The 56375-nt window shown below is 69.7% G+C and carries 56 protein-coding genes (2 of these 56 running past the window's edge); 33 read left to right on the top strand and 23 right to left on the bottom strand.

The genetic code is table 11. From position 1 onward, the window contains the following. From ABZ833_RS24495 to ABZ833_RS24430, 14 genes are all read left to right on the top strand, one after another. Positions 1–111, top strand: the final stretch of a protein-coding gene (locus ABZ833_RS24495; protein ID WP_249587745.1) for an L-threonylcarbamoyladenylate synthase. It extends 537 nt beyond the left edge of the window; only the last 111 of its 648 coding nucleotides appear in the window; its start codon lies beyond the left edge, outside the window; its stop codon occupies positions 109–111. Further along, a complete protein-coding gene (locus ABZ833_RS24490; RefSeq protein WP_249587744.1) occupies positions 108–749 on the top strand; it encodes a protein-tyrosine-phosphatase in 642 nt (213 codons plus the stop codon). Before ABZ833_RS24495 ends, ABZ833_RS24490 begins: the two co-directional genes overlap by 4 nt. A 118-nt stretch (positions 750–867) precedes the next feature. Beyond that, complete coding sequence (gene glyA, locus ABZ833_RS24485) at positions 868–2139, top strand: serine hydroxymethyltransferase (protein ID WP_361050011.1); 1272 nt, start codon at positions 868–870, stop codon at positions 2137–2139. Between the two features lie 130 nt (positions 2140–2269). After that, on the top strand, positions 2270–3604 hold the full coding sequence (locus ABZ833_RS24480; RefSeq protein ID WP_361050008.1) for an MraY family glycosyltransferase: 1335 nt from the start codon (positions 2270–2272) through the stop codon (positions 3602–3604). Positions 3605–3863: 259 nt separating this feature from the next. Continuing rightward, complete coding sequence (locus ABZ833_RS24475) at positions 3864–4301, top strand: hypothetical protein (protein ID WP_361050005.1); 438 nt, start codon at positions 3864–3866, stop codon at positions 4299–4301. Between the two features lie 276 nt (positions 4302–4577). Beyond that, a complete protein-coding gene (gene atpB / locus ABZ833_RS24470) occupies positions 4578–5348 on the top strand; it encodes a F0F1 ATP synthase subunit A (protein WP_361050787.1) in 771 nt (256 codons plus the stop codon). A gap of 81 nt (positions 5349–5429) precedes the next feature. Continuing rightward, the gene (gene atpE, locus ABZ833_RS24465) at positions 5430–5669 is read left to right on the top strand and encodes an ATP synthase F0 subunit C (protein ID WP_055564408.1); all 240 of its coding nucleotides are present in this window, start codon (positions 5430–5432) and stop codon (positions 5667–5669) included. A 38-nt stretch (positions 5670–5707) separates the two neighbouring features. Beyond that, complete coding sequence (locus ABZ833_RS24460) at positions 5708–6256, top strand: F0F1 ATP synthase subunit B (protein ID WP_344530660.1); 549 nt, start codon at positions 5708–5710, stop codon at positions 6254–6256. After that, positions 6253–7074: a F0F1 ATP synthase subunit delta gene (locus ABZ833_RS24455; RefSeq protein WP_361050001.1), complete on the top strand. Its 822-nt coding sequence runs from the start codon at positions 6253–6255 to the stop codon at positions 7072–7074. The genes ABZ833_RS24460 and ABZ833_RS24455 overlap by 4 nt, the downstream gene beginning before the upstream one ends. A gap of 127 nt (positions 7075–7201) precedes the next feature. Further along, positions 7202–8800 (top strand): F0F1 ATP synthase subunit alpha, encoded by a 1599-nt coding sequence (gene atpA, locus ABZ833_RS24450; RefSeq protein WP_249587737.1) that lies wholly within the window; start codon positions 7202–7204, stop codon positions 8798–8800. Between the two features lie 20 nt (positions 8801–8820). Continuing rightward, positions 8821–9738, top strand: a complete 918-nt coding sequence (locus tag ABZ833_RS24445; protein WP_361049997.1) for a F0F1 ATP synthase subunit gamma — start codon at positions 8821–8823, stop codon at positions 9736–9738. Continuing rightward, positions 9738–11180, top strand: a complete 1443-nt coding sequence (atpD, locus tag ABZ833_RS24440) for a F0F1 ATP synthase subunit beta (protein ID WP_249587735.1) — start codon at positions 9738–9740, stop codon at positions 11178–11180. The genes ABZ833_RS24445 and atpD overlap by 1 nt, the downstream gene beginning before the upstream one ends. Before the next feature lie 109 nt (positions 11181–11289). Next, positions 11290–11664 carry a F0F1 ATP synthase subunit epsilon gene (locus tag ABZ833_RS24435; RefSeq protein WP_361049993.1) on the top strand — a complete coding sequence of 125 codons (375 nt, stop codon included), beginning with the start codon at positions 11290–11292 and terminating at the stop codon, positions 11662–11664. A gap of 129 nt (positions 11665–11793) precedes the next feature. Beyond that, positions 11794–12243 carry a DUF2550 domain-containing protein gene (locus ABZ833_RS24430; protein ID WP_361049990.1) on the top strand — a complete coding sequence of 150 codons (450 nt, stop codon included), beginning with the start codon at positions 11794–11796 and terminating at the stop codon, positions 12241–12243. Positions 12244–12400: 157 nt separating this feature from the next. On the opposite strand, the gene ABZ833_RS24425 is transcribed toward ABZ833_RS24430, so the two are convergent. The 3 genes from ABZ833_RS24425 to ABZ833_RS24415 all read right to left on the bottom strand — a co-directional run bounded on the left by ABZ833_RS24425 (position 12401) and on the right by ABZ833_RS24415 (position 16295). After that, the gene (locus ABZ833_RS24425; protein ID WP_361050784.1) at positions 12401–14236 is read right to left on the bottom strand and encodes a glycoside hydrolase family 18 chitinase; all 1836 of its coding nucleotides are present in this window, start codon (positions 14234–14236) and stop codon (positions 12401–12403) included. Between the two features lie 191 nt (positions 14237–14427). Further along, entirely contained in the window at positions 14428–15084 is a 657-nt protein-coding gene (locus ABZ833_RS24420) for a response regulator transcription factor (protein WP_361049987.1), read from the bottom strand. Continuing rightward, positions 15081–16295 carry a histidine kinase gene (locus tag ABZ833_RS24415; RefSeq protein ID WP_361049984.1) on the bottom strand — a complete coding sequence of 405 codons (1215 nt, stop codon included), beginning with the start codon at positions 16293–16295 and terminating at the stop codon, positions 15081–15083. Before ABZ833_RS24415 ends, ABZ833_RS24420 begins: the two co-directional genes overlap by 4 nt. Before the next feature lie 153 nt (positions 16296–16448). Here ABZ833_RS24415 and ABZ833_RS24410 point away from each other — a divergent pair, with 153 nt between their 5' ends. Next, the gene (locus ABZ833_RS24410; RefSeq protein ID WP_361049981.1) at positions 16449–17027 is read left to right on the top strand and encodes a hypothetical protein; all 579 of its coding nucleotides are present in this window, start codon (positions 16449–16451) and stop codon (positions 17025–17027) included. Here the strand turns inward: ABZ833_RS24410 and ABZ833_RS24405 are convergent. Genes ABZ833_RS24405 through ABZ833_RS24395 form a run of 3 tightly spaced genes read right to left on the bottom strand, consistent with a single transcriptional unit; the run spans position 17024 to position 19186 of the window. Continuing rightward, complete coding sequence (locus ABZ833_RS24405; protein ID WP_361049978.1) at positions 17024–17596, bottom strand: cob(I)yrinic acid a,c-diamide adenosyltransferase; 573 nt, start codon at positions 17594–17596, stop codon at positions 17024–17026. The genes ABZ833_RS24410 and ABZ833_RS24405 overlap by 4 nt on opposite strands. Positions 17597–17609: 13 nt before the next feature. Beyond that, positions 17610–18365: an ABC transporter permease gene (locus tag ABZ833_RS24400; protein ID WP_344530682.1), complete on the bottom strand. Its 756-nt coding sequence runs from the start codon at positions 18363–18365 to the stop codon at positions 17610–17612. Positions 18366–18403: 38 nt separating this feature from the next. Beyond that, positions 18404–19186: an ATP-binding cassette domain-containing protein gene (locus ABZ833_RS24395; RefSeq protein ID WP_361049974.1), complete on the bottom strand. Its 783-nt coding sequence runs from the start codon at positions 19184–19186 to the stop codon at positions 18404–18406. A gap of 84 nt (positions 19187–19270) precedes the next feature. On the opposite strand from ABZ833_RS24395, the gene ABZ833_RS24390 reads away from it, so the two are divergent. The 4 genes from ABZ833_RS24390 to ABZ833_RS24375 all read left to right on the top strand — a co-directional run bounded on the left by ABZ833_RS24390 (position 19271) and on the right by ABZ833_RS24375 (position 24129). Beyond that, positions 19271–19912: a TetR/AcrR family transcriptional regulator gene (locus tag ABZ833_RS24390; protein WP_361049971.1), complete on the top strand. Its 642-nt coding sequence runs from the start codon at positions 19271–19273 to the stop codon at positions 19910–19912. Between the two features lie 147 nt (positions 19913–20059). Then, positions 20060–20908 (top strand): 3-hydroxyacyl-CoA dehydrogenase family protein, encoded by an 849-nt coding sequence (locus tag ABZ833_RS24385; protein WP_361049968.1) that lies wholly within the window; start codon positions 20060–20062, stop codon positions 20906–20908. Positions 20909–21071: 163 nt separating this feature from the next. Next, complete coding sequence (locus ABZ833_RS24380) at positions 21072–21395, top strand: STAS domain-containing protein (RefSeq protein WP_160507247.1); 324 nt, start codon at positions 21072–21074, stop codon at positions 21393–21395. Positions 21396–21642: 247 nt separating this feature from the next. Further along, positions 21643–24129 (top strand): ATP-binding protein, encoded by a 2487-nt coding sequence (locus ABZ833_RS24375; RefSeq protein ID WP_361049965.1) that lies wholly within the window; start codon positions 21643–21645, stop codon positions 24127–24129. Between the two features lie 83 nt (positions 24130–24212). On the opposite strand, the gene nucS is transcribed toward ABZ833_RS24375, so the two are convergent. Then, positions 24213–24884 (bottom strand): endonuclease NucS, encoded by a 672-nt coding sequence (nucS, locus tag ABZ833_RS24370; RefSeq protein WP_361049963.1) that lies wholly within the window; start codon positions 24882–24884, stop codon positions 24213–24215. Positions 24885–25096: 212 nt separating this feature from the next. On the opposite strand from nucS, the gene ABZ833_RS24365 reads away from it, so the two are divergent. Beyond that, the gene (locus ABZ833_RS24365) at positions 25097–25489 is read left to right on the top strand and encodes an SCO5389 family protein (protein ID WP_361049961.1); all 393 of its coding nucleotides are present in this window, start codon (positions 25097–25099) and stop codon (positions 25487–25489) included. Between the two features lie 70 nt (positions 25490–25559). Here ABZ833_RS24365 and ABZ833_RS24360 read toward each other — a convergent pair whose 3' ends face one another. Further along, the gene (locus tag ABZ833_RS24360) at positions 25560–26612 is read right to left on the bottom strand and encodes an LLM class flavin-dependent oxidoreductase (protein WP_361049959.1); all 1053 of its coding nucleotides are present in this window, start codon (positions 26610–26612) and stop codon (positions 25560–25562) included. 211 nt (positions 26613–26823) lie between these two features. Between ABZ833_RS24360 and ABZ833_RS24355 the strand changes: the two genes are divergently transcribed. Then, the gene (locus ABZ833_RS24355) at positions 26824–27156 is read left to right on the top strand and encodes an ATP/GTP-binding protein (protein ID WP_361049957.1); all 333 of its coding nucleotides are present in this window, start codon (positions 26824–26826) and stop codon (positions 27154–27156) included. Positions 27157–27159: 3 nt separating this feature from the next. Here the strand turns inward: ABZ833_RS24355 and ABZ833_RS24350 are convergent, their stop codons facing one another. From ABZ833_RS24350 to mce, 8 genes are all read right to left on the bottom strand, one after another. After that, complete coding sequence (locus ABZ833_RS24350) at positions 27160–27945, bottom strand: ABC transporter permease (RefSeq protein ID WP_361050782.1); 786 nt, start codon at positions 27943–27945, stop codon at positions 27160–27162. Between the two features lie 170 nt (positions 27946–28115). Continuing rightward, positions 28116–29309 carry an ABC transporter ATP-binding protein gene (locus ABZ833_RS24345; RefSeq protein ID WP_361049955.1) on the bottom strand — a complete coding sequence of 398 codons (1194 nt, stop codon included), beginning with the start codon at positions 29307–29309 and terminating at the stop codon, positions 28116–28118. Between the two features lie 110 nt (positions 29310–29419). Next, on the bottom strand, positions 29420–30244 hold the full coding sequence (locus tag ABZ833_RS24340) for a hypothetical protein (protein WP_361049953.1): 825 nt from the start codon (positions 30242–30244) through the stop codon (positions 29420–29422). Next, positions 30237–31007: an ABC transporter permease gene (locus ABZ833_RS24335; protein ID WP_361049951.1), complete on the bottom strand. Its 771-nt coding sequence runs from the start codon at positions 31005–31007 to the stop codon at positions 30237–30239. Before ABZ833_RS24335 ends, ABZ833_RS24340 begins: the two co-directional genes overlap by 8 nt. Positions 31008–31010: 3 nt before the next feature. Then, a complete protein-coding gene (locus ABZ833_RS24330; protein ID WP_361049949.1) occupies positions 31011–32000 on the bottom strand; it encodes an ABC transporter ATP-binding protein in 990 nt (329 codons plus the stop codon). A 135-nt stretch (positions 32001–32135) separates the two neighbouring features. Further along, the gene (locus tag ABZ833_RS24325) at positions 32136–33071 is read right to left on the bottom strand and encodes a cellulose-binding protein (protein ID WP_249587715.1); all 936 of its coding nucleotides are present in this window, start codon (positions 33069–33071) and stop codon (positions 32136–32138) included. A gap of 181 nt (positions 33072–33252) precedes the next feature. Further along, complete coding sequence (gene scy / locus ABZ833_RS24320) at positions 33253–37170, bottom strand: polarized growth protein Scy (RefSeq protein WP_361049947.1); 3918 nt, start codon at positions 37168–37170, stop codon at positions 33253–33255. A gap of 232 nt (positions 37171–37402) precedes the next feature. Then, the gene (gene mce / locus ABZ833_RS24315; protein WP_361049945.1) at positions 37403–37843 is read right to left on the bottom strand and encodes a methylmalonyl-CoA epimerase; all 441 of its coding nucleotides are present in this window, start codon (positions 37841–37843) and stop codon (positions 37403–37405) included. Between the two features lie 136 nt (positions 37844–37979). Between mce and ABZ833_RS24310 the strand changes: the two genes are divergently transcribed. Both ABZ833_RS24310 and meaB read left to right on the top strand, forming a co-directional pair. Continuing rightward, positions 37980–39182: an acetyl-CoA C-acetyltransferase gene (locus ABZ833_RS24310; protein WP_361049943.1), complete on the top strand. Its 1203-nt coding sequence runs from the start codon at positions 37980–37982 to the stop codon at positions 39180–39182. Positions 39183–39234: 52 nt separating this feature from the next. Then, positions 39235–40191, top strand: a complete 957-nt coding sequence (meaB, locus tag ABZ833_RS24305; RefSeq protein ID WP_361049941.1) for a methylmalonyl Co-A mutase-associated GTPase MeaB — start codon at positions 39235–39237, stop codon at positions 40189–40191. A gap of 250 nt (positions 40192–40441) precedes the next feature. Here the strand turns inward: meaB and ABZ833_RS24300 are convergent, their stop codons facing one another. Then, positions 40442–41161: a PepSY domain-containing protein gene (locus ABZ833_RS24300; protein WP_361049939.1), complete on the bottom strand. Its 720-nt coding sequence runs from the start codon at positions 41159–41161 to the stop codon at positions 40442–40444. Between the two features lie 145 nt (positions 41162–41306). Between ABZ833_RS24300 and ABZ833_RS24295 the strand changes: the two genes are divergently transcribed. Then, a complete protein-coding gene (locus ABZ833_RS24295) occupies positions 41307–41993 on the top strand; it encodes a response regulator transcription factor (RefSeq protein ID WP_361049937.1) in 687 nt (228 codons plus the stop codon). Continuing rightward, a complete protein-coding gene (locus ABZ833_RS24290; RefSeq protein ID WP_361049935.1) occupies positions 41990–43426 on the top strand; it encodes a HAMP domain-containing sensor histidine kinase in 1437 nt (478 codons plus the stop codon). Before ABZ833_RS24295 ends, ABZ833_RS24290 begins: the two co-directional genes overlap by 4 nt. A gap of 3 nt (positions 43427–43429) precedes the next feature. Here the strand turns inward: ABZ833_RS24290 and ABZ833_RS24285 are convergent, their stop codons facing one another. The 4 genes from ABZ833_RS24285 to ABZ833_RS24270 all read right to left on the bottom strand — a co-directional run bounded on the left by ABZ833_RS24285 (position 43430) and on the right by ABZ833_RS24270 (position 46126). Next, on the bottom strand, positions 43430–43906 hold the full coding sequence (locus ABZ833_RS24285; protein ID WP_249587707.1) for a MarR family transcriptional regulator: 477 nt from the start codon (positions 43904–43906) through the stop codon (positions 43430–43432). 120 nt (positions 43907–44026) lie between these two features. Beyond that, positions 44027–44815 carry an AIM24 family protein gene (locus ABZ833_RS24280; RefSeq protein WP_361050780.1) on the bottom strand — a complete coding sequence of 263 codons (789 nt, stop codon included), beginning with the start codon at positions 44813–44815 and terminating at the stop codon, positions 44027–44029. Between the two features lie 20 nt (positions 44816–44835). Then, complete coding sequence (locus ABZ833_RS24275) at positions 44836–45486, bottom strand: AIM24 family protein (RefSeq protein ID WP_361049933.1); 651 nt, start codon at positions 45484–45486, stop codon at positions 44836–44838. Position 45487: 1 nt separating this feature from the next. Further along, complete coding sequence (locus ABZ833_RS24270) at positions 45488–46126, bottom strand: AIM24 family protein (RefSeq protein WP_361049931.1); 639 nt, start codon at positions 46124–46126, stop codon at positions 45488–45490. 167 nt (positions 46127–46293) lie between these two features. Here ABZ833_RS24270 and ABZ833_RS24265 point away from each other — a divergent pair, with 167 nt between their 5' ends. The 7 genes from ABZ833_RS24265 to ABZ833_RS24235 all read left to right on the top strand — a co-directional run bounded on the left by ABZ833_RS24265 (position 46294) and on the right by ABZ833_RS24235 (position 53122). Next, positions 46294–46638 (top strand): DUF3817 domain-containing protein, encoded by a 345-nt coding sequence (locus ABZ833_RS24265; RefSeq protein WP_361049929.1) that lies wholly within the window; start codon positions 46294–46296, stop codon positions 46636–46638. Next, complete coding sequence (locus ABZ833_RS24260; RefSeq protein WP_249587703.1) at positions 46635–46928, top strand: MTH1187 family thiamine-binding protein; 294 nt, start codon at positions 46635–46637, stop codon at positions 46926–46928. Before ABZ833_RS24265 ends, ABZ833_RS24260 begins: the two co-directional genes overlap by 4 nt. A gap of 148 nt (positions 46929–47076) precedes the next feature. Next, on the top strand, positions 47077–47769 hold the full coding sequence (locus ABZ833_RS24255; protein WP_361049927.1) for a hypothetical protein: 693 nt from the start codon (positions 47077–47079) through the stop codon (positions 47767–47769). Continuing rightward, positions 47766–48452 carry a DUF4166 domain-containing protein gene (locus ABZ833_RS24250; RefSeq protein WP_361049925.1) on the top strand — a complete coding sequence of 229 codons (687 nt, stop codon included), beginning with the start codon at positions 47766–47768 and terminating at the stop codon, positions 48450–48452. Before ABZ833_RS24255 ends, ABZ833_RS24250 begins: the two co-directional genes overlap by 4 nt. Beyond that, a complete protein-coding gene (locus tag ABZ833_RS24245; RefSeq protein ID WP_361049923.1) occupies positions 48449–49081 on the top strand; it encodes a helix-turn-helix domain-containing protein in 633 nt (210 codons plus the stop codon). The genes ABZ833_RS24250 and ABZ833_RS24245 overlap by 4 nt, the downstream gene beginning before the upstream one ends. Before the next feature lie 243 nt (positions 49082–49324). Next, complete coding sequence (locus ABZ833_RS24240; RefSeq protein WP_361049921.1) at positions 49325–51154, top strand: cellulose synthase catalytic subunit; 1830 nt, start codon at positions 49325–49327, stop codon at positions 51152–51154. 3 nt (positions 51155–51157) lie between these two features. Then, positions 51158–53122: a kelch motif-containing protein gene (locus tag ABZ833_RS24235; protein WP_361049919.1), complete on the top strand. Its 1965-nt coding sequence runs from the start codon at positions 51158–51160 to the stop codon at positions 53120–53122. Positions 53123–53129: 7 nt separating this feature from the next. On the opposite strand, the gene ABZ833_RS24230 is transcribed toward ABZ833_RS24235, so the two are convergent. Both ABZ833_RS24230 and ABZ833_RS24225 read right to left on the bottom strand, forming a co-directional pair. Further along, on the bottom strand, positions 53130–54158 hold the full coding sequence (locus ABZ833_RS24230) for a glycoside hydrolase family 6 protein (protein ID WP_361049918.1): 1029 nt from the start codon (positions 54156–54158) through the stop codon (positions 53130–53132). Between the two features lie 92 nt (positions 54159–54250). Beyond that, complete coding sequence (locus ABZ833_RS24225) at positions 54251–55237, bottom strand: DUF5937 family protein (protein ID WP_361050777.1); 987 nt, start codon at positions 55235–55237, stop codon at positions 54251–54253. Positions 55238–55313: 76 nt separating this feature from the next. Between ABZ833_RS24225 and ABZ833_RS24220 the strand changes: the two genes are divergently transcribed. Continuing rightward, positions 55314–56375, top strand: the 5' portion of a protein-coding gene (locus ABZ833_RS24220) for an MFS transporter (RefSeq protein ID WP_361049916.1). It continues 288 nt past the right edge of the window; the window shows 1062 of its 1350 coding nt (coding positions 1–1062); it begins with the start codon at positions 55314–55316; its stop codon lies off the right edge, out of view.

The raw sequence follows: 56375 nt of genomic DNA, 5'->3' as shown, positions 1-56375 counted from the left end.
CCCTCCTCGATCGTGGACGTCACCGGGAAGGTGCCGGTACTGCTGCGCGCGGGTGCCCTGGACGCGGAGGAGCTCCGCAAGGTGGTACCCGACCTCGAGGTGGCGAATTGACAGCCCCTGAGACGGGGCGTGGCATAGCGGCTTATCCCGGTTCGTTCCGCATCCTCCACGTCAGCACCGGCAATGTGTGCCGCTCGCCCATCACCGAGCGGCTGACCAGGCATGCCCTGGCCGACCGCCTGGGTGATCCCTTCACCGGCGGCCTGATCGTGGAGAGCGCGGGCACGTGGGGGCACGAGGGCGCCCCCATGGAGACCAACGCCGAGGCGGTGCTCGCGGACTTCGGAGCGGACGCCTCCGGCTTCAAAGGGCGCGAACTCCTCGACGAGCACGTCATCCGTGCGGACCTCGTCCTGACGGCGACCCGGGACCACCGGGCGCAGGTCATCTCGATGGGCCACTCGGCGGGTCTTCGCACGTTCACCCTCAAGGAGTTCACGCGGCTCGTGCGGGCCATAGACCCGGCGACGCTGCCTGATGTCGACGGGGGCGTCGTCGAGCGGGCCAGGGCCCTGGTGAGGGCCGCCGCGGCGCTGCGTGGCTGGCTCCTGGCGCCCACGGCAGAGGCGGACGAGGTGTACGACCCCTACGGGGCGCCGCTGCCCTTCTTCCGCTCGGTGGGCGACGAGATCAACGAAGCGCTGGATCCGGTGGTGACGGCGCTGACGGGCGTGCGGGCCAAGGCGTAAACCTTTCTCTTCGTGTCGCCTCGCATCTCGCGGAAAGATCGGGCCGACGCCGCGCGGGCACCGTGTGGCAGGCCTACATTGGAGGGACCCTCACCCCTCGCGAGGCCCGGAGCCCAAGATGCCGGTCAGCACCGCACCCACCGCCGCCGCGACGGCGCCCGCTGACTTCGCCGCGCTCCGCGGCGCGGACCCCCAGATGGCGGAGGTCCTCCTGGCCGAGCAGGACCGCCAGGCGTCGTCCCTCCAGCTCATCGCCGCCGAGAACTTCACCTCACCGGCGGTCCTGGCGGCCCTGGGCTCGCCGCTGGCCAACAAGTACGCCGAGGGCTACCCCGGCGCCCGCCACCACGGCGGCTGCGAGCTGGTGGACGTCGCCGAGCGCATCGCCATCGACCGCGCCAAGGCGCTCTTCGGCGCCGAGCACGCCAATGTGCAGCCGCACTCCGGCTCCTCCGCGGTCCTGGCCGCGTACGCCGCCCTGCTGCGCCCCGGCGACACGGTCCTGGCCATGGGCCTGCCGTACGGCGGCCACCTCACGCACGGCTCGCCCGCGAACTTCTCGGGGCGCTGGTTCGACTTCGTGGGCTACGGCGTCGACCCGGAGAGCGGCCTCATCGACTACGACCAGGTCCGCGTCCTGGCCCGCTCGCACCGGCCGAAGGCGATCGTCTGCGGCTCCATCGCCTACCCCCGGCACATCGACTACGCGGCCTTCCGCGACATCGCCGACGACGTGGGGGCGTACCTCATAGCCGACGCGGCCCACCCGATCGGCCTGGTCGCCGGGGGAGCGGCCCCCAACCCCGTGCCGTACGCCGACGTCGTCTGCGCCACGACCCACAAGGTGCTCCGCGGCCCGCGCGGCGGCCTGATCCTGTGCGGGGCCGAGCTCGCGTCACGCATCGACCGGGCCGTGTTCCCCTTCACGCAGGGCGGTGCGCAGATGCACACGATCGCCGCCAAGGCGGTCGCGTTCGGCGAGGCGGAGACCCCGGCCTTCACCGCGTACGCCCATCAGGTCGTCGCCAACGCCCGCATCCTCGCCCAGGCCCTGGCCGCCGCGGGCTGCGCGATCACCACCGGCGGCACCGACACGCATCTGATCCTGGCCGACACCACGCCCCTGGGCATCGACGCGCACACCGCCCGCGGCCGACTCGCCGCCTGCGGCCTGGTCCTCGACACGTGCGCCCTGCCCTACGCCGACGGGCGCGGACTGCGGCTCGGCACCGCGGCCGTGACCACGCAGGGCATGGGGGACGCGGAGATGATGCGGATCGCGGGGCTCTTCGCCGACGCGGTGGGTGAGCAGTCCAAGGAGGCGAACGACTCGAAAGTACGAGAGGAAGTGCGTGAACTGGTGGGCAGATTTCCGCCGTATCCGGACTAGGTCGGGGCAGACGCGTCAGGGGAAGGCGCGTACTCGTGCAACCATCGTCGCTACCCGGAAGTCCCCAACCGTATGCACGCAGAGCTAGGGTGTGGGGCTGAGATGGCCAGCGATACCTGTGGGGAAGCCCGTGCGTGAATACCTGCTGACGCTCTGCATCACGGCCGCGGTGACTTACTTGCTGACCGGCCCGGTGCGGAAGTTCGCGATCGTGGCCGGCGCCATGCCGGAGATCCGCGCCCGCGACGTGCACCGGGAGCCAACGCCCCGGCTCGGCGGTATCGCGATGTTCTTCGGGCTGTGCGCCGGTCTCCTTGTCGCCGACCACCTGCCGAACCTGAACGACGTCTTCGAGCGGTCCAACGAACCGCGCGCCCTGCTCTCCGGTGCCGCGCTGATCTGGCTGATCGGCGTCCTTGACGACAAGTTCGAGATCGACGCCCTGATCAAGCTGGGCGGCCAGATGATCGCCGCGGGCGTCATGGTCCTCCAGGGCCTGACGATCCTGTGGATCCCGGTCCCGGGCTACGGCATGGTCCTCCTGGACCAGGGCCAGGGCACGCTCCTGACGGTCGCGCTCGTCGTGATCACCATCAACGCGGTGAACTTCGTGGACGGCCTCGACGGCCTCGCCGCGGGCATGGTGTGCATCGCGGCCACGGCGTTCTTCCTGTACGCCTACCGCCTCTGGTACGGCTACGGCATCGAGGCCGCGGCCCCCGCGACGCTCTTCGCCGCGATCCTGATCGGCATGTGCCTGGGCTTCCTGCCGCACAACATCCATCCCGCCCGGATCTTCATGGGGGACTCGGGCTCGATGCTGATCGGTCTGGTCCTCGCGGCGGGTGCGATCTCCGCCACAGGGCAGATCGACGGCGACGCCCTGAAGCTGAACTTCGGCGGCACCCGCGATGCCACGCACGCGATGCTCCCGGTCTTCATCCCGCTCCTGATGCCGCTGACGATCATCGCGATCCCGTTCGCCGACCTGGTCCTCGCGATCGTCCGGCGTACGTGGAACGGCAAGTCGCCGTTCGCCGCCGACCGCGGACACCTCCACCACCGCCTCCTGGAGATCGGCCACTCCCACAGCCGTGCAGTGCTGATCATGTACTTCTGGTCGGCCCTGATCGGCTTCGGGACGGTGGCCTACTCGGTCCACTCGGCCAGCATGTGGATCTTGTTCGCGATCGTCGCCCTGAGCGCGGTGGGCCTCGTGCTGCTCCTGCTGCCGCGGTTCACCCCGCACATCCCGCGCTGGGCCGAGTCCTTCGTGCCGCCGCGCTACCGGCGGCGCAAGGGAGCGGCCTCGACCGCCCCCGCGGCCGACGGGGCGGATGCGACGGACGAGACGGGAGCGGAAGCAGAGGACCGTCCTCCGGTCGGGTCAGGCGTCAACGGGGCGACGGCCGTTGGCACCCGCTCGCGCTTCGAGGATCGGCACAAGGCCGAGTCGTCGAGCTGACGCCTGCGTCAAACTCGCCCAATACCAGACAAGTTGCCGCGCTGCGTGCACAGACGCGCGGGTTAACTCTCATGTGTGACAGCGAGCACACCTAGCAGGTAAAGACCTCATCAAATAGTTTGTGATACCGTTCACGAAACCAGGGGATAGAGCCGAAGGACCGTAGTGCGACGGTCCATTGGCCCGAGGGACACTCTCGACCCCGGACTACGCTCGTCCATGACGACACCCTGCCCCCATCAGTAAGCGGAGCGCCGCCATGCCGTCTCAAGACACCCGAACTCTCCTTCAGTCCGCCGTACCCACTGCTGCCGCCGGTGCGATCACCGCTGCGGTCAGTGCCGTGGTCGCGGGCGGCAAGGGAGCGCTCGGTGCGGTCGTCGGCACACTGGTGGTCATCGCCTTCATGGGGCTCGGGATGTTCGTACTCCAGCGCACGGCGAAATCGCTTCCGCAGTTGTTCCAGGCGATGGGGCTGATGCTCTACGTCGCCCAACTCCTGCTGCTTCTTGTCTTCGTGGCTCTCTTCAAGGACACCACGTTGTTCAACCCCAAGGCATTCGCCGTGGGTCTTGTGGTCGCGACCGTCGTGTGGATGGCGTCGCAGGCCCGCGCGTTCATGAAGGCCAAGATCCTTTACGTTGAACCCGACTCCGAGCAGAAGGACAAGCCGGAGAAGTCGGGGTCCTCGACGTGAAGGGTAGGGCCGGGATAAATGCGCGTTCGAGATGCTGCTATCGTCCGGTGCCAACTGCGGCACTGCTGGCGCGGGCATCTGAGCTGACGCCTGCACGATCGCGAGGCTCGATGCCTGAACGCCGCGCCCACATCCGAAACACCAGTCTGGTGCCGAATCGCGGCTGCGCGCCGCGCCGACACGACAACGAGGTTGCCGTACCTATGCGTCACGCCGAAGGAGCCCGCGGTGAGTGCTGACCAAACTGAGCTCGCCTTTGACTGGAGCTGTCGGATCATGTCCGACAACGGCTGTGGCTTCCCGGCTCCGGGCCTGCACTCGTTCCTCTTCAAGCCGATCTTCGAGGTCGGCGGGTTCGAGTTCAACAAGGTCATGCTGCTCGCCCTGCTGACGACCCTCGTCGTGGTCAGCTTCTTCTACATGGCGTTCGGCAAGTCCAAGGTCGTCCCGGGCAAGCTGCAGATGATCGGTGAGGCCGGCTACGACTTCGTACGCCGCGGCATCGTCTACGAGACGATGGGCAAGAAGGAGGGCGAGAAGTACGTCCCCCTGATGGTCTCGATGTTCTTCTTCATCTGGATCATGAACATCTGGTCCGTGATCCCGCTGACCCAGTTCCCGGTCTCGTCGGTCATCGCGTACCCGATCGTGCTCGCGGCCATCGTGTACTTCATCTGGGTGCCGCTCACCTTTAAGCGCCACGGATTCGTCGGCGGCTGGAAGAACATCACCGGCTACGACAACTCGCTCGGCCCGATCAAGTGGCTCGTGTCGTTCATCGAGTTCTTCTCGAACCTGCTTGTGCGGCCGTTCACGCACGCCGTGCGACTCTTCGCCAACATGTTCGCCGGTCACCTGATGCTGGTGATGTTCACCGTCGCCTCCTGGTACCTGCTGAACAGCTGGATGATCCCGGCCGCCGGTGTCTCGTTCGTGATGACCATCGTCATGATCCTCTTCGAACTTTTCGTGCAGGCGGTCCAGGCGTACGTCTTCGTGCTCCTCTCCGCCACCTACATTCAGGGCGCTCTCGCCAAGCACCACTGAGTGCCCCCCCGGCTCAAGTAGCCCCCCAGATCGCCCGGTGGCCAACCCCCACCGGTCCTTGAAAGAGAAGGAAGTAACGGCATGTCCGCGACCCTCGAACTCGCCGCAGGCGTCTCCGGCTCCCTCGGCTCCATCGGCTACGGCCTCGCCGCGATCGGCCCCGGCATCGGCGTCGGCATCGTCTTCGGTAACGGCACCCAGGCCCTGGCCCGTCAGCCCGAGGCTGCCGGTCTGATCCGCGCCAACCAGATCCTCGGCTTCGCCTTCTGTGAGGCGCTCGCCCTCATCGGCATCGTCATGCCGTTCGTGTTCGGTAAGTAATCACTGCTTACTGACACTTTTCGACGAAAGGCACTGATGTGATCGCCAACCTGGTTCAGCTGGCGGCCGAGGAAGAGCAGAATCCGCTCGTCCCGCCGGGTCCTGAGCTGCTCGTCGGCGCCATCGCCTTCGCCATCGTCTTCTTCTTCTTCTGGAAGAAGCTCCTCCCGAACATCAACAAGGTTCTGGAAGAGCGCCGGGAGGCGATCGAGGGCGGTATCGAGAAGGCCGAGGCCGCTCAGACCGAGGCCCAGAGCGTTCTTGAGCAGTACAAGGCTCAGCTCGCCGAGGCACGGCACGAGGCCGCGCGTCTGCGCCAGGAGGCGCAGGAGCAGGGCGCCACGCTCATCGCCGAGATGCGCGCCGAAGGCCAGCGGCAGCGCGAGGAGATCGTCGCCGCAGGTCACACGCAGCTCGCTGCCGACCGCAAGGCCGCCGCGCAGTCGCTGCGCCAGGACGTGGGCCAGCTGGCCACCGACCTGGCCGGCAAGCTCGTCGGCGAGTCCCTCGAGGACTCCGCACGGCAGAGCCGCACCATCGACCGTTTCCTCGACGAGCTCGAGGAGAAGGCCGAGGCGGCTCGATGACAGCGCACGGAGCCAGCCGCGAGGCCCTCGCGGCCGCGCGCGAGCGTCTCGACGCGCTGACCGACAACACCTCGGTGGACGTGCGGCAGCTCACGGACGAGCTGGCCCAGGTCACCGCGCTGTTCAACCGCGAGGTCTCGCTGCGCCGGGTCCTGACCGACCCGTCGCAGTCCGGTGAGGCCAAGGCCGAGCTCGCCGGGCGGCTGCTCGGCGGGCAGGTGGGCGGCGAGACCGCCGACCTGGTGGCCGGCCTGGTCCGCTCGCGCTGGTCGCAGTCGCGTGACCTGGTGGACGCCCTCGAGGAGCTCACCAACCTCGCCGAGCTGACCGGCGCGCAGAAGGCCGGCGCGCTGGACGACGTCGAGGACGAGCTGTTCCGGTTCGGCCGGATCGTCTCGTCGGACACCGGTCTCCGGGCCGCGCTGACCGACCGCGCCGCCTCAGGTGCGGCCAAGAGCGAGCTGCTGCGCAGCCTGCTCGGTGGCCGGGCCAACGCGGTGACGGAGCGGCTGGTCGAGCGCCTTGTGACCGCGCCCCGTGGACGTAGCCTGGAATCGGGACTCGAGTCCCTGTCCAAGCTGGCCGCGGACCGCCGTGACCGGATGGTCGCCGTCGTCACTTCGGCTGTGCCCCTCTCGGACCAGCAGAAGCAGCGCCTCGGTGCCGCCCTCGCGAAGGTCTACGGCCGCCAGATGCACCTGAACCTCGACGTGGACCCCGAGGTCCTCGGCGGGATCACGGTGCAGGTCGGCGACGAGATCATCAACGGCAGCATCGCGGACCGACTCGAGGACGCGCACCGCCGCATGGCGAGCTAGTACTCACGCAAAACGTTGTAATTACGGCCCTAGTTGGGCCGTGCAGAGGATTCACCTCTTACTTGGGGGGAGTCCCCAGACCCCCAAAGTGAAACTTCGGGCCCAACAAGGAGAGCAGGGAACCCAGATGGCGGAGCTCACGATCCGGCCGGAGGAGATCCGGGACGCACTGGAGAACTTTGTCCAGGCGTACAAGCCGGACGCGGCCTCGCGCGAGGAGGTCGGTTCGGTCACCGTTGCCGGTGACGGTATCGCGAAGGTCGAGGGCCTCCCCTCGGCCATGGCCAACGAGCTGCTGAAGTTCGAGGACGGCACCCTCGGTCTCGCCCTCAACCTTGAGGAGCGCGAGATCGGCGCCGTCGTACTCGGCGAGTTCAGCGGCATCGAAGAGGGCCAGCCGGTCACCCGTACCGGCGAGGTCCTGTCCGTCGCGGTGGGCGAGGGCTACCTCGGCCGCGTCGTCGACCCGCTCGGCGCCCCGATCGACGGACTCGGCGAGATCGAGACGTCCGGACGCCGCGCCCTCGAGCTGCAGGCCCCCACGGTCATGGACCGCAAGTCGGTCCACGAGCCGATGGAGACCGGCTACAAGGCCGTCGACGCGATGACCCCGATCGGCCGTGGCCAGCGTCAGCTGATCATCGGCGACCGCCAGACCGGCAAGACCGCCCTGGCCGTCGACACGATCATCAACCAGCGCGACAACTGGCGCTCGGGCGACGTGAACAAGCAGGTGCGCTGCATCTACGTCGCCGTCGGTCAGAAGGGTTCCACCATCGCCTCCGTGCGCGGTGCCCTCGAAGAGGCCGGCGCGCTCGAGTACACGACCATCGTCGCCGCCCCGGCGTCCGACCCGGCGGGCTTCAAGTACCTGGCGCCCTACACCGGTTCGGCCATCGGCCAGCAGTGGATGTACGAGGGCAAGCACGTCCTCATCATCTTCGACGACCTCTCGAAGCAGGCCGACGCCTACCGCGCCGTGTCCCTGCTGCTCCGCCGCCCGCCGGGGCGCGAGGCCTACCCGGGTGACGTCTTCTACCTGCACTCGCGTCTGCTCGAGCGCTGCGCGAAGCTCTCGGACGAGATGGGCAAGGGCTCGATGACGGGTCTGCCGATCGTCGAGACCAAGGCGAACGACGTGTCGGCGTTCATTCCGACCAACGTCATCTCCATCACCGACGGTCAGTGCTTCCTGGAGTCCGACCTGTTCAACGCCGGTCAGCGTCCGGCCCTGAACGTCGGTATCTCGGTCTCCCGTGTCGGTGGCTCCGCCCAGCACAAGGCGATCCGTCAGGTCTCGGGCCGTCTGCGCGTGGACCTCGCCCAGTACCGCGAGCTGGAGGCGTTCGCCGCCTTCGGTTCCGACCTGGACGCCGCCTCGAAGGCCTCCCTCGAGCGCGGTCAGCGGATGGTCGAGCTGCTCAAGCAGGCTCAGTACCAGCCGATGGCCACCGAGGACCAGGTCATCTCCATCTGGGCCGGCACCACGGGCCGCATGGACGAGGTACCGGTCGTCGACATCCGGCGTTTCGAGCGCGAGCTGCTCGACTACCTGCACCGCAAGGAGCAGGGCCTGATGACCTCCATCAAGGAGGGCGGCAAGATGTCCGACGACACGATCACGGCCATCACCGACGCCGTCGCCGAGTTCAAGAAGCAGTTCGAGACCTCGGACGGCAAGCTGCTCGGCGAGGACGCTCCGGCTGCCGTCGACGCGTCCAAGTGACGACGGAAGGGACCTGACTCATGGGAGCCCAGCTCCGGGTCTACAAGCGTCGCATCAAATCCGTCACCGCGACCAAGAAGATCACCAAGGCGATGGAGATGATCGCCGCCTCGCGTGTCGTCAAGGCACAGCGCAAGGTGACCGCCTCCACTCCGTACGCGACCGAGCTGACCCGCGCGGTCACCGCGGTGGCCACGGGTGCGAACGACAAGCACCCGCTGACCACCGAGGCCGAGGCTCCGACCCGGGCCGCTGTCCTGCTCCTCTCGAGCGACCGCGGCCTGGCCGGCGCCTTCAACTCCAACGCCATCAAGGGTGCGGAGAAGCTCACCAAGAAGTTGCAGGACGAGGGCAAGGAGGTCGACACGTACATCGTCGGCCGCCGTGGCATCGCGCACTACAACTTCCGTGAGCGGAAGATCTCCGGGCAGTGGACGGGCTTCACCGATGCCCCTTCCTACGCGGACGCCAAGACGATCGCGGCCCCCCTGATCGAGGCCATCGAGACGGAGACGGCGGAGGGCGGCGTGGATGAACTCCACATCGTCTACACCGAGTTCATCTCGATGATGACGCAGGAAGCAACCGGTGACCGGCTGCTCCCGCTCAGCCTCGACAAGGTCGCGGAGGAGGCGGGCACGACGGACGAGGCCCGCCCGCTGTACGACTTCGAGCCGTCGGCGGAGGACGTCCTTGACGCCCTTCTGCCGCGCTACGTCGAGAGCCGTATCTACAACGCGCTGCTCCAGTCGGCTGCTTCCAAGCACGCCGCCACGCGCCGCGCGATGAAGTCGGCGACCGACAACGCGGGTGACCTGATCAACGCTCTCACCCGTTCTGCCAACGCGGCCCGCCAGGCCGAAATCACCCAGGAAATCAGCGAGATCGTCGGTGGCTCCAGTGCCCTGGCCGACGCTTCTGCGGGGAGTGACAAGTAATGACGACCACTGTTGATACGGCCGTTGCCACGGGCCGCGTCGCCCGGGTGATCGGCCCGGTCGTCGACGTGGAGTTCCCCGTCGACGCGATGCCGGAGATCTACAACGCCCTTCACGTCGAGGTGGCCGACCCGGCCAAGGACGGCGAGAAGAAGACGCTGACGCTCGAGGTTGCCCAGCACCTCGGCGACGGCATCGTCCGCGCCATCTCGATGCAGCCCACCGACGGTCTGGTCCGCCAGGCCGCGGTGACCGACACGGGCTCGGGCATCACCGTGCCCGTCGGTGACATCACCAAGGGCAAGGTGTTCAACACCCTCGGTGCGATCCTGAACCACCCCGAGGCCGAGGCCGACGTCACCGAGCGCTGGCCCATCCACCGCAAGGCCCCGGCCTTCGACCAGCTCGAGTCCAAGACCGAGATGTTCGAGACCGGCCTGAAGGTCGTCGACCTTCTCACCCCGTACGTCAAGGGTGGAAAGATCGGTCTGTTCGGTGGAGCGGGCGTCGGCAAGACCGTCCTCATCCAGGAAATGATCATGCGTGTGGCCAAGCTGCACGAGGGCGTTTCCGTGTTCGCCGGTGTCGGCGAGCGCACGCGTGAGGGCAACGACCTCATCGACGAGATGGAAGAGTCGGGCGTTCTGGACAAGACCGCCCTGGTCTTCGGCCAGATGGACGAGCCGCCGGGCACGCGTCTGCGTGTCGCCCTGGCCGGTCTGACCATGGCGGAGTACTTCCGCGATGTGCAGAAGCAGGACGTGCTGTTCTTCATCGACAACATCTTCCGCTTCACGCAGGCCGGTTCCGAGGTCTCGACGCTGCTCGGCCGTATGCCCTCCGCGGTGGGCTACCAGCCGAACCTCGCCGACGAGATGGGTCTCCTCCAGGAGCGCATCACCTCGACGCGTGGTCACTCGATCACCTCGATGCAGGCGATCTACGTCCCCGCGGACGACCTCACCGACCCGGCCCCGGCCACGACCTTCGCGCACCTCGACGCGACGACCGTGCTGTCGCGTCCGATCTCGGAGAAGGGCATCTACCCGGCGGTGGACCCGCTGGACTCGACGTCCCGCATCCTGGACCCGCGCTACATCGCGCAGGACCACTACGACGCCGCCATGCGCGTCAAGGGAATCCTGCAGAAGTACAAGGACCTCCAGGACATCATCGCGATCCTCGGCATCGACGAGCTCAGCGAAGAGGACAAGCTGGTCGTTCAGCGCGCCCGTCGCGTCGAGCGCTTCCTGTCGCAGAACACCCACGCCGCCAAGCAGTTCACCGGCCTGGACGGTTCGGACGTGCCGCTCGACGAGTCGATCGCCGCGTTCAACTCGATCATCGACGGTGAGTACGACCACTTCCCCGAGCAGGCGTTCTTCATGTGCGGTGGCATCGAGGACCTGAAGGCGAAGGCCAAGGAGCTCGGCGTCTCCTGAGTCCGTGACTCACGGGAGGGGTGGGCGAGTCCCGCCCCTCCCGATACGCCCACTAGAATTTGACCCAACACCCGGCGGAGCCGCCGGGTGGTGACCCGAGGAGCCACCCTTGGCTGCTGAGCTGCATGTCGAGCTGGTCGCCGCGGACCGCAGTGTCTGGTCCGGCGAGGCCACCCTGGTCGTCGCGCGCACCACGTCCGGCGACATCGGCGTCATGCCCGGTCACCAGCCGCTTCTGGGTGTGCTGGAGTCGGGCCCTGTGACCATTCGTACGAGCGACGGCAACACTGTCGTCGCCGCCGTCCACGGAGGATTCGTCTCCTTCGCGGACAACAAGCTGTCACTGCTTGCTGAGATCGTCGAGCTGTCGGACGAGATCGATGTCCAGCGTGCGGAGCGGGCGCTCGAGCGCGCGAAGTCGGAGGCCGACGCCTCCGCCGAGCGTCGTGCGGACGTCCGACTGCGGGCGGTGTCGTCGCGCTGAAACCAGCGTGTCGGCGTTGACGTGACTCAGCCGCGGCCAGGTCCGGAGCAATCCGGACCGGGTCGCGGCTGAGGCAATGCGGGTGCAATTCTGTTGGTCCGTTTCGAACAGGCGAGGAGGTCGGTGCCGATGATCCTCACTCTGCTCGTGTGCGGACTCGTATTGGTCGCGCTGGTGTTGGTGGGGCTCTTCGTCTTCGGACTGCGGCGCCGGCTCATCCAGCGGTCCGGCGGCACCTTCGACTGCAGCCTGCGCTGGGACGCCCCGGAGAAGGGCGACACCTCCGGCAAGGGCTGGGGCTACGGGGTCGCCCGCTACAACGGCGACCGGATCGAGTGGTACCGCGTCTTCTCGTACGCTCCCCGGCCGCGCCGGACCCTGGAGCGCTCGGCCATCGAGGTCGTCGACCGCCGTGCTCCGGACGGCGAGGAGGAGCTCGCGCTGCTCTCGGACGCGATCGTGCTCGGCTGTCTGCACCGCGGCGTCCGCCTTGAGCTGGCGATGGGCGAGGACGCGCTCACCGGTTTCCTGGCCTGGCTTGAGGCGGCGCCTCCCGGCCAGCGGGTGAACGTGGCGTAGAGGTACGCGCCCGAGGGGGCGCGGGGCTGTGACATGTGCGGCTCCGCCGCGTGGGCGCGACCAGCCACGTACGGCCCGCGGACCCTGACAACGAGAAGCCGGGAAGACAAGGGGCGTTCTTGTCTTCCCGGCTTCGTCCATGGAGGGACGGCCCCCGCTACTTCAGGCCGTCATTGATGGCGCTCACCAACTCGCCGTTGGTGGTGTCACCGCTGAACTCCCAGAAGAAGGCGCCTCCCAGGCCCTGCTGCTTCGACCAGGCCATCTTGCTCTTGACCGTCGCCGGGGTGTCGTACGACCACCAGTTGTTGCCGCAGTGGGCGTAGGCCGTACCGGCGATGGTGCCGTTGGACGGGCAGCTGTTCTTGAGGACCTTGTAGTCCTCGATGCCCGCCTCATACGTCCCGGGCGCCGCGCCCGTGGCCGTGCCGCCCGGTTCCTTCTGTGTGACGCCCGTCCAGCCGCGGCCGTAGAAGCCGATGCCGAGCAGGAGCTTGGCGGCGGGGACGCCCTTCGCCTTCAGCTTCGAGATCGCGTCGGCGGAGTTGAAGCCGTCCTGCGGGATGCCGGCGTAGGAGGTGAGCGGGGAGTGCGGGGCCGTGGGGCCCTTGGCCGCCCAGGCGCCGAAGAAGTCGTACGTCATCACGTTGTACCAGTCGGCGTACTGCGACGCGCCGCCGTAGTCGGCCGCGTCGATCTTGCCGCCGCTGGAGCCGTCGGCGGTGATCGCGGCGGTGACCAGGGCGTCCTTGCCGAACTCGGTGCGGAACGCCTGCATCATGTTCTTCATCGATGCGGGGCCGCTGGTGTCGCAGGTCAGGCCGCAGGCGTTGGGGTACTCCCAGTCCAGGTCGATGCCGTCGAAGACGTCGGCCCAGCGCGGGTCCTCCACGAGGTCGTGGCAGGACTTGGCGAAGGCGGCCGGGTTCTTCATCGCGTCGGTGAAGCCGCCGGACCAGGTCCAGCCGCCGAAGGACCACAGGACCTTCAGGTTCGGGTGCTTGGCCTTGAGCTTGCGCAGCTGGTTGAAGTTGCCGCGCAGGGGCTGGTCCCAGGTGTCGGCCTTGCCGTCGACGGACTGGTCGGCGGTGTAGGCCTTGTCGTAGTCGGCGTAGGCGTCGCCGATCGTGCACTTGCCGCCCTGGACGTTGCCGAAGGCGTAGTTGATGTGCGTGATCTTGGAGGCGGAGGCCGAGGTGTCGATGTTCTTCACGTGGTAGTTGCGGCCGTAGACGCCCCACTGGGTGAAGTAGCCGAGCTTGACCTTGTCACCGGGCCCTGGACCCGGGTCGCCGCCGCCCGTCGTGTGCACCTTGACGGCGCCGGACGCCGGTCCTGTCTGGTCCGCGGTGTCGCGGGCCTGGACCGTGTACGAGTAGTCGGTGCCCGCGGTCAGGCCGCTGTCGGCGTACGAGGTCCCGGTGACCGTCGCGACCTTGGAGCCGTCGCGCAGGACGTCGTAGTTCTTGACGCCCTTGTCGTCGGTGGCCGCGCTCCAGGCGATCTTCACCGAGGTGTTGGTGATGTCGGACGCGGTGGGGGTGCCCGGTGCCGAGGGAGGGTTGTCGCCGGGGACGCTGCCGCCGTCACAACTGCCGCCGTTGAGCGTGCAGTTGGAGGGTGAGCCGGGGCCCGAGCCGTTGAAGCCGAAGGAGACAGAGGCGCCGGGGGCGAGCGTCCCGTTCCAGCCGAGGTTCTTGGCGGTCCAGCGGTTGCCGGAGTTGGTGACGGTGGCGTCCCAGGCGGAGGTCACCTTGGTGCCGGTGGGGAAGTCCCACGCGACGTTCCAGGAGCTGATGGAGGTGGTGCCGGTGTTCTTGACGGTCCACTTGCCCTCGAAGCCGCTGCCCCAGTCCTGGGTCTTGGCGTACGTGGCGGTGGCCGCGGGGGCGGCTTCCGGTGCGGCTTCGGCGGGGGCGCCGAGCGCGACCAGGGTGGCGAGCGGGAGCAGCAGGGTGGTGAGGCCTGCCACGGCTCTGTGTCTGAAGCGCAAGGTGCGCAAGGTGTGCTCCTCGGGTGAGATCCGGGGGGTCATAGGGGTGGATCCCTGCGCCGCCCGTGAGCACGTGGAACACGTGGGGGAGTGCTCACCGCAGTGCGGTGAGAATAGAAAGGTCTGGACCAGCGGTCAAGAGGTCTGAACCATTGGCCGGATTGCGTCGGTCCGGCCCGCGATCTCGCGACTTATACGCCCAACTCCTGCGCCAGGACGGCGGCTTGGACTCTGCTGCGCAGCTCCAGCTTGCCGAGCAACCGGCTGACGTGGGTCTTCACCGTCGCCTCCGCCATGTCCAGACGGCCCGCGATCTCCGCGTTCGAGAGTCCTTCGCCGAGGCACGCGAGCACCTCGCGCTCGCGGCGGGTGAGGGTGTCGAGGATGGCGGGATCGGGTCCGTTCTCGCGGCGCGCGGGCCGCGTGTTCTTCGGGGCCGCGAACTCGGCGATGAGCCGCCGTGTGACGGCAGGGGCGATCAGGCCCTCGCCGCGGCCGACCGCACGGACCGCCTCCAGGAGGTCCTTGGCCTCGGTGTTCTTCAGGAGGAACCCGGAGGCGCCCGCGCGCAGCGCCCCGAAGACGTACTCGTCGAGGTCGAAGGTGGTCAGGACGAGCACGTCCGAGAGCTCTTCGGCGACGACCTGACGCGTCGCCGACACCCCGTCGAGGCGCGGCATCTGGATGTCCATGAGCACCAGATCGGGCCGCAGTTCACGGGCGAGGGCGACCGCCTCCTCGCCGTCCGACGCCTCGCCGACCACCTCTATGTCGGGCGCGCTGCGCAGGATCAGGACGAGTCCCGCCCGTACGGCGGACTGGTCCTCGGCGACGAGCACTCGGATCATTCGGTCACTCCTTCGTCTGCGGGATCGAGGTCTGAGGGGTCGACGGGCAGGGTCGCGTACACGCTCCACACCTTCTCGTCGCCGGGGGCGGCGCTGCTCTCGGGCCCCGACTCGAAGGTGCCGCCCAGGAGTTCGGTGCGCTCCCGCATCCCGACGAGACCGGCTCCGGAGCCCGGGGCGCGGGGGCCGGAGGGGGAGCCGTAAGGGCTGGTCACGCGGATGTCGAGGGCGCGCCTTCGCTGGGTGAGGGTCACCGTCACCAGGCCGGGCGACGCATGCTTCAGGGCGTTGGTCAGGGACTCCTGGATGATGCGGTACGCCGCGAGCTCGACCGGGGCGGGGAGCTTGGAGTCGTCCGGGCCGCGGGTGTCGTCGAGGGTGACGTCCAGACCATTGGTACGAGCGCCTGCGATCAGGGAGCCGAGGCCGTCCAGGGTGGGTGCGGCCGTCGGCTCCCGGTCGTCGCTCGAATCCCGGAGGATCCCGATGAGGCGGCGCATCTCGGCCAGGCCCTCGACGCTGTTCTCGCGGATGACGGCGAGCGCGTCCCGGGTGGTCTTCGGGTCGTCGAGGGAGAGCGCGGCCGTGGAGTGGATGGCGATGGCCGAGAGGTGGTTGGCGACCATGTCGTGCAGCTCGCGGGCCATGCGGGCGCGCTCGGCGGTGATGGCCTGCACCCGGTCCATCTCGGCGAGCAGCGCGGTCTGTTCGGCCCGCAGGCGCGCGGCGACGGCGGCCTCGCGGTGGGTGCGCACGAGAACACCGGTGGTCGCGGGGCCGAAGGAGACCAGGCCGGTGACGACGCCGATGAGGATCGCCTCCGGCTCCCTGAACCAGGCCAGGAAGCCGATCGTCACCGCCACCGTGATCAGCCCCGTGGTGACCGGGATGCGCCGGGCGGCGGCCGGAGTTCCGTACACCACGGCCGCGTACATGATGTCCGTGAACATCATGACCGAGGCCAGATTGCCCGCCGTGAACTGATCGGCGACCAGCGCGAGCGTGCCGACGACCAGGGCGAACTGCGGTCTGCTCCTGCGCAGCAGCTCAAGACCGGCGAGGACGAAGAGCGGGATCAGCGCCCAGGTGCCGCCGAACAGCCGGTCCGTCTGCATGTGAAGCCCGAGACCCCACCACGCGAGCCCGGCGAGCACGCTGCCCACGGCGATCCGTACGTCGACGCGGTGCGGGCGGGGAAGGGACAAGGCCATGCGTCCATCCAACACGGCGCGCCGTGGCGATGCCTGATCCTGAGGGAGGAACCGCGCGCTACATCGAACGATGCAGTCCCACTTCGTCACTGCCGACGATGATCCGCGGCCGGTCCGGCGGGAGCCTGGAAGGGTGACCGAGAGGAGCGAACCGTGATCGTCACACTGATCATCATCTGCGAGGTCGGCTTCTGGCTGCTGCTGGCGGGCGGCCTTGCCCTGCGGTACTGGGCGAAGATGCCGCGAGCGAGCATCGCCGTACTGCTGTGCGAGCCGATCCTGGAGGTCGTCCTCTTCGTCGTCACCGCGATCGACCTGAGGAACGGCGCGGAGCCGGACTGGAAGCACGGTCTGGCAGCCGTCTACATCGGCTACTCCGTCGCGCTCGGCCACTACACGATCAAGTGGGTGGACGTCCGCGTCGCCCACCGCTTCGCGGGCGGCCCGCCGCCCTCGACCCCCAAGTACGGCGTGGCCCGCGCGATCCACGAGTGGAAGATCGCCGCCCGCTGGATCCTGGCGGGACTCATCGCCATGGCCCTGCTGCAGGGCGCGATCCTCTACGTCGGGGACGACGGCGACATCGGTTCGCTGCGGGGGTGGCAGCAGAGGATGCTGTGGCTGATCGGCATCAACGTGATCATCGCGGCGACGTACACGGTCTTCCCGAAGAAGGCTCCGGCGGTGGAGTCCGCCAAGGACGACCGCCCGAGCTTCCTCAGCAAGCTCTAGCGCTCACCGCCCGGCACCCACAGCACATCGCCGACCGCCTTGTTCGCCGTACGCGCGAGGATGAAGAGCAGGTCGGAGAGGCGGTTGAGGTAGGTGGCCGTCAACGGATTCATGACCTCTCCGTGCACCTCGAACGCCGCCCACGTGGACCGCTCGGCCCGCCGCACCACCGTGCACGCCTGGTGCAGCAGGGCCGCGCCCGGCGTGCCGCCCGGCAGGATGAAGCTGCGGAGCTTCTCCAGCTCCTCGAGGAAGCGGTCGCAGTCCTGCTCCAGCTTGTCGATGTACGACTGCTCGACGCGCAGCGGCGGGAACTTGGGGTCCTCCACGACCGGCGTGGACAGGTCGGCGCCCACGTCGAAGAGGTCGTTCTGGACCCGGACCAGGACCTTCACGACCTCTTCGTCGAGCGCGCCGAGCGCGATCGCGGTGCCGATCGCGGCGTTGGCCTCGTTGGCGTCGGCGTACGCCGAGATCCGCAGATCGGTCTTGGCGGTCCTGCTCATGTCGCCGAGGGCCGTCGTGCCCTGGTCGCCGGTCCGGGTGTAGATGCGCGTCAGATTGACCATGGGGCCAGCCTAGTTACGCGCCCGCCTTCCGGAAGACACGTGTGCCCACCGTCACGGACCCGAGCGTGAGCGCGGCCGCCGTCAGGACGCCGTACAGCATCGCCGTGCTCGCGTACTCGCCCACATAGGCGGCCCGCACCGCGTCCACGAGATAGCGGAACGGCATGAAGTGCGAGAGCACGTCCAGCCAGCCAGGCGCGAGTGCCATCGGCAGCATCAGGCCGGAGAGGAGCATCGAGGGCATGCTCACCGCGTTGATGACGGGGCCGAACTCGTGCGGCTTGGAGACGAGCAGGGCGAGCGCGTACGAGAGGGACGCGAGGACGACCGTCAGGACCCCCACGAACGCGAAGCCGATGAGGATGCCGGCCAGCGGCGCCCGCAGCCCCATCACCACGGCCGCGAGGACGAGCAGCACCGCCTGGAAGACGAAGAGCGCGGCATCGCGGAGCACCCGCCCGAGAAGGAGCGCGAGCCGGCTGACCGGCGTCACCCGCATCCGCTCCACCACGCCGAACTGCTTCTCGATGATGATCGCGAATCCGCTGTACGAGGCGCCGAACAGGCCGAGTTGGAGCAGCAGGCCCGGCACGAGCACCTGCCAGGAGTCACCGCGCGAGCCGAGCGGCAGATCGGTCAGGAGCGGGCCGAAGAAGAGCAGGTAGAGCAGCGGCATCAGGACGCCGAAGAGGATCTGGAACTTGGAGCGCAGGGTCTGACGGGCGTACCGCCCGAAGATCAGTGCGGTGTCGGAGAGAAACGCAGACATGAGTGAGGTCCTGGGGTCCGAGGGGAGATCGTGGGGGTTCATACGGCGACCGGCGCCGTGTCCTTGGGGGCGAGGTCGCGCCCGGTGACGGCAAGGAACGTGTCCTGGAGCGAGGCGTCGATCGAGCCGCCGTACCGGAGCTTGAGCGCGCTCGGCGTGCCCTCGGCGACCACGACGCCCTTGTCGATGACGACGAGGCGGTCACAGAGCGCGTCGGCCTCGTCGAGGTAGTGCGTGGTCAGGACGACGGTGGTGCCGTGGTCGTCGCGCAGCCGCCGCACGAGCGCCCACAGGTCGGCCCTGCTGCCCGGGTCGAGGCCCGTGGTCGGTTCGTCGAGGAAGAGCACCTCGGGCCGGTGCATCAGGCCCATGGCGATGTCGAGCCGCCGTCGCTGGCCGCCGGAGAGGGTCGCGCACTTGCGGTCGAGGAGGTCGCCCAGGCCCAGGTCGGCGGCCAGCTCCTCGGCGCGGGCCGATGCCTGAGGCTTCGTCAGGCGGTAGAGGCGGCCCTGGGTGACCAGCTCCTCGCGTACGGAGATGTTGAGGTCGACGCCGCCGGACTGGGCGACGTACCCGATCCTGCGCCGGACGGCGGCCGGGTCGCTCGCCAGGTCGCAGCCCGCGACGGTGGCGGCGCCGCCGGTGGGCGCCAGGAGCGTGGTGAGCATGCGCAGCGTCGTCGTCTTGCCCGCGCCGTTGGGTCCGAGGAAGCCGAGGATCTCGCCGGGGGCGACGGTCAGGTCGATGCCGCGCACGGCTTCGACGGTGCCGCGCTTGGTCCGGAAGGTCTGGGTGAGGCCTGCCGTGCTGATGATTGCCATGGCGACCACAAAAACAGAGTCTCTTAAATTTTGCAATGACTCCAAGTTTTCAGTTGCCCTAGCCAGTGGTCGTAGGGTGGACCCATGGCTGAAGGACTCAGGGAGCGCAAGAAGCGGCAGACCAAGCAGCGGATCTCGGACATCGCGACGGGGCTCTTCCTGGAGCACGGCTTCGTCACGGTGACCGTCGCGGAGGTCGCGGAAGCCGCGGACGTCTCCGTGAACACGGTCTACAACTACTTCCCGGTCAAGGAGGACCTCTTCCTCGACCGGGGCGAGGCCGTCGTCGACCGGCTCTCCGGGTACGTGCGCGGACGCGGGCCGGGGGAGTCCGCGGCCGCAGCCGTCCTGCGCGCACTGCGCTCGGACGTCGAGGGCGTCTCGCCGCACGTCGGGCTGTTCCCGGGCTGGGCCGACTTCATGAAGGTCATCACCGAGGCTCACGCCCTGCGCTCCCGGCTCTGGGAGATCCAGCAGCAGGCGCTCGGCCACCTCACGAAGACCCTCGCCGAGGAAGCCGGGGCCGCCGACGGCGACCCCATGCCCGGACTGATCGCGGGTCAGCTCTCGTGGGTCCACAGCACGCTCATGGCCTGGATCGGCGACGAGATGACCAAGTGCCGCAAGCCCGCCGAAGTCTCCCGCGACGCCCTCGTCCTGCTGGACGAGATGGAGGACCTGCTGGGCGAAAAGGTCCTCAACTACGCGGTGCGCGGCGCCGAATGAGGCGTACCAGTGTGATGTCCGTCATCTGAGACGTGACGCGCATCTCTTCACCGCCACAGGCACGCTCACGACCGCTAATGTCCGCCGGAAGGGCAAACGTAAACAGCGTGTAAGCCAGGCGTGATAAGCGGTAGGGGAGTCGGAACAGTGGCACGGAAGCTCGCCGTCATCGGAGCCGGACTCATGGGGTCCGGCATCGCACAGGTCTCCGCCCAGGCGGGCTGGGACGTCGTCCTGCGGGACGTCACCGATGAGGCCCTGACCCGTGGCACCGACGGGATCAAGGCGTCGTACGACAAGTTCGTGAGCAAGGGCAAGCTCGCCGCCGAGGACGCCGAAGCGGCGCTCGGGCGCATCACGACGAGCACCGACATGGACGCCGTCGCCGACGCGGACATCGTCGTCGAGGCCGTCTTCGAGAAGCTCGAGGTCAAGCACGAGATCTTCCGTACGCTCGACAAGATCGTGCGCGAGGACGCCGTGCTCGCGTCGAACACCTCCGCCATCCCGATCACGAAGATCGCCGCCGTGACGGAGCGTCCGGAGCGTGTCGTGGGCGCGCACTTCTTCTCGCCGGTGCCGATGATGCAGCTGTGCGAACTGGTGCGCGGCTACAAGACCAGCGACGAAACCCTCGCCCGCACGCGTGAGTTCGCCGAGTCAGTCGGCAAGACCTGCATCGTCGTGAACCGCGACGTCGCCGGCTTTGTGACGACCCGTCTGATCTCGGCGCTCGTCGTCGAGGCCGCGAAGCTCTATGAGTCGGGCGTCGCCACCGCCGAGGACATCGACATCGCCTGCAAGCTCGGCTTCGGACACGCCATGGGACCGCTGGCGACCGCCGATCTGACGGGCGTCGACATCCTGCTGCACGCCACGAGCAACATCTACACGGAGTCCCAGGACGAGAAGTTCGCACCGCCCGAGCTGATGCGCCGGATGGTTGACGCCGGTGACATCGGCCGCAAGAGCGGGCAGGGGTTCTACAAGCACTGACGTCTGCTCCCTCCCTTGCGGGGTCACCCCTCGGAGTGAATTCGGTATCGGTTCGCTTACAGACGGCAACTTCCTTGCCCATGCGGCAGTCAGTTGCAGTGACATACGCAGACGCCTTACGGAACAGACGTCACAGGAAACTCAGCACTCTCGGGGAGCGCATATGCACATCAGGGGCGACCAGGCCCAGCTGGTCGTCGGGGGACGCCTCGACGTACGCAGCGCGGCGGACGCCCGAACGGTCCTGCACTCGGCCGTCGACGACGGAGCCGGAGACCTGGTGCTCGACCTGTCCGAACTCGACTCGTGGGACGCCACGGGACTCGGCGTCATCATGGGCGCGCACCGGCGCGCGGGACGGTGCGGACGCCGCCTCGTGCTGCGCAGTGTGCCGCCGCAGATGCAGCGCTTGCTCGTGGCCACCCGGCTGCACCGGATCCTTGCCATCGAGGGCGGAATCGGTGTCGAATCGCTGCCCCGTGTGTGATCCGCGAGGATCCCCAGCCGATCTGGGAGTGAAACGCATCTCGCGCACAATCCTCACGAGACTGTGACGTCTCGGACGGAGCGGTACCCCGCCCGTTCGGAGATACTGAGCGAAGGTCTAGGGTTCGGTCGCCCACCGTCATGACGAAGACAGACGCCCGAGCGGGGGCACCGGACCAGAAGCGACAGCGCAGTGTGCACAAGGCCGGAGGGGGCTGTGTACACGACGCATCTGGGGGGCTTTGACCATGGACCCGATGAACCGGGGACCGGAAGAGTACGGCCATGACGGCATCAACGACGACGATTCGGCGCGTCCCGTGCGACCACCGCGCGATCCTCTGACACCCGACTTCGGGCAGCCCACGCCCGTACTCGCCCGCACCGTCCAGCTCGTGTCGGGCGACTTCCTGCTCACCGTGAACCCCGTCGACGGCAGCGAGATCGAAGCCTGCCCGCCGGGCGAGCTGCCCGCACGACCCGTCAAGCGCACCGCCGCCGAGCGTGCCGAGCTGCGCCGCGCCGCCGCGCCGCCCGTGCCGCCGGGGCCCGCACTGCCCCGGATGCCGCTCATCGAGCGGCAGGAGGATCGCGAGCGGCTCGTGCGCCTGCTCGCACGCGGGCGCTCGGTGCGGCTCACCGGACCCGCGGGCTCGGGGCGCACGGCGCTCCTGAACGCCGTCGCAGAGGACTGCGCGGACCTCGCACCGGACGGCGTCGTCCGGCTCTCCGGCTACCACAAGACGCCCGGCGACCTGCTCCAGGACCTCTTCGGGACGGTCTACAACGCACCCCTGCACCGGCCCGACCGGGCCCTGCTGCTCGAACTCGTCCACGAGATCGGCGCGGTCGTCGTCCTGGACGACCTGGAGTTCGGCGCGGCCGCCCTGGAGGAGCTGCTCGAGGCCACGCCCGAGTGCGCCTTCCTGATCGCCGCGACGCCCGACGTCGCGGCGCCGTCACCCGATTCGCACCTCGAAGAGGTCTTCCTCGGCGGCCTGGGCCGCAGCGGCGGCCTCGAACTCCTGGAGCGCGCCGTCGGCCGCGTCCTCACCGACGACGAGGCGAGCTGGGCGGGCGACCTGTGGTTCGAGTCGGAGGGCCTGCCCCTGCGCTTCGTCCAGGCGGGCGCCCTGCTGCGCCAGCGCGACCAGCTGCGCGCCGACCCGAACGCCTTCGACGAGTACGGCTACTACACCGAAGCCCCGGTCGACGCGCCCTTCGGCGCCGAGGGCCACGACGTCCCGCTGCCCTCGCTCGCCGACGGAGCGGCGCCCGCGGTGCTGCTCGCGTCCCGGCTGAGCCCGTCGGCGCGCACCACGCTGCGGTTCGCCGTCGCGCTCGGCGGCGAGCTGCCGCACCAGGCGCATCTGCCCGCCCTCGTGGGGGACACCCACGCGGACGCGGCTCTCGCCGAGCTCGTCTCCACCGCGCTCGTCACGGCGGTCGGCTCGCACTACCGCCTCGCCGCCGGGGTGCGCACGCAACTGGAGGCGTCCGGGTACGCGGACGACGCCGCCGAGCGCGCCCAGAGCGCCGCCCAGCACTACGCCTGGTGGGCAGGGCACCCCTCGGTGGGCCCTGAGCGGGTCGTGGCCGAGGCGGACGCGGTGCTCGCCGCGCTGGGCGTCCTGGTCGCGGGGCAGTCCGCGTCGGGGGCTTCCGTCGGCAGTGAGGAGAGCGCCGCCGTGCTGCTCGCCCGCACCGTCGCGCCCGCCTTCGCGGGAGGGCTCGACTGGGGCGCGTGGGAGCGTGCCCTGCGGTCGGGCCAGGAGGCGGCACGGACCGCGGGAGAGGTCGCCGAAGAGGCGTACTTCCACCACGAGCTCGGCATCCTCGCGCTCTGCGGCGGACAGCTCGACCGGGCCCGCGTCGAGCTTGAGGCCTCCATCGGCCTGCGCGGCGCGCTCGCCGACAAGCGGGGCATGATCGCGGGCCGCAGGGCCCTCGCCCTGGTCGCCGACCGCTCGGGCGGCGTGCTCTCCGGCACGAGCACGGCCGCGGGCGAAGAAGTGCCCGACGCGCGCTACGAGGAGTCGGCATCGCCCCCCGGTGGCGTACCGGCGGCGTTCGCGCTGCCCGCACCGCCCCCGGAGCCCGAGACCCTGGTCACCCGCAAGGCCTCGCCCGCCGCGGGCGCAGGCCCGGCACCGACCCGCCGCTCCATCGTGAACGGCACCCGGCGCAATCTCGTGGCGGCGGGCGCGGGAGCCCTGCTCGCCGCCGTGCTCGGCACGGTGGTCACGCTCGGCGCGACGTCCGACGGCAACGACGACCCGCCGGACAAGGTCAAGACGGAGCAGTCGGCGAGCGAGGACCAGGGCGACGACGGTCTGACCGCCGACAAGCCGGCGAAGGACTCGACGAGCCGCCCGGACAGCGACGGCCCGGACAACGTCCCCGGCACCGAGGACGACGGCACGCCGAGCGAGAGCGGCGAACCGTCGGACGAGCCGAGCGACAGCGGCAAGCCGTCCGACAAGCCCACGGACAAGCCGACGACGAAGCCGCCGACGACGAAACCGCCGACGACCAAGCCGCCGACCACGAAGCCGCCGACGACCAAGCCGCCCACGACGAAGCCGCCGACGACACCGCCGCCGACGACTCCGCCGCCGAGCACGGATCCGACGCCGGACCCGCCGTCGTCCCCGGACACGTCGGACTCGGCGAGCGGCCCCGCGAGCAGCCCGGCGACGAGCGACAGCACGTCCGGCTCGGCGTCGACGATCTGACGCACGTACGCAAGCAAGACGCACGTACGCAAGCAAGAGGGCCGGGTCCACAGGACCCGGCCCTCACGTACGTGACCGGACTTCTAGAACAGGCGCAGCTTGTCGTCCTCGATGCCGCGCATCGCGTTGTAGTCCAGGACGGTGCAGCCGATGCCGCGGTCCGTGGCCAGCACGCGGGCCTGCGGCTTGATCTCCTGGGCGGCGAAGATGCCCTTGACGGGGGCCAGGTGCGGGTCGCGGTTCAACAGCTCGAGATAACGGGTGAGTTGCTCGACACCGTCGATCTCGCCGCGCCGCTTGATCTCGACGGCGACGGTCTGTCCGTCGGCGTCGCGGCAGAGGATGTCCACCGGGCCGATCGCCGTCATGTACTCGCGCCGGATCAGTGAGTAGCCCTCTCCGAGCGTCTCGATCCGGTCGGCGAGCAGCTCCTGAAGGTGTGCTTCCACGCCGTCCTTGATGAGGCCGGGATCGACGCCCAATTCGTGCGAGGAGTCGTGCAGGATCTCCTCCATCGTGATGATGAGTTTCTCGCCCGCCTTGTTCACGACGGTCCAGACACCTGAGTCGTCCCCCGTCCCCTCCTTCAAGGTGCAGGGCGGGGACATCCAGTTGAGGGGTTTGTAGGCCCGGTCGTCGGCGTGGATCGAGACACTGCCGTCCGCCTTCACAAGGATCAGGCGAGGGGCCGACGGGAGATGGGCGGTGAGCCGGCCCGCGTAATCCACGGAGCATCGGGCAATGACGAGACGCATGGGGCGCAACGCTACTCGACCCCAGGTGGTGCGCGCGATTCCTCCGGCGATGAACCTGTTCGATCCTGGCCGGTTATGTTCCCAATCTCCTGGTGCAGCGCGGGTCCGGTGCTTACCGTATAAGCAGGAGGTCGTCATGCGTGCACGCTGCGTGTGCGAGCTTCTTCCCTGTCCGGAAGCCCCCGCTCCCCGGGGGTGCGAGAGGAGAACCCATGTCGCTCGACGTCTCACCGGCGCTGTTGGAACAGGCCGAGCGAGGCGAGGTCGATGAAGCGGAATTCGTCGACTGCGTCCGGACCTCCCTGCCCTACGCATGGGAGATGATCAGCTCCCTGGTGGCCCAGCTGAAGGTTGACGGCGGCGAGTTCGCCGACAACCAGACGCCGCCGCCAAGCGAGCAGGCGCGCGGCCAGCTCCTGCGGGCGCTCGCGAGTGACGCCATTCGCGGCGCTCTGCAGCGCCACTTCGGAGTGCGTCTCGCATTCCAGAACTGCCACCGTGTGGCGGTGTTCCCGCTCGATGCGTCCGTGGACGACAGGCTCGCCCGGTTCACCTCGATCCGGGGGCAGCTGCTCAACCAGTCGCCCGAACTGCGGGACTGCTGACGCCTTTTGCTGCCGCTCCGTACGCGGGAGGTGTTCTAGTACCGGAGCGGCAGCTCCCCGCCCCAGCGGCTCAGCCGAGCTGGGGCAGCACTTCGGCACCCAGCCTTCGGACGTTCTCCTCCGTCGTCGCCAGGTCGCCCGAGCCCTCGACAAGCAGCGCGAAGCGTGTGATCCCGGTGCGCTCCGACGTGGCCGCGATCCGGTCCGCGCACAGCTGAGGGGTACCCACCGGATGCAGTCCGCAGAGCAGTTCGGTGTACGCGAGCGGGTCCCGCATGGACCGCGCGCGGCCGTCGACCGTGACATGAGCGTCAAGTCCCTGCTTGAGCCACCCCGGCATCGCCTTCTGCAGCGTCTCCGTCGCGTCCAGACGCCGGTCCGCGATCTGCGCGACCCCCGCGGAGACGTGCGGCGCCCGGTGGACCTCCTCCGGCGTACGCCCCGCGGCGCGCGCGTGCCTGCGCCACAACGCCACCATTTCGGCCTTCTCCTCGTCGCCGACGTGCATGCCGAGCAGCATCGGCAGACCGCGCTCCGCCGCGAGCCGCACGCTGGACGGAGAGGTGCAGGCGACGATCACCTCCGGGCCGCCGGCCGACTCCTCGGCGTCGGTGCCCGAGCCGGTCAGCGCCTCCTGCGGCCGTGGCACCACGGCGACCTCGCGGAAGGAGAAGCGGCCCCCGTCGCTCGCGACCCGGGGCTCGCTCAGCCACCGCAGCAGCAGGTCGAGGGAGTCCGGGAAGTCCTTCTCGTACGCGTCGAGACCGGACCCGAAGACCTCCAGGTCCACCCACGGACCACCGCGCCCCACGCCCAGCGAGAAGCGTCCGCCCGACGTCAGGTGCAGCAGCGCCGCCTGCTCGCCCAGGGCGACCGGATGGACGGTCGGCAGGACGCTCACGGCGGTCCCGACGCGGATGTGCCGCGTACGCCCGAGAAGGAGCGCGGCAAGGGTCACGGCGGACGGACACGTGCCGTACGGCACGAAGTGGTGCTCGGCGAGCCAGACCGAGTCGAGGCCCGCCTCCTCGGCCACCTCGGCGGACCGCACCGCTCGGTGCAGCGCCTCCCCCTGCCCCTGTCCCGGGAACTGGGCGGCCAGCACAAAACTACCTACACGCATCGCTCTCCTGCCTCCTTGGCGCCGACGCAGGCACTCCCCCTACGGGCAACAACGCATGACACGTGCCAAAGGCACGGCTTGGCATGAAGATTGACGGATTTTCTGCGGAATGCAGGGGGGATCTGTGGGGGTTGGTGAAGTACGCCTACCCCTGCGCGTGCCGCGTAGGCTGGAGACACCCCTGGCCCCCGTACATCCCGTGAGGTGTCTCGTGTCCCCGCGTCGTAACCGCCCGAAGGGCGCCGGAGAAGACAGTCCGCGCCCGGACGGCGAACCGGCGGGCCGCTACGGCGGCTTCCAGTCCACCGAGAGCTGGCGGGGCGAGCAGTGGAGCCTGCGCCACGTCGCGGGCGCCAGCTCGGTCGGCAAGACCTACCGCTGCCCCGGCTGCGACCAGGAGATCCCCTCCGGCGTCGCGCACGTGGTGGCCTGGCCCGAGCACTCGGGCGTCGACGAGCGCAGGCACTGGCACAAGGCCTGCTGGAACGCGAAGGACCGCCGCACCACGCGGGTGCAGCGGTCCCGTAACGCGCCGAGGTACTGACGGCTACACGTCGCGCTTCTCCAGGAGGGCGAAGGCGCCGACGATCGCGGCCGCCGTCACGCCGACGAGCAGCAGCAGCTGCGAGGTGCCGCCGCCCGTGCCGTCCATCTCGAAGATCTTGGCGAGCGAGTTGATGGCGTTGTAGTCCAGCATCTTCTCGCCAAGCGGACGCGTGCCCTCGGAGATCATCAGGAACACCGGCAGGATCGCGGGCACCAGGACCACGCCGAGCATCGCGGTGATCGCGCCCGCCGAGTGGCGCAGCATCGAGCCCGCGGCGAGCGCGAGGACGCCCAGGAGCGAGACGTAGAGACCGCCCTTGAGGACCGTGCCCGACCAGTCGACGTCGCCCGCCTCGGGGCCGCTGTGCATCCCCGACGTCATCAGGCCCACGAGCAGGATGGAGCCCGCCGCGACGACGAAGGCGATCACGAAGAAGATCAGGATCTTGGCGGCCAGCACGCGATAGCGCTGCGGCGACGCCGTGAACGTCGTACGGATCATGCCCGTGCCGTACTCGGACGACGTCACCAGGACGCCCAGCGTGATCAGGCAGATCTGGCCGAGCACGAGACCGAAGAAGGCCGGGATCGTGAACGGCACGTCCGCGTAGTCCCGGTCCTGCGTCTGACCGGCCACCAGCAGGCCGATGCCGACGACCAGGAGGAAGAAGACGCCGAGGGTCCACATCGTCGAGCGGACCGACTTGATCTTCGTCCACTCGGACGCGAGGGCGTTGCCGAGGTGGGTCTTCTTGACCGGGATCGGCGAGGTGTAGGCGTTGTTCATCGCCTGCTGCCACGCGGAGGGCGGCGCGGGGGCGGCCGGCGGGGGAGCCATCGGGGCGCCCTGCGGCATCGGGGCACCCTGCGGAACGGGAGCGCCCTGAGGCACGGGGGCACCGGCCTGTGCGTACGCCTGCTGGGGCTGCGCCTGCGGCTGCGGAGTCGGAGGCGTGGTCATCGCGGGTCCTCGCTGTCGCGCTTGGTCATCTCGGGGGCGGAGGCGGGCGCCTGCGGGGCGGCGGCCGCGTACGGGTTGGGGGTGGCGCCCTGGGGTGCGCCAGGGGCCGCAGGAGCTCCCTGCGGCGCGCCCTGCGGCATCGCGAACGGCTGGCCGCCCTGCTGGGGCGGCGGCGGTGCGTACCACCCGGGCTGGCCCTGTCCGGCCACCGGCATCGGCTGCTGCGGCATCGCGCCCGGCGGCAGCTGCTGCTGGAGGCCCGCGCGCTGGTCGACCGTCGAGCGGTAGTCGACGGCGCCCTGCGTCATCCGCATGTACGCCTCTTCCAGCGAGGCCTGGTGCGGGGAGAGCTCCCACACGCGGACGTCCGCGCCGTGCGCGAGGTCGCTGATGCGGGGGAGCGGAAGACCGGTCACGCGCAGCGCGCCGTCCTGCTCGGGCATCACCTGGCCGCCCGCCTCGGTCAGCGCGGCCGAGAGCTTCTCGCGCTGCTGCGGGTCGGTGTCCGGCGTGCGCACCCGGGCGAAGTCGGCGGAGTTGTGCGAGATGAAGTCCTTGACGCTCATGTCCGCGAGCAGCTGCCCGCGGCCGATCACGATCAGGTGCTCGGCGGTGAGCGCCATCTCGCTCATCAGGTGCGAGGAGACGAAGACCGTGCGCCCCTCGGCCGCGAGCGACTTCATCAGGTTCCTGACCCAGAGGATGCCCTCGGGGTCGAGGCCGTTGACCGGCTCGTCGAAGAGCAGCACCTGCGGGTCGCCGAGCAGGGCGGCGGCGATGCCGAGCCGCTGGCCCATGCCGAGCGAGAAGCCCTTGGAGCGCTTCTTCGCGACCTCCTGGAGGCCCACGACGCCGAGCACCTCGTCCACCCGGCGGGCCGGGATGCCGGAGAGCTGGGCGAGGCACAGAAGGTGGTTGCGGGCGTGCCTGCCGCCGTGCACCGCCTTGGCGTCGAGCAGCGCGCCGACCTGGCGGGGGGCGTTGGGGAGCTTGCGGTACGGGTAGCCGCCGATCGTCACCTGGCCCGTGGTGGGTTGGTCGAGCCCGAGGATCATGCGCATGGTCGTCGACTTGCCGGAGCCGTTCGGGCCCAGGAAGCCGGTGACCGTGCCGGGTCGCACCTGAAAGGAAAGGTTGTACACGGCTGTCTTGGCGCCGTAGCGCTTCGTCAGGCCGACTGCCTCGATCATTCTCCGCACCCATCGAATGGTTCAGGACGTCGGGGCACACGCCCCCGTAAGGGTTAGGAGGATATCGGGGAGCTGACGGTTCCAGCCAAGAGCGGGTAAAACTCTCCCCGTCAAGGGAAGCCCGGCTGCGGCAGCGCCCAGCCCGCGTCGGCGAAGGCGCGCGTCCCCAGCTCGCGCAGCGTACGGTCCCCGGCGGCCTTCTGCACCCAGTCGGCGGGACCGGGCCCGAGCAGGCGCCGCAGGGCGGGCGAACCCCAAAGGAGCGAGGCGAGCAGCGCCGCCTGGTCGCCGCCGCCGGGGCGGGGCAGGCCGGTGTCCGGATCGACGAGGACGCCGTACGAGCTGACGTAGAGGTGGGCGCCGTCGAGCTTCTCGCCGGAGGGCAGGGCGAGCGCGAAGTCATCGCCAGGGATCAGCGCCCGCCGGTAGTTGGGGAACTCCGTCGCGTCGACCGCCCGGAACTGGTCCTGATCGAGCCAGCTCACGACGAGGGAGGTTTCGGCCACCGGATCGAGATACGGGGCCGCCGCCACGTAACCGGCCTGCCCGATGTGCGCCGAGCAGCCGACGGCGATGCCGCGCACCCGCACCGGCACCATCGGCACGGCGGCGGAGATGCCGCGCCGCATGAGCTTGTACGCGACCTGCGCGGGCGAGGCGTTCGACCCGACGGCGATGACGGGGAGGCGGCGGCCGACGAGGGCCACGCCCCGCTCGCCCAGCGCCTCGTCGAGCGGCTGCCCCGCCACGTGCCACCGGCCGAGCGGCAGCGGACGTACATCGAGGGGCAGGAGCTCGTCGCCGGTCAGGAGGGAGGGGCCCCGGACGGGCCGCCCCGGGTAGGCCAGCGGCTGCAGGGCGGGCACGACATCAAGCCCGAGCGCGGCAAGGCTCCGGTCCTGCGCCATCACGCTCCCCGTGGCGGGCCTAGGCATCCCGCTTCTTCAGCAGCGTATAGCCGCCGATCAGTGCCACCACGACCCACACCACCATGATCGCGAGCCCGCCCCAGGGCCCGTAGGGGGTGTCGTCGTCCAGTGGCGTCTTCACCTGCATGATCTTGCTTCCCGCCTGGTCGGGCAGGAAGCGGCCGATCTTCTTCGTCGCCGAGACGTTGCCCAGGATGCTGGAGATCAGGAAGAAGAACGGCATCAGGATGCCCAGCGACAGCATCGGGCTGCGCAGCATCGTCGCGACGCCCATCGAGAACATCGCGATGAGCGTCATGTAGAGCCCGCCGCCGATCACCGCGCGCAGCACGCCCGGATCGCTGATCACGGCCTTGTGCTCGCCGAGCATCGCCTGACCCACGAAGAACGCGATGAAGCTCGTGACCAGGCCGACCACCAGACAGAGCAGGGTGGCGACCGCGACCTTGCTCGCCATGAAGGTGGCCCGCTGCGGCACCGCGGAGAGCGAGGTGCGGATCATTCCGGTGCTGTACTCGTTCGAGACGACGAGCACACCGAAGACGATCATCGCGAGCTGGCCGAGGCTCATGCCGGCGAAGCTGGTGAAGGTCGGGTCGAAGACCCTGCGGTCCTGGGCGTTGAGGTTGTCGTAGTCGTTCTTCGCCAGAATGCTGATCAGCAGGCCGAGCCCGACCGTGACGACCACGGCGAGACCCAGCGTCCACACGGTCGACGAGACCGAGCGGATCTTGGTCCACTCCGACTTCAGTACCTGCGTCGCGGCCATCGCTCAGGACCCCTTCTTCTGCTGCCAGCTCTCGCCCCAGCCCTCGACCTGCGTGGGCGGTGGCGGGGCGGCGCCGGGGGCCGCGTGGTCGGCGTGCGCGTGATACTCGACCGACTCCGCGGTGAGCTGCATGAAGGCCTCTTCGAGCGAGGCCCGCTGGGGGCTCAGTTCATGGAGTACGAGCTGATGGCGGGCGGCGAGTTCACCGAGGTCCTCCGAGGTGGTGCCGTCGACCTCAAGGGTGCCGTTGCCCGCCTCGACGGCGGTGACGCCCTCCTGGTGCAGCACGTCGAGGAGGCGCTCGCGCTGCGGGGAGCGCAGCCGGACGTAACTGCGCGAGTTCTGGTGGATGAAGTCCGCCATGGAGGTGTCGGCGAGGAGGCGCCCCTGCCCGATGACGACGAGGTGGTCGGCGGTCAGCGCCATCTCGCTCATCAGGTGGGAGGAGACGAAGACCGTACGGCCCTGCGAGGCGAGGGACTTCATCAGATTCCGGATCCAGTGGATGCCCTCGGGGTCGAGTCCGTTGACCGGCTCGTCGAACATCAGGATCTCGGGGTCGCCGAGCAGCGCGCCCGCGATGCCGAGCCGCTGGCCCATGCCGAGCGAGAAGCCCTTGGCCTTCTTCTTGGCGACCTGCGTCAGGCCGACGGTGTCGAGCACCTCGTGGACGCGGGCGCGCGGGATGCCGTTGCTCTGCGCGAGGCACAGCAGGTGATTGAAGGCGCTGCGCCCGCCGTGCATGGCCTTGGCGTCGAGCAGGGCGCCGATGTACTTGAGGGGATCCTTCAGCTGGGCGTAGCGCTTGCCGTCGATCCGCGCGGCCCCCGCCGTGGGGTTGTCGAGCCCGAGCATCATCCGCATCGTCGTGGACTTGCCCGCGCCGTTGGGCCCGAGGAAGCCGGTGACGATGCCCGGATGCACGGTGAAGGTGAGGTTGTTGACGGCCAGTTTCTCGCCGTACCGCTTGGTCAGCCCCTCGAGCTCGATCATGCGGCAACGCTAAAACGGGACAGAGCCCCCTGCCACTTGGGCAGAGGGCTCTGCAAGCGCCTCGCGGGGCGCCCTGTCAGGGGCGCGGGGAACTGCGCGCTCAGCCACGACGCGCCCGCAGGTCTCCCCGGTGCTTCAGCGGGTCTGCTGAGCCGGAACCCCGCGGGAGACCGGCTCGTCCTCGGCGGGCGAACCGGCGGCAGCCACCGCCGCACCCGTGAGGGTGGCCAGCATCTCGCGCACGTTGGTGAGCTGAGCGTTGATCGAGTCCCGGCGGTTGGTGAGTGCCGCGAGCTCGCGCTCGGATTCCGAACGGATCCGATCGGCCTTGGCGTTCGCATCGGCGACGATGTCCTCGGCCTGACGCTGAGCGGTCTCCACCGTCTGACGGGCGCGACGCTCGGCGTCCGTACGCAGCTTCTCCGCCTCGAGGCGCAGCTGCTCCGCACGGTGCTCGATCTCCGCGAGACGCTTCTCGGCCTTGGCCTGACGCGAGGCCAGGTCACGCTCCGACTGCTCCCGGCGCTTGGCGAGGTTCGTCTCGAAGTCGGCCGCGGCCTGGGCGGCCTTGGCGCGGGTCTCCTCGAAGAGGGCGTCCGCCTCCTCGCGCTTCTGCTGGGCGTCCTTCTGCGCCTCGCTGCGCAGCGTGCCCGCCTCGCCCTTGGCCTTCTCGACGATCCGGACGCCCTCGTCCTCCGCCTTGGCCTTGCGCTCGGCCGCGAACGACTCGGCGTCGTTGCGCACCTGCTGGGCCGCCGACTCGGCGAGCTCACGGTGCTGCTCGGCTGCGCGACGGGCCTCCTCGCGCAGGTCCTTCGCCTCCTCCTCGGCGAGGCGGAGGATCTTCTCGACACGCGCGCCGAGACCCGCGTACGACGGTTCGGCGTCGGCTACCTGCGCCTGCGCGTTCTGCGTCTCGAGGTGCAGCTCTTCAATGCGCTTTTCCAGAGCAGTGATACGAGCAAGAGCGCTGTCACGGTCGGAGACGAGCTTGGAGATACGTTCGTCCACCTGAGCGCGGTCGTACCCACGCCGCACAAGCTCGAAGCCGTAGGGGGAAGTGTCGCTCATGGGGTTCCTGTCGAATGAGACCGGTGAGGTGATAGGGGAATCCTAGGGGTCCAAGCGGCGTGTCATCGAGCAGATGCCCGTTTGATCTGGAGAATGACACCCCTTTTGAGTGGCTAACCGCCAGAGCACTTGCCAGCGACAGTGCCGAAGGTCCTTACAAAGCACGCGAGATGTTCTTTGGCTAGCCCTCAGACGGCTTGCCACCCGATCGAGTTGACCCCGCCGCCGCACCAGCCTTGACGCCACCGTCCTTCGCGCCGGGGATCGGTGGGGCCTCAAAAGACTCCAACGCCTCCAGCACGTCCTGGACACGGGAAATCTCGGCGTTGATGTCCTCACGGCGCCGGACGAGGACTTCGAGCTCGCGTTTGCCCTCGTCAACCGTGCGTTCGGCTTCCGCCTGGGCCTCCGCCTTGACGCGCTCGGCGTCGCGCACCAGCTCGGCCACCTTCGTCTCGGCCTCCTTGAGCAGTGCCTCGGCCCGCTTCACGGCGGAGATCCGCACCTTGCCGGCCTCGGAACTCGCGTCCGACACCAGCTCCTTGGCCTTCGCCTCGGCCTCGGCGAGCTGCTCCTCCGCGGCCTTCACCAGGGCGTCGCAGCGCTCACCGGCGGTCTTCATCGCCTCGGCGGACTCGCGGCGCGCACGCTCGTGCAGCTCCTCGATCTCGGCGGTGAGACGGTCACGCTGCTCCTCGGAGCGCTCCCTTATGGCCGTGGCGTCCCTGCGGGCGCCGACGAGCAGTTCGTCCGCGTCCGTACGGGCCTTCTCCACCAGGGAGTTGCCCTCGACCGTCGCCTCGGAGACAAGGCGGTCGGCCTCCGTGCGGGCCGCGCCGACCATCGTGTCGGCCTGCGCCTCCGCTTCCGTGGTGGCCTTGAGGGCCTTCTCCTGGGCGTCCTTCGTCAGCTTGTCGGCCTCGGCGGCCGTCTCCGAGATGAGCGTGTCGACCTGCTCGGCCGCCTCGGAGCGGCGCTTGTTGGCGGCCTGGCGTGCCTCGTCCTGGGTCCGCTCGGCCTCCTCCCGCGCCTGCGAGGTGAGCCGCTCGGCCTCGGCCGCCGCCTCCGCCTTGACGCGCTCGGCGTCGGAGCGGATCCGCTCGGCGTGCTGCTGGGCGGAGCCGACCGTCTCGGCGGCGTCCGCGCGAAGCCGCTCGGCGTCGCCCGTCGCGTCCGAGATGAGCTTCTCGGCCTTGGCCACCGACTCCGCGCGCACCCGCTCGGCCTCGGCGGTCGTCTCGGTCCGCAGCCGCTCGGCCTCCGCCGCCGTGTCGCTCTTGAGCCGCTCGGCCTCCGCGACCGTCTCGGTCTGCAGCCGCTCCGCCTCGCTGCGAGCCTCGCCGATCAACTGGTCGGCCTGGCTCGCCGCGTCGCTGCGGATGCGGTTGGCGTCCTCGCGGGCGTCGGCACGGGTGCGCGACGCGTCCTGCTCGGCCGACGCGATCGCGTCCGAGGCTTCGGTGCGCGAACGCTGGGCGTACTCGGAAGCGTCCGAACGCATCCGCTCGGCCTCCGCGATCGCCTCCGAAACGGTGCGCTCGGCAAGCGACTTGGCGGCCTCCGCCTCTTCGTTCGCCTCGCGCCGGGTGCGGCCCGCGTCCTCGGTGGCACGCTCCCGCTCGGCATACGCGTCGGCGCGGACGCGGTCCGCCTCTTCCTGCGCCTCGGTCCGCGTGCGCTCCGCCGCGTGCTCGGCGGCGCTGCGCAGACCCGCGATCTCCTCCTGAGCGGCCTCCTGAAGGCCCGACACGGAGTCCCGTACGGACTGGGCGGTCTGCTCGGCGCTGGAGACCATCTCGGTCGCCCTGCGGTCGGCCTCCTCGACCAGGCGGACGGCCTCGGCCTGGGCCTCGTCCACGCGCTTGCGGGCGGAGGCGAGGAGCTCCTCGCTCTGCTCGCGGGCCCGCTCGCGCTCCTGGTCGGCCTCGCCGCGCGCGGAGCTGAGGGTCTCCTCGGCCTCCCGGCGGCGCCTCGCGGCCTCCTCCTGGGCGGCGGACAGGGCCTCGGCGGCCTCCGTGCCCACGCGCTCGGCGGCCGCTGCGGCCTCCGAGCGGAGACGGTCGGCCGACTCCTGGGCCTCGGTCTTGAGCCGCTCGGCCTCGGCCGCGGCGTCCGAACGCAGCCGCACGGCCACGTTCTCGCCCTCGGCGCGTGCCTGCGAGGCGTCGGCAGCGGCCTCGGTGCGCAGCCGCTCGGCCTCGGTCTCTGCCTGCGACTGAAGGGTGCGGATCCGCTCGGCGGACTCCGCACGCAGGCGGTCGGTCTCGTCCGACGCCTCCTTGCGCAGCCGCTCGGCCTCCGCGCGGGCGTCGGTCAGGGCCTGCTCGGCGGAGGCGACACGCTCCTCGGCCTCCGTGTGCAGGCGCGCCAGCTCGTCGGCCGCCTCGGCCTGACGCGCCGCTATGGCCCGCTCGGTCTCCTCGTGCAGGGCACGCGCGGCGTCCTCGGCCTCGGACTTCGTGGTCTCGGCCTGCTCGGCGGCCTCCTCGCGGTGCCGCTCGGCCTCCGCGCGGGTGCGCTCCAGGGTCTCCTCGGCCTGCTTGCGCAGGCTGGTGGCGCGCTCGATCGCCTCGGTGCGCAGCCGCTCGCTCTCGGCGGTCGCCGCCGTCTTCAGCTCGTCGCCGTCGGCCTTTGCCTTGGCGAGGAGCTCCTCGGCGGACTTGGCCGCCTCCTCGATCTGCTGGACGGCCTCGCGCCGGGCCTCGGTGCGGATCCGCTCGCCCTCGGCGACCGCGTCGGCCCGCAGCTGCTCGGCCTCGCCGCGCAGCCGGCGCGCCTCCTCCTGCAGCTCGACGGTCTTGGCGCGGTACTCCTTGGTGTCGTCCTTCGCCGTGCCCTTGAGCTCCTCGGCGATGTCGTGCGCCTCGGCGCGCAGCCGGTCCGCCTCGGACTCGGCCTCGGTGCGGATCCGCTCGGCCTCCTCCGTGGCGGCCTTCGTCGTCTCCTTGGCGTCCTTGGACGCCTTGTCGAGTACGTCCTCCGCGGTGCGCGCGGCCTTGGCGAGCTGGCCCGCGGTCTCCTCGGCGGTGATCGTGCGCGCCTTCTCGGCGGCTTCCTTGATCAGCTGCTCGGCCTCGGCGCGGGCGTCGGCGACGAGCTGCTCGGCCTCGGCCTTGGTGGCCTCGGCCTCCTTCGTGGCCTCGCCGACCAGGCGGGCGACCTGCTCCTTGGCGGTGCGCGTGCGCTGTTCGTTGGCGCCCTCGGCGGCCGAGAGCTGTTTGGACGCGGAGTCCTTGGCCTCGGAGAGGACCTTCTCCGCCTCCGCGCGCGCCTCGCGCAGAGCCGTTTCGGCCTCCGTCATGCGCTGCTCGGCGGCCCGGCTCGCCTCGGTGGCCTGACGGCGCGCCTGCTCGGACTCGGTGGCCGTGGTGGAGCGCAGCTGCTCCGCGTGGTCGGTGGCCTCCTGCGCCTGCGTGGACGCGGCGTTCAGGAGGCGCTCGGCGTCCGTGCGGGCCCGGCGCAGGGTCGCCTCGGCCTCGGCGCGGGCGGACTCGGCGTCGCTCGCCAGGCGCTGGCGGGCCTCTTCGGCCACGCGCTCGGCCTCGGCGCGGGCGGCGGCCAGGGCCTGGTCGGCCTCGGCACGCGACTCGTCGAGCAGGCGGCGCGCCTGCTGTTCGGTGCGCGCCCGCAGCTGCTCGGCCCACGCCACGTTCTCGTTGACGTGCGACTCGACGGTCTGGCGGCGCTCGGACAGCTCCTGGTCGAGCTGCTGACGGCGTGACACCGCCTCGGAGTGCAGCTCGGACTGGAGCCTGGCCTGCTGCTCGGCGTGCTCCTGGAGGATGCGCTGGGTCTGCGCACGGGCCTCGCGCAGCTCGCGCTCCGCGTCCTGGCGCAGCTGATCGGCCTGGATCTGGGCATTACGGAGCAACTGCTCGGCCTGATAGCCGATGTCCGCGCCGTCGTAGGCAGGGCGGGACGCGAGGTTGCGGCGCGCCTCGTGAAGCTTGGCGCGCAACACCTCGACCTGGTAGCCGAGGTCTTCGGCGTGCTGAACAGCCTTCTCTCGCTCGGTCTTCAGCCGGTCCATCTCGGCCTCGAACCGCGAAAGATGGTCCGTCTCAGCCCGCGAGCTCTCTTGGCGTTCGTAGCCCCGCACTGCGCGGTCCCATCCGTCCCCTGGTCGCAAGTCTCTTCGTACGAGCCCTGTCCATCCGCCGAACGGGGCCCACGGGGAATGGTGTCAGATCAACAGCAGAGCATGGGCTGCTGCCCTGACGCTCGTCCCCCGAAACCCGGACCCCGGCAAGCGGCCGCCCAGCGTACGGACGACCGGCCGCCCAATACTTCGGACGGCCGACCCCAACCCTACCGGCCCAAGTATGCGGAGGTCAGTGCTCCGGTGACTCCTGAGCTGCCGAGGTGACGAGTTCGGTCAGTACGCCGTGGCAGTCCTTGGGGTGCAGGAAGGTGATGCGGGATCCCATGGAGCCGATTCGGGGCTCCTGATAAAGGACGCGTACGCCCTTGTCCTTGATGGCGGCGGCGTCGCCGTCCACGTCCGCGGTGCCGAAGGCGATGTGGTGCACGCCCTCGCCGTTCTTGGCCAGCCACTTGCCCACGGCGGAGTCGTCGCGAGTGGGTTCGAGGAGCTGCAGGTAGGAAGCGCCGCCGTCGCCCGTCTCGTTGATCTTGAGCATGGCCTCGCGCACCCCCTGCTCTTCATTGACTTCGGTGTGGAACACCGTGAAGCCGTACGTCTCCCGGTAGAACTCGACGGTCTTGTCGAGGTCGAAACAGGCGATCCCGATGTGATCGATTCGCGTCAGCATGTTTTAAGTCCAGCCCTTCCGGCGCTGATTACGCAACGTGCGCGCGATCACACCGAACTCCCGATGACGCCCGGCGTACCGCTCAGTACATTCAAGTAAACCCTCATTAACTCCTCCTCCCAAGGGGCCGTGGCACATGTCTGGAACGACCGGTACCACCTCAGTGATCGTCGCGGGCGCCCGAACGCCCATGGGCCGCCTGCTGGGCTCCCTCAAGTCCTTCTCAGGCGCCGACCTGGGCGGTTTCGCGATCAAGGCCGCCCTCGACCGGGCCGGGATCGGCGGCGACCAGGTGCAGTACGTGATCATGGGGCAGGTCCTCACGGCCGGGGCAGGGCAGATCCCGGCACGTCAGGCCGCCGTCAAGGCGGGCATCCCCATGAACGTCCCGGCGCTCACCGTCAACAAGGTGTGTCTCTCCGGGCTCGACGCGATCGCGCTCGCCGACCAGCTGATCAGCGCGGGCGAGTTCGACGTCGTCGTCGCCGGCGGCCAGGAGTCGATGACGAACGCGCCGCACCTCCTCCCGAAGTCGCGCGAGGGCTTCAAGTACGGCGCCATCGAGATGCTCGACTCCATGGCGTACGACGGCCTGACCGACTCCTTCGAGAACATCGCCATGGGCGAGTCCACGGAGAAGCACAACACCCGCCTGGGCATCGCACGCCCCGAGCAGGACGCGATCGCCGCCGCCTCCCACCAGCGGGCCGCCGCGGCGCAGAAGAACGGCATCTTCGAGGCCGAGATCACCCCGGTCGAGATCCCGCAGCGCAAGGGCGACCCGGTCCTGTTCTCCAAGGACGAGGGCATCCGCGCCGAGACGACCGCCGAGTCCCTCGGCAAGCTGCGCCCCGCCTTCACCAAGGACGGCACGATCACGGCGGGCACGTCCTCGCAGATCTCCGACGGCGCCGCGGCGGTCGTGGTGATGTCCAAGGCCAAGGCCGAGGAGCTCGGCCTCGACTGGATCGCGGAGATCGGGGCCCACGGCAACGTGGCGGGCCCGGACAACTCGCTCCAGTCGCAGCCGTCGAACGCGATCCAGCACGCCCTGAAGAAGGAGGGCCTCGACGTCGCGGACCTCGACCTCATCGAGATCAACGAGGCCTTCGCCGCGGTCGCGGTGCAGTCAATGAAGGACCTCGGAGTGTCCTCGGAAAAGGTGAACGTCAACGGCGGAGCCATCGCCCTGGGTCACCCGATCGGGATGTCCGGCGCGCGCGTGGTGCTGCACCTCGCCCTTGAGCTGAAGCGCCGTGGTGGCGGCGTGGGCGCTGCCGCGCTGTGCGGTGGCGGCGGGCAGGGCGACGCGCTGATCGTGAAGGTGGCGAAGGCCTGACGCGTTTCGCGCGTGCGAGCCTTCCCTACGTCTTGGAACGGAGCTGTCTGACATGCAGGACGTCCCCTCCCTGGTGGCACAGGCCCGCGAGGGCAGGCCACGGGCCGTGGCCCGGCTGATCTCACTGGTCGAGGGGGCGTCACCGCAGCTCCGCGAGGTCATGGCGGCGCTGGCTCCGCTGGCGGGCCATGCGTACGTGGTCGGCCTCACGGGATCTCCCGGTGTCGGCAAGTCGACTTCGACGTCGGCGCTCGTCTCCGCGTACCGCAGGGCGGGCAAGCGGGTCGGCGTCCTGGCCGTCGACCCCTCGTCCCCCTTCTCCGGGGGCGCGCTGCTCGGCGACCGGGTCCGGATGTCGGAGCACGCGTCCGACCCGGGGGTCTACATCCGCTCCATGGCGACGCGCGGCCACCTCGGCGGCCTCGCGTGGTCCGCCCCGCAGGCGATCCGTGTCCTGGACGCGGCGGGCTGCGACGTCGTCCTGGTCGAGACCGTCGGCGTGGGCCAGTCCGAGGTGGAGATCGCCTCGCAGGCGGACACGTCGGTGGTGCTTCTCGCCCCCGGGATGGGGGACGGGATCCAGGCGGCGAAGGCCGGAATTCTGGAGATCGGCGATGTGTACGTCGTGAACAAGGCGGACCGGGACGGCGCGGACGCGACCGCGCGCGAGCTGAACCACATGCTGGGGCTCGGGGAATCGCGCGGTGCCGGTGACTGGCGCCCGCCCATCGTGAAGACGGTGGCCGCACGGGGCGAGGGGATCGACGAGGTCGTCGAGGCCCTGGAGAAGCACCGGGCGTGGATGGAGGAGCGGGGGGTCCTGGCGGAGCGGCGCGCGGCGCGGGCGGCCCGCGAGGTGGAGACCATCGCGGTCACGGCCCTGCGGGAACGGATCGCGGACCTCCACGGGGACGCGCGGCTCTCGGCGCTGGCGGAGCGGATTGTCGCGGGGGAGCTGGACCCTTACGCGGCGGCGGATGAGCTGGTGGCCAGCTTGACCGCGGGGTAGCCCGTGCCCCGCGGTGGCTGCGGGGCTCCGCCCTGGGGGGAACGGGGCCGCCGCTTCTGGTGGCCCCGCAGTCGAATGAGCCGCCGCTTCGCGGCGAATCTTTCCCGCCCACCCACCCGATTACCCCGGAGTAACGGGTGGGTGGGCGGGAAACATCCGCCGCGAAGCGGCGGTTCAGAGCACACGCACGACGTGAGCCGGCCCCGCAGGACATTCCTGCGGGGCCGGCTCTCCGGGGGGACGGGGCCAATTAGTCGTCGGAGCCGTCAGAGTCGTCGTCGGAGTCGTTGTCGTCCGAGTCGTGGTCGGAGTCGTCGTGGCTGTCCGACTTGTCGGCGGTGACCTTGCCCGACTGCAGGTCGACCTTCCAGTCGGACTCCGCACCCTTGGTGTTGGACGTCTCCGCGTCCCAGGCACCGGCGGTGCCGTCGTCGTCCAGGTCCACGGACGTGACCGTGCCCTTGGCGGCGGCGGCTTCAGCCGCGTCCTGCGCCGAGGTGGACGCACCGTTCAGGGCGGCGGCCACGCGCTTCGCGTCGCCGTCCTCGTCCTGCTCGGTGTGCGAGCCCAGGACCTTGCCCGTGCCGGGGTCGACCTGCACGCTGTGCCACGTGCTGTTCTTGCCGAGCACGTCGACGTCCCAGACCAGGCCGCCGTTGTCCTCGTCGTCCAGCTCGGCGGAGACCGCCGTACCGGACTGGTTCGCCAGGGCCGCCTTGATCGCGTCGGCCGCGGTCACCTTGGCGGCCTTCACCTCGGTGGTGTTCTCCTTGGCGTCGTCGCGGTCGTCGTACCGGTCGTCCCGGTCGTCGTCGCGGTCGTTGTCCCGGTCGTGGTCCTTCAGCTGGACGCTGGACTTCTTGGCCGCGGCCGACGACTCGTCGTCGCCGGAGGCGGCGAGCGCTGTCGCCGTGCCGCCCCCGACCAGGGCGATGGCCGCGACAGTGGCGATGACGATGTTGCGCTTCATAAGGGGTTCCTCCCGAGACGGTGGCTGTGCGGCCCGGGGGCCGCTGCCGTTCGCTTTCGACAAGAACCAATCTGGCTGAGCGATGCTGAAGCCAGCCTGAAGCCGCCTGAAGAACTCTTCAGGTTGGCTCTGTCACCCTGAACGCATGCGCCTGTTGATCGTGGAAGACGAAAAGCGCCTCGCGCTGTCCCTGGCCAAGGGCCTGACGGCCGAGGGCTACGCCGTGGACGTCGTCCACGACGGCGTCGACGGGCTGCACCGGGCGGGCGAGGGATCGTACGACCTGGTCATCCTCGACATCATGCTGCCCGGCATGAACGGCTACCGCGTCTGCTCCACCCTGCGCGCCGCCGGACACGACGTACCGATCCTGATGCTCACGGCCAAGGACGGCGAGTACGACGAGGCGGAGGGGCTCGATACGGGCGCCGACGACTACCTCACCAAGCCCTTCTCGTACGTGGTGCTCGTTGCCCGTGTGAAGGCGCTCCTGCGCCGCCGCGGCAACGCGGGCCCGTCCCCGGTCCACACGCTCGGCGACCTCAAGGTCGACACCGCGGCGCGCCGCGTCTTCCGCGGCACGGACGGCGAGGACGGCGAGGGCAGCGAAGTGACCCTCACGGCCAAGGAGTTCGCGGTCCTGGAACAGCTCGTCCTGCGGGCGGGCGAGGTGGTCTCCAAGGGCGACATCCTCGAGCACGTCTGGGACTTCGCCTACGAGGGGGATCCCAACATCGTCGAGGTGTACATCAGCGCCCTGCGGCGCAAGCTCGGAGCGCCGCTCATCAAGACCGTGCGCGGCGCCGGATACCGCCTGGAGGCCCCCCGATGAGGCGCTTCTTCAGTTCCGTACGGGCCAGGGCGACCATCGGCGCCTCTCTGGTCGTCGCCGTCGCGCTGATCGCCGCCGGAGCCGCCGTGCTGCTCTCGCTGCGCGCCAATCTGACGGACCAGGCGAGCGGTCAGGCCGAGTCCTCCGCCCGTGGGGTGGCCTCGCAGCTCGCCGCGAACAAGGCGTACGGCGAGCTGGACCTGGACGACGAGGACACCCCGGTCCAGGTCGTCGACGGCGACAAGCGGCTCGTCGCCGCCAGCGAGGAGCTGGAGGCCATCAGCGGCACGGCGACCGACGCCGTCAAGCCCCGGCCCGCTTCCACCACGCCGCCCGCCAAGGGCGACGACGAGGACGACGACGAGAGCGAGGGCGAAGCGCTCGAAGCCGGGGAGATCTCCGACGACCCGGCGCGCGACACCACCGGCTCCGCCACCGTCGACGGCGAGACGGAGGACTACCGCTTCGCCGCCGTCAAGGTGAACGTCGAGAACAAGGGCGACCTCACCGTCTACGCGGGCGCGTCCCTCGCCGCCCAACAGAGCGCGGTGTCCACGGCGTTGACGTCCATGCTCATCGGTTTCCCGCTGCTCCTGGCCGTCATCGCCGGGGTGACCTGGCTGGTGACGCGGCGCGCACTGCGCCCGGTGGACGCGATCCGCTCCGAGATGGCGGCCATCACCGCATCGGAGGACCTCGCGCGCCGCGTGCCCGAGCCGGACACGCACGACGAGATCGCCCGCCTTGCCACGACCACGAACGAGACGCTCGCCGCCCTGCAGAGCTCGGTGGAGCGCCAGCGCCGCTTCGTGGCCGACGCCTCGCACGAACTGCGCAGCCCGATCGCCTCCTTGCGCACACAGCTCGAAGTGGGCGCGGCCCACCCGGAGTTGCTGGATGTGGACGGTGCGGTCGAAGACACCGTACGGCTTCAGGAGCTGGCCGCCGACCTGCTTCTCCTGGCCCGGCTCGACGCGGGGGAGAAGCCGGGCGGGGGGCATGTGGACCTGGCGGCCCTGGCCCGTGAGGAGCTCTCGCAGCGCACACGGGACCGTGCTGATGTCCGCATGGATCTGAAGAACGTCGAAGTCGCCGGCTCCCGAAGCCAGTTGACTCGCGTGCTCGGCAACCTCGTGAACAACGCGCAGCGTCACGCGCGCTCGCACGTCACGGTCGCCACCCGGGCCGACGGCACGTGGGCGGTCCTTGAGGTCTCCGACGACGGAGAGGGCGTACCCGAGAGCGAACGCGACCGGATCTTCGAGCGCTTCGTCCGCCTCGACGACGCCCGCACCCGGGATGACGGCGGGGCGGGTCTGGGCCTCGCCATCGCGCGCGACGTCGCCGCACGCCACGGCGGGACCCTCACGGTCAAGGAGGCCCCCGGTGGGGGAGCGCTCTTCGAGCTCAGGATCCCTGCCGCTTCCCGGTGAGGGTCAGGGCTTGCCCCGCTGGGCGCGGAGGTGTTCCGCGATCGGCGTCAGGGCTTTGTGGAGTTCGCCGAGCGCCTCGGGTGAGATCAGGTCGACGAAGTGCTGGCGGACCGAGGCCACGTGGTGCGGGGCGACCCGCTGCATGGTCTCCATGCCCTCGTCCGTGAGGACGGTGTAGAGCCCGCGCCGGTCGGACTCGCAGTTCTCCCGGCGGACCAGGCCCGCGTTCTCCATGCGGGTGATCTGATGGGACAGGCGGCTCTTGGACTGCAGTGTGGCGGCCGCGAGATCGCTCATACGCATCCGCTTCTCCTCCGATTCGGAGAGATGCACGAGGATGTCGTAGTCGTTCATGGTCAGGTTGAACGGCTGGAGGTCTTTCTCGAGCTGATATGTCAGCATCCTGTTGACCTCCACGTGGGTGCGCCAGGCGCACTGTTCCTCGTTGGTCAGCCACTGCGGGGCCGTATCGGTCTCCATGGAATCGATTCTACCTAAGAAGTTGAAAGGTGAACGAATGTCGGTGTGTGACACGCGCCTCTCACCCCCCAGGTGACAGAGGGGCACAGACGTTCGCCGTCACACTCCGCAGACTACCGCTCACAGGCCGAAGCGACGCTGGAGGTCCCCCAGTTGTCCGGGAAGGCGCGGTTGTCCCGGCTGCTGACCGTGTTGACCCGGTGCGCCCTGGCCCCCCGGCACGCCCGCCTGCTGCGGCACCGCACCCATCGCCTGCTCGGCCATGAGCGCCTCCGAGGACTGCAGGAGCACCGTGCCCGCCCCCACGAACTCGAACTGGTGCTCCTCGCCTGAGGTGCCACCGATCCCGGTCAGCGCCCGTACGCCCCCGATGACTCCGGTCAGATATCCGTGGTCGTAGTGATGGCAGGGCGAGGGGCAGTCGGCCCAGCCCACCAGGGCCTGCGGATCGACCCGGATCGGCGGCTCCATGAACACCACGGGGCCGTTCGACGCGGCCACGAACTTTCCGGTCCCGATCAGGGTCAGGAAGCCCGGAACGATGGATTGCTTCAGCGCGAGAGTTGGCTGAAAAGCGAGGAGGTTGCCCGAGCGAATGGTGAGGTTGCCGTCTTCCAGGTCGTACGAATTCACGTCGAAGGCCCGGTCGGCGAGGAGCATCTTGCCCTGGCCGTCCGCCACGACCCAGTCGCTGGCGTGCAGGGGCGAATGAAAACTCGTGCGCACCAGGCGGTCCAGGCGGCCGTGCCCGATGCCGTTGAACTCGATCGACCCGTAATAGGCGATCATCTTCCCCTTCTGCAGGAACCACTGGCTCCCCTTGAGCTCCACGCAGAAGGTGTACGCGTTCACGCTGTCGTCGCTCGGCAGCGTCATCGGGTCGAGGGCCGCGGGCGCTCCCACGGGCATCGAGGGGTTCCCAGCGGGGTTCACAGCTTCTCCTCCGACGCCTGGACGTACACCGCACCGCTTCCGGACAGCTCCAGCTGGAAGGCCTCGCCCGAGCCCCGCCCCACCATGTCGCGCCAGCCGAGCGCGGTGGAGAGCTTGTTGCGTACGTCGCCGTGGTGCGCCACATACGCCTGCGGGTCTACATGGACCGGGCGCTGCGGGGTGATCGGCACCTCGATGACCCCGCCGTGCGCCATGACGGCGACCGCGCCCTGGCCCTTGAGGGTGGTGGTGAAGAGGCCCTGCCCTGTGACCTGGCCGCGCACCATGCCCATGACGCCGCCCTGCGAGCCCATGAACATCGTGCCCTGCTGGAGCGTGCCGTCGAAGGCGAGCAGCCGGTCCGCCTCCACATAGAGGGTGTCCCCGGAGAGGGTGATCACCTGGATGTGGTGGCCGCCGTGTCCGAACAGGACGGTGCCGCTGCCCTCGACGGTCATCAGGGGTGTCGCCTCGTTGGCGACCCGGCGTCCGAGCATGGAGGCCAGGCCGCCCTGACCGCCCTGGATGTTGGGGGTGAACGCGACATCTCCCTTGTAGGCGAGCATGGCGCCGCGCTGGCTGAACAGCCGCTGGCCCGGAAGGACGGTCGCCTCGACCATCTTCGAGTTGATCTCTCGGAAGGGCATGTCAGACGTCCCCCGCGATCGTGGTCCGCTCGCTGGGCTGGACATAGACGAGTCCCTCGCCCTCGAAGCGGATCTGGAAGGCCTCGCCGCCGCCCTCGCCGAGCAACGTACGGAAGGTGACGCCCGACTGGAGGTTCTGGCGGAGGTCTCCTTGGTGCGCGACATACGCCCCCGGGTCCACCGTGAGGGGATACTGCCGGCTCACGCGCAGGACGACCGCGGGGCCGTCGGACATGATCGCCGCCTGGCCCGAGCCCTCGACGGTCGTGGTGAACAGGCCGTTGCCCTGCGAGGCGCCGCGCACGCCCGTGAAGTGGGTGCCGGTGCGCAGGCCCGCGTCCGTGCACAGCAGATTGCCTGCCTCGACGAAGAGCTTCTCGCCGCGCAGCTCCACGAGGTTGATCTCCGTGGCGCGGTCGGCGAACCAGCATGTGCCGTGCCCCTTCACCTCCATCACCGTCATCTGCTCGCCGGTGAGGCGGCGGGTCACCATGCCCCGCACGCCCTCGCCGCCGCCGGTCATCTTCTTGAAGGCCATCTGGCCGTCGTACGCGACCATCGAGCCGTTCTTCGCCTTGACGGCGTCGCCGGACATGTCCACGGCGAGCACCCTGCTGCCTTGCAGTCGGAACGTTGCCACGTATCGACGGTAGCCGTCGGATATGGGGTCGGAACAGGGCATCGGCCCCTGAGCGAACCCGGAGAACACCCCGATGTCACAATGGGGGTCGCTTGTGCGCGCATTCACAAGATCGATGCCGTCGAGCGGCCCCGCCCCTCGCTCCCGCCTCCCACCGAAGGTGATCCGTGGACATCAAGACCGCTTCCGCACTCCGCCGCCTCCGCCTGGTCTCGGCCCCCGAGGCCGTCTCCTTCCTGCTCCTGATCATCTGCTCGGTGCTCAAGCGGACCACGGACTTCAACGCCGTGCCGGTGATGGGCATGGTCCACGGCGTGCTCTTCATCCTGTACGTGCTGTTCTGGCTCGACGCCTGGAACCGCACGAAGTGGAACGTGAAGACGGCCGCGCTCTACTTCGTCCTCTCCGTCCTGCCGGCCGGCGGTTTCTTCGCCGAGCGGAAGCTGAAGCGTGAGGCCGAGGCCGCCGTGATCGCGTCGCGCGCCCGCCGCGAAGGTGTCGTGAGCGCATGATCGTCGCCTTCTCCGTGACACCGCTGGGCGTCGGCGAGGACGTGGGTGAGTACGTCGCCGACGCGGTCCGCGTCGTCCGCGAATCCGGCCTGCCCAACCGGACCGACGCGATGTTCACCTCCGTCGAGGGCGAGTGGGACGAGGTGATGGACGTCGTCAAGCGCGCCGTCGCCGCGGTCGAGGCACGGGCGCCGCGCGTCTCCGTCGTCATGAAGGCGGACATCCGCCCCGGGGTGACGGACGGGATGACCTCGAAGGTCGAGACGGTGGAGCGGCACCTTTCCGAGTAGCCGCGAGCAACCGCCTCCCGTACAAGGAGAAGCCCCCGCCGGAAGCCGGCGGGGGCTTCTCCTTGTGCGCGGACTTGAGCGACTGCTCAAAAGTATCTACGATCCTCTTGAGCAGTCGCTCAAAACCGCACTGACATGGGGGTATGTCGTGAGCCTGTACGTCGAAGCACGTATAGACGCCGACCTCGACGAGCTCTGGGCACGCACCCAGGAGCCGTCCCAGCATCAGCGCTGGGACCTCCGCTTCACCGAGATCGACTACCTGCCCCAGGTGCCCGGCGAGCCGCAGCGCTTCCGGTACGGCACGCGCGTACTGCCCTTCCTCACCATCGCGGGCACCGGGATCTCCGCCGGTGAGAAGCGCCGCGAGGACGGCACCAGGACGTCGGCGCTGCGCTTCTCCTCGCCGCACCCGCTCTCGTTCCTCCAGGAGGGCTCGGGCTACTGGCGTTACGTCCCCGCCCCGGACGGCGGCATCCGCTTCCTCACCGGCTACGACTACCGGCCGCGCTGGGGCCGCTTCGGCGCGCTCGCCGACCGGCTCGTCCTGCGCCCCCTGATGGGCTGGGCCACGGCCTGGTCCTTCGACCGGCTGCGCCTCTGGCTGGAGCGGGGGATCACGCCCGAGCGCCAGCTGCTGCACGGTCTCGCCGAGGTGGCCGTGCGCGTCGGGTGCGTGGCAGCGGCCGTCCTCACCGCCCCGATGGTGGCACTGGCGACCCTGGCGCTCGCCTTCGTCCTGCCGCCCCTGCCGACGACACCGGCGGCGCGCCGCTGCCTGCGGAAGCCGCCGCCACGCACGCGTGCACCGCGCGTCCTGACGACCCTCCAGGAGCGATGATGCAGCCGTCGATCTTCCGCACGGTGATGGGATCCGACTTCGACCGCCTGCACCCCCAGCTGCAACGCCGCTTCTCCGTGGGCCTGGCGAGCGGCGAGGCGTGCACCGGACGGGGTGTCATGGACCGGATCTGGCACGGCGCGGGCTTCGTGAAACCGTTCCTGGCGTTGGGCGGCACCCGCAACATCCTCGTCCCGCGCGCGGGACGCAACGTCCCCTTCACCATCGAGAACGTGCCGTACGCCGACACATTCGGCCGTGAGACGGTGAGCTTCGTGCGCACCTTCGATCTTCCCGGCCGCCCGCGCCGCTTCGACGCCCAGATGGTCCTCGGTCCCCAGGGGGACCGGATCCTCGACTACCTCGGCACCCACCAGCACCTCGCGAGCGATCTCCACCTCCGGGCCGAGCCGGACGGTTCCTTGCTGATCCGCTCCGGAGAGCACCGATTCCGGGAGGGGCCGGTGGACGTCAGGGTCCCCGAACCGATCGGCGGGGACGCCGAGGTGCGGGAGTCGTACGACGACTCGACGGGCCGCTTCCGTATCCGGGTCCGTGTGGTGAACCGGTACTTCGGACCGCTCTTCGGGTACGAGGGTTCCTTCACGGCGGCGTACACGGACGTCCGTGGCTGTGGTGTGCGCCCGGGGCTGCGGCCCGTCCGTGAGGAGGCGAGGGCGTGAGCGCCGACACGAAGCAGAAACTCCTCGAAGGCGCCCTGCGCACGCTGACGGAGCAGGGCATCGCGAAGACGTCCGCCCGGACGATCGCGGCTGCCGCCGGGGTCAATCAGGCGCTGGTCTTCTACCACTTCGGATCGGTCGACGAGCTCCTCGCCGCGGCCTGCCGCCACGGCTCGGAGCAGCGGGTCTCCCGTTACCGGGAGCGGCTGGACGCGGTGTCCTCGCTGGCCGAACTCCTCGAATTCGGGCGCGAGATGCACGAGGAGGAGCGGGCCGCGGGGCATGTGGCGGTCCTCGGCCAGCTCCTCGCCGGGGCGCAGACGCAGCCGCGCCTGGCCCCCGCGACGGCCGCGGGCCTCGCCCTGTGGATCGAGGAGATCGAGAAGGTCCTGGTCAGGGTCCTCTCGGCGACGCCCCTTGGGGAGTTCGCGGATCCCGTGGGGCTTGCGCGGGCGGTGGCGGCGTCGTTCGTGGGCATCGAGCTGTACGAGGGCGTGGACGCCGCCGGTGCGGGCAGGGCGTTGGATGCCCTGGAGCAACTGTCCGTCCTGGTGACGGCGGTTGAAGATCTGGGGCCGCTTGCGCAGCGGGCCATGCGGCATCGGCTGCGGCGGGCCAAGCAGTCCTGAGCCCTTTCCTCGGGGGTGCCGTTGCTCGGCGGTGGGCCCTCCGGAAGGACCTCTCCCGCCGCCCACCCGATTGCCCCGCATCCCTCAGCGTGTCCCGCAACCGCAGCCAAACCGCTCACCCTAAAACCGCCCGCACGGACGCACCCGGTTCGACACGCCGAAGAAACTCCCCTTTTGTGTGGGTATCGGCTTGTTCGCACCTGAACCTGCCATTGCCAGATCACCCAAGACCTGGAGGGCGCTGTGCGGCCGGAGGGCTACGACTACGACACCCACAGCACACTCGCCGGACCGCTCACCGAGCCGGACGGCGACGGCGGCAGCAGTGATCGCTATCGGGTGCAGTACAGCAAGCTGCTCTCCCGTGAGCCCCACCGAATACGAGCCGTCATCCTCATGACGCTCGCGCCCGTCCTCACCGGTCTCCTCCTCGTCTACCTCGTCTGGCCCACCCACTGGACGGAACGCGAGGGCGCCGACCGCTGGCTCATCGGACTCGACGTCACGATGCTCGTCGCGATCGGGCTCATCGAGCTCTTCATGCTCGTCAACGTCATCTCGATCGCCCACGCGACGATGGTGGCGAGGGACCCGATACCGGTCACCCCCGAGCCCGGCACCCGCGTCGCCTTCCTCACGACGTACGTCCCCGGCAAGGAACCCCTCAGCATGGTCCGCGCCACCCTCGAAGGGGCCAAGCGGATACACCACACAGGACCCCTCGACGTCTGGCTCCTGGACGAAGGGGACAGCGAGGACGCCAAGGCGCTCTGCGGCGAACTCGGCGTACTCCACTTCACCCGCAACGGCGTCCCCGAGTGGAACCGCAAGAAGGGCGTCCACAAGGCCCGCACCAAGCACGGCAACTACAACGCCTGGCTCGCGATGCACGGCGGCGACTACGACTTCTTCGCCTCGGTGGACACCGACCACGTCCCCCTCCCCAACTTCCTCGAGCGGATGATGGGTTACTTCCGGGACGAGGATGTGGCGTTCGTCGTCGGGCCCCAGGTCTACGGGAACTACGACTCTCCCGTCACCAAGGCCGCCGAGTCCCAGCAGTTCCTCTTCCACGCCCTGATCCAGCGCGCAGGCAACCGCTACCGCGCGCCCATGTTCGTCGGCACCAACAACGTCGTACGCATCCAGGCGCTCCGTCAGGTCGGCGGCCTGTACGACTCCATCACCGAGGACATGGCGACCGGCTTCGAGCTGCACCGTCACAAGAACCCCCTCACCAGGAAGCACTGGCGGTCCGTCTACACCCCGGACGTGCTCGCCGTCGGTGAGGGACCCGCCTCCTGGACGGACTTCTTCACCCAGCAGATGCGCTGGTCGCGCGGGACGTACGAGACGCTGTTCAAGCAGTACTGGAAGGCGCCGTTCACGATGCCGCCCGGCCGTCTCTTCTCGTACACGATGATGCTCGTCTACTACCCCATGACGGCCGTCAACTGGCTTCTGGGTGTGTTGAGTTGCGTGCTCTTCCTGTGGTTCGGCGCGTCCGGGACCCAAGTCGCCGCCTCCGTCTGGCTGATGCTCTACAGCGACGCGGCAGCGCTCCAGGTCGGGCTCTATTTGTGGAACCGCCGCCACAACGTCTCCCCGCACGAACCGGAGGGCTCCGGAGGCCTCGCGGGCATGGCGATGTCCGCGCTCTCCGCGCCCATCTACGCCAAGTCGCTCGGCGCCGCCGTCCTGCGCCGCCCGAGCCGCTTCGTGGTCACGCCCAAGGGCGGCGACGCCAGCCCGGACCGGGTGATGACCTTCCGGATCCATCTCTTCTGGGCGGCGGTCCTCGCCAGTTCGCTGGCCGCCTCGTTCGTGCTCGGCCACACCCACGTGGCGATGCGCACCTGGGCCGTGCTCGCGATGGTCATCTCGCTCGCGCCGATCGCGATCTGGAGCTTCACGCTGGTCAAGGAGCGCAAGGAACGCAAGGTGCACGGCGAGGCCCGCCAGAGGGCGCGGCAGCGCGGCAGGCAGGACGCGGAAGGCCTGGGCGTCCCGGGCGGCGCGGACGGCGAGCCGGAGCCGGCGTTCGCCACCGGTACGACGACAGGAGGGAACTGACCCATGGCTTACCGGCCCTCTAAGCGGACCAAGAAGACGCTCCTCGGAGTCGGGGCGGGCGTGCTGCTCGTCGGACTCAACGCACCGGCGGCACTCTCTTTCGCCGAGGAGAGGTACTACGCGTACAAGATCGCCCAGCCCGGCTACAAGGCGAAGTACGGCTCCTGGAAGCAGATCGGCATCCCCGACGAGTACCGCACGAACGCCATCCACGCCGCGCTCCTGCACACCGGCAAGGTCCTGATCGTCGCGGGCTCCGGGAACGAGCAGAAGAAGTTCGACAAGGGGTCGTTCGACACGATCCTCTGGGACCCGAGGACGGACACCTTCAAGAAGGTCGCGACCCCGGAGGACTTCTTCTGCTCGGGGCACGCCCAACTCCCGGACGGGCGCCTGCTGGTGGCGGGCGGCACGGCGCGCTACGAACTCCTCGACGGCGAGATCAACCGGGCCGGCGGCGGCATGCGCGTCAAGAACGAGAGCCCCGACAAGGCCATCGTCCTCAAGAAGGGCACCCGTTTCCGTTCCCCGTCGGGCGTCGAGTACGTGAGCAAGTTCGACGTGAAGGTCCCCAAGGCCAAGCGGGACTACAAGATCACGTACAACAAGTCCGGTGTGATGCAGCCCTGGAAGACGACCGTCAAGGCGAGCGAGACCCGCGTCTTCGTCGAAGCGGCAAAGGAGGGCGAGGAGTTCGTCAACGAGAAGTCCGCGCAGTACGAGATCGAGGGCCTCACCGGCAAGGACGCGGACAACGCCTACGGGATCGCCGAGAAGATCACCATGGACAAGCAGGACTTCCAGGGGATCAAGGCGGCGTACGAGTTCGACCCTAAGGCCGAGAAGTACGTCCCCGTGGAGCCGATGGAGAAGGCCCGCTGGTACCCCACGCTCGTCGGTCTCGACGACGGCAAGGTGCTCGCGGTCTCCGGCCTCGACGACGTGGGCATGATCGACCCGGGCGACAACGAGATCTACGACCCGAAGACGAAGAAGTGGACCAACGGGCCCAAGCGCTACTTCCCGACCTACCCCGCGCTCTTCCTCACCAAGGGCGGCAAGCTCTTCTACCCGGCGTCGAACGCGGGCTACGGGCCCGCCGACAAGGGGCGCGACCCGGGCCTGTGGGACCTGAAGACCAACAAGTTCGAGAAGATCCCCGGCCTCGTCGACCTCGACCAGACCGAGACGTCCGCGTCCGTCCTGCTGCCCCCGGCGCAGGACCAGAAGGTGATGATCCTGGGCGGCGGAGGCGTCGGCGAGTCCGACAAGGCGACCCGGCGCACGGCCGTGGTGGACCTCAAGGAGGACAGCCCCGCCTTCAAGACCGGGCCCGAACTCCCGCAGGGAACCCGCTACTTGAACAGCGTGATCCTGCCGGACGACTCGGTGTTCACGTCCAACGGCTCCAAGGACTACCGGGGACGCGGCGGCAGCAACATCCTCAAGGCGCAGTTCTACGACCCCAGGACGAACAGCTTCCGCGAGGCGGCGTCCCCCAAGGTGGGCCGCAACTACCACTCGGAGGCGCTGCTCCTGCCCGACGGACGGGTCGTCACCTTCGGCTCCGACCCGCTCTTCGACAACCAGGAGAACACCAAGCTCGGCCACTTCGAGCAGCGCATGGAGGTCTTCACGCCGCCCACGCTGCACAAGGCGGGCAACAACCGGCCGGTCCTCGGCGAGGGCCCCGAGCAGCTGGCGGCGGACGGCCGCGCGACGTTCCGCACGAAGACGCCCGAGAAGATCGCCTCGGCCCGCCTGATGCGTCCCAGCGCGGTGACGCACACGACGGACGTCGAGCAGCGGTCGATCGCGCTCGGCCTCACCAAGGGCAAGGGCGAGGTGACGGTGGACGTGCCCAAGGGCGACACCGCTCTGGTGCCGCCCGGCTGGTACATGCTGTTCGTGACGGACCAGGACGGCACGTCGTCAGAGGCGAAGTGGATCCACGTCGGGCAGAAGTGAGTGCCGGTCAGGTGGCCTTGGCGTTGCGCGCGAGACCGAGCGCGTAGTCGGGCCACCACTGGCCCGCCGCCGGGCCGCCGCGGCACGGTCCGTCCGAGTCGCCGGGCCGCTTGATCCACAGGACCGCGTCGAGCAGCGCGTCACCGGTCTTGTCCGTGGGCGGGGTGCCGAGGCCGCGGCCCGGCGGATTGCACCAGGCGTCCGCGCGGTCGCCTGCGAGCGGGCCCTTGCCGTTGCGGCTGGTGTCCATCACGAAGTGCTTGCCGCCGACGATCCCCGAGAGGCTGCGGCCGTACGCCTTGATGGTCCCGTCGCTCTGGAAGTTCGACACGTTCAGCGAGAAGCCGTCGGCCTGTGCGATCCCGGCCTGCTGGAGCGGCTGCGCGAGCTTGTCCGCCTGGTTGATCCAGCCTGGGTTGCCCGCGTCCAGATAGACCTTCACCTTTTGCTGCTGCTTGAGCCGCTGGATGCCTTCGGAGAGCAGTTGGTAGCGGTCGGCGTGGTACTCGGCGGGGGTGCAGCCGTCGACGATGTGCGGGATCGCGTCCGGCTCCAGGATGACGACGGCCGGGCTCTCGCCGATGGCGCCCGCGAACTTGTCGATCCACTGCCGGTAGAAGTCCGAGCTGTGCGCGCCGCCCGCGGAGTGCTGGCCGCAGTCGCGGTGCGGGATGTTGTACGCGACGAGTACGGCGGTGCGGTCGGCCTGCGCGGCGCCGTCGACGGCCGCCTTGATGTCCGGCACCGGGTCGTCGCCCGCGGGCCACACGGCCATGGGCTGCTCGGAGATCCGCTTCAGGGCGTCGGCGTCCTGGGTGCGGCCTTCCTGCTCCCACTGCCTGACCTGCCGGGCGGCGGCGCTCTGCGGGTCGACCCAGAAGGCGCTCTGTGTCTTCTTCGCGGCCTCGGTGGAGGGTCCTGCCTCGGACGCAGCCCTTTCCTTGCCCTGGGAGCCGGAGTCGGACGAGCACCCTGCCGTGAGCGCGAGGGCCGTGAGGGCCGTGAGTGCGGTGAACGTACGGACCAGGCGGTGCATCCAGCCCCCTTGGGCGACGGTAACGACGGCAATCGTTACATAAGGGGCCAATCACCCTTGGTTACGACACCGGGCCGGACGCCGGGCGATGTTCAGATGCCGCCGCCGCTCGCCAGCGCGATGCCGAGCGGGGTGCGTTCGTAGAGCACCTGGTGCCCGTACCGCCGCGAGACCAGCAGCCCGGCGCCGCGCAGGGCGCCGAGGTGCGCGGAGACGGACGAGGGGGCGAGCCCCAGGCGATGCGCGAGGGCCGAGGTGGTGGCCGGGTCGGTGAGCGCGGCCAGGACGTTCGCCCTGCCCCGCCCCAGGAGCCGTACGAGCGCTTCGGACGTACGGTCGCTCGGCTCGGCCCAGAGGCCGCCGATCCCGCGGGCGGGATAGACCAGGGTCGGCTGCCAGGGCGGCTCGTGGCCGCCCACCACGTCGGGCCAGGTGAAGACGCTGGGCATCAGGACGAGGCCCTGCCCCGCCAACTGCCGCACGTGGTCGCCCCTGCGCGCGACGGTCAGGGTCTCCGCATCCCAGGTGAACCTCGGGTCGAGCTCGGCGACGAGCGCGCCGAGGCCGACCTCCGCGAGCCGCCGCGAATGGAAGGCGACGTCCGCCTCCAGGAGCGCGCGGAGCCGGGGCCAGTCGGGCTCGACGAGGGTGTGCCAGGCGGCCTCCATGGCGTCGGCGAGAGCCCGCACCGCGCGCGCCGGATCGGCGAGCAGCGCGCGCCCCTGCGGCGATTCGGCGGCTCCCGCGGTGCAGGCGAGCGCGCGCGTCAGCTCCTCGCGCGCGGCTTCGGGGTCGGCGGCGCGCACGGCCGCGATTTCCTCCTCGAAGGTGGCGGCCGGGCCGATGGGCGGAGGGCCGATGAAGTCGGGGGAGTAGCCGCGCTGCGGCATCAGCAGCCACAGCGTCCGGAGTTCGAGCCCGGCGCTCGCGTCGCGGATCCGCCGGAGCCACTGCGGGTGGTAGCCGTGCCGGTCGGGCCGCTTGAGGGTGCGCACGGCTTCCTGCGTCTCCCACAGCGGCGAGACGGCGAACCGGCACCGCAAGAGATCGTCGGGCCCGAAGTGCAGCCGGTCCGGCACGGCTCCCACCCCCCCCACGATTCGCCTGGAGCCGAAACTCTAGGGCGACCGGCGCGGGCCCGTGCAGGGTGCGGACATGTCCGACGAGCACACCTCAGACAACCGCACCTCAGACAAGCACACCCCAGAAAAGTGCACCTCCGAACCCCCGGGCTACCTCCGCCTCTTCAAGATCCGTGAGTTCCGTGCCGTCTTCCTCGCGCACGCCCTCTCGCTGCTCGGCGTCGTCGTCAGCGAGGTCGCGCTCACCGTGCTCGTGTACGGGCTCACCGGGTCGCCGCTGCTCAGCGCGCTCACCTTCGCGCTGGGGATGCTGCCCTATCTCGTGGGCGGCACCCTGCTGTCCGGGATCGCCGACCGGTACCCGCCGCGGCGGGTACTCGTGGTGTGCGACGTCGTGTGTGCCGCGTGCGCCGCCCTCATGGCCCTGCCCGTCACGCCCGTCTTCGGGCTGCTCGCGCTGCGGTGCGTCATCGCCGTCGTCTCGCCCGTGTTCAACGGGACGCGGATGGCGACCCTCGCCGACATCCTCGGGGACGGCGACCTGTTCGTCCTCGGGCGTTCCCTGCTGCGGATCGTCTCGCAGAGCTCCGTGCTCGTCGGCTTCGGGCTCGGCGGCGTCCTGCTCACCGTCGTGTCGCCGCGCGAGGCGCTCCTCATCACCGTGGGCACGTTCGCCGCGTCCGCGCTGTTCCTGCGGTGCGGGACGCAGCGCAGACCCGCGCGCGGGGGCGGTGGTTCCGCGCTGGTGAAGTACTCGCTCGGCGGCGCGCGGCAGGTGCTCGGCGACCGGCGGATCAGGGCGCTGCTGCTCCTCCTGTGGGCGCCGCCCATGTTCATGGTCGCCCCGGAGGCGCTCGCCGCTCCGTACGCGGACCAGATCGGCGTCGGCGTCGCGGGCGTCGGACTCCTGATGTGCGCGCTGCCGGTCGGCACGATCGCGGCGGAGCTGTACGCGGGGTCCGCGCTCTCCGCGACCACCCGGGCCCGCATCGCCCTGCCGCTCGCCTCCTTCACGCTCCTGCCGCTCACGGTGTACGCCGTCACCCCGGGCCTCCTGTGGGCGATGCTCGCGCTCGCGCTCGCCGGCGCGGGATCCGCGTACACGCTGGGTGTCGACCGGTGGTTCGTCGACGCC

This window comes from Streptomyces sp. NPDC047525 (genome assembly GCF_040643025.1).
GTDB lineage: Bacteria > Actinomycetota > Actinomycetes > Streptomycetales > Streptomycetaceae > Streptomyces > Streptomyces durmitorensis.
This window is presented reverse-complemented; position numbering and strand designations above follow the sequence as displayed.

Coding starts and splice junctions, on each gene's coding strand:
- glyA (WP_361050011.1), top strand. CDS start 868: ATGCCGGTCAGCACCGCACCCACCGCCGCCGCGACGGCGCCCGCTGAC.
- ABZ833_RS24475 (WP_361050005.1), top strand. CDS start 3,864: ATGCCGTCTCAAGACACCCGAACTCTCCTTCAGTCCGCCGTACCCACT.
- atpB (WP_361050787.1), top strand. CDS start 4,578: ATGTCCGACAACGGCTGTGGCTTCCCGGCTCCGGGCCTGCACTCGTTC.
- atpE (WP_055564408.1), top strand. CDS start 5,430: ATGTCCGCGACCCTCGAACTCGCCGCAGGCGTCTCCGGCTCCCTCGGC.
- ABZ833_RS24455 (WP_361050001.1), top strand. CDS start 6,253: ATGACAGCGCACGGAGCCAGCCGCGAGGCCCTCGCGGCCGCGCGCGAG.
- atpA (WP_249587737.1), top strand. CDS start 7,202: ATGGCGGAGCTCACGATCCGGCCGGAGGAGATCCGGGACGCACTGGAG.
- ABZ833_RS24445 (WP_361049997.1), top strand. CDS start 8,821: ATGGGAGCCCAGCTCCGGGTCTACAAGCGTCGCATCAAATCCGTCACC.
- atpD (WP_249587735.1), top strand. CDS start 9,738: ATGACGACCACTGTTGATACGGCCGTTGCCACGGGCCGCGTCGCCCGG.
- ABZ833_RS24430 (WP_361049990.1), top strand. CDS start 11,794: ATGATCCTCACTCTGCTCGTGTGCGGACTCGTATTGGTCGCGCTGGTG.
- ABZ833_RS24420 (WP_361049987.1), bottom strand. CDS start 15,084: ATGATCCGAGTGCTCGTCGCCGAGGACCAGTCCGCCGTACGGGCGGGA.
- ABZ833_RS24415 (WP_361049984.1), bottom strand. CDS start 16,295: ATGGCCTTGTCCCTTCCCCGCCCGCACCGCGTCGACGTACGGATCGCC.
- ABZ833_RS24405 (WP_361049978.1), bottom strand. CDS start 17,596: ATGGTCAATCTGACGCGCATCTACACCCGGACCGGCGACCAGGGCACG.
- ABZ833_RS24400 (WP_344530682.1), bottom strand. CDS start 18,365: ATGTCTGCGTTTCTCTCCGACACCGCACTGATCTTCGGGCGGTACGCC.
- ABZ833_RS24395 (WP_361049974.1), bottom strand. CDS start 19,186: ATGGCAATCATCAGCACGGCAGGCCTCACCCAGACCTTCCGGACCAAG.
- ABZ833_RS24390 (WP_361049971.1), top strand. CDS start 19,271: ATGGCTGAAGGACTCAGGGAGCGCAAGAAGCGGCAGACCAAGCAGCGG.
- ABZ833_RS24380 (WP_160507247.1), top strand. CDS start 21,072: ATGCACATCAGGGGCGACCAGGCCCAGCTGGTCGTCGGGGGACGCCTC.
- ABZ833_RS24375 (WP_361049965.1), top strand. CDS start 21,643: ATGGACCCGATGAACCGGGGACCGGAAGAGTACGGCCATGACGGCATC.
- nucS (WP_361049963.1), bottom strand. CDS start 24,884: ATGCGTCTCGTCATTGCCCGATGCTCCGTGGATTACGCGGGCCGGCTC.
- ABZ833_RS24365 (WP_361049961.1), top strand. CDS start 25,097: ATGTCGCTCGACGTCTCACCGGCGCTGTTGGAACAGGCCGAGCGAGGC.
- ABZ833_RS24360 (WP_361049959.1), bottom strand. CDS start 26,612: ATGCGTGTAGGTAGTTTTGTGCTGGCCGCCCAGTTCCCGGGACAGGGG.
- ABZ833_RS24350 (WP_361050782.1), bottom strand. CDS start 27,945: ATGAACAACGCCTACACCTCGCCGATCCCGGTCAAGAAGACCCACCTC.
- ABZ833_RS24345 (WP_361049955.1), bottom strand. CDS start 29,309: ATGATCGAGGCAGTCGGCCTGACGAAGCGCTACGGCGCCAAGACAGCC.
- ABZ833_RS24340 (WP_361049953.1), bottom strand. CDS start 30,244: ATGCCTAGGCCCGCCACGGGGAGCGTGATGGCGCAGGACCGGAGCCTT.
- ABZ833_RS24335 (WP_361049951.1), bottom strand. CDS start 31,007: ATGGCCGCGACGCAGGTACTGAAGTCGGAGTGGACCAAGATCCGCTCG.
- ABZ833_RS24330 (WP_361049949.1), bottom strand. CDS start 32,000: ATGATCGAGCTCGAGGGGCTGACCAAGCGGTACGGCGAGAAACTGGCC.
- ABZ833_RS24325 (WP_249587715.1), bottom strand. CDS start 33,071: ATGAGCGACACTTCCCCCTACGGCTTCGAGCTTGTGCGGCGTGGGTAC.
- mce (WP_361049945.1), bottom strand. CDS start 37,843: ATGCTGACGCGAATCGATCACATCGGGATCGCCTGTTTCGACCTCGAC.
- ABZ833_RS24310 (WP_361049943.1), top strand. CDS start 37,980: ATGTCTGGAACGACCGGTACCACCTCAGTGATCGTCGCGGGCGCCCGA.
- meaB (WP_361049941.1), top strand. CDS start 39,235: ATGCAGGACGTCCCCTCCCTGGTGGCACAGGCCCGCGAGGGCAGGCCA.
- ABZ833_RS24300 (WP_361049939.1), bottom strand. CDS start 41,161: ATGAAGCGCAACATCGTCATCGCCACTGTCGCGGCCATCGCCCTGGTC.
- ABZ833_RS24295 (WP_361049937.1), top strand. CDS start 41,307: ATGCGCCTGTTGATCGTGGAAGACGAAAAGCGCCTCGCGCTGTCCCTG.
- ABZ833_RS24290 (WP_361049935.1), top strand. CDS start 41,990: ATGAGGCGCTTCTTCAGTTCCGTACGGGCCAGGGCGACCATCGGCGCC.
- ABZ833_RS24285 (WP_249587707.1), bottom strand. CDS start 43,906: ATGGAGACCGATACGGCCCCGCAGTGGCTGACCAACGAGGAACAGTGC.
- ABZ833_RS24280 (WP_361050780.1), bottom strand. CDS start 44,815: ATGCCCGTGGGAGCGCCCGCGGCCCTCGACCCGATGACGCTGCCGAGC.
- ABZ833_RS24275 (WP_361049933.1), bottom strand. CDS start 45,486: ATGCCCTTCCGAGAGATCAACTCGAAGATGGTCGAGGCGACCGTCCTT.
- ABZ833_RS24260 (WP_249587703.1), top strand. CDS start 46,635: ATGATCGTCGCCTTCTCCGTGACACCGCTGGGCGTCGGCGAGGACGTG.
- ABZ833_RS24250 (WP_361049925.1), top strand. CDS start 47,766: ATGATGCAGCCGTCGATCTTCCGCACGGTGATGGGATCCGACTTCGAC.
- ABZ833_RS24235 (WP_361049919.1), top strand. CDS start 51,158: ATGGCTTACCGGCCCTCTAAGCGGACCAAGAAGACGCTCCTCGGAGTC.
- ABZ833_RS24230 (WP_361049918.1), bottom strand. CDS start 54,158: ATGCACCGCCTGGTCCGTACGTTCACCGCACTCACGGCCCTCACGGCC.